Raw genomic sequence first — 42,903 nt, 5'->3', positions numbered from 1 at the left:
CTACAAGAAGCTCGGCGGCTGAATCACCGAGCCGGGAAGAGACCGAGTACCTGCTCCATCACTTCCCTGGTCACCTCATAGGTGGTAGCGGACACCTCGACGATCGGCACGCGCGGGCCGAATACGGTGCTGCCCGGCGGTAATTCGGGCCCGACCACGGCGGTCAGGATGGGGATGCGGCTGTCGTAGAGCGAGGCCCAGCGGTGCACCGGGCGCTCGCCGATCTGCTCGATGGTGCTGTTCGCCGCGACGTGGGCCGGATCGCGATACTCGTAGCTCACGGTGACGGTCTCGTTGCGATAACCGAACAGGCATTGGGTGAGCCGGCGCTGGTCGGTATCGGTGGTACCGGCCAGCTTCGCGCGCACGGCGCACGGATCGGCGCCGAGCAGCACTGTCGGCACGGTGTCGGGCGAACTGCCCTGCGGCGGCGACTGCCGCCAGCGCTCGATCATGCCGGGCAGCAGCCGATCGGCGACCGCGCACGGGTCCTGTCCGGGGGTGGTCGCGCCGAGATAGAAGGCGGCGCCGGCCGGGAAGCGGGCGGTGGCTCCGCAGGAACCGGGCGGCCCGTCGGGGCGGTCGGGCACCAGTAACACGCTCACATCGCCTAGCTGTTTGCCGATGCCATGGCCTGGCGTCAAGGGCGGCAATAGCGTGGCATGCCAGGTCAGGGTGGCGTCCCCGCCCTGGGTGCGCAGGTTCGCCCGGCACGAATCGAGGCCGACCGAGACGCTCTCGACGCCGCCGAGGTCATCGAGTACCTCACGCGGAATCAGCGAACACACGTCGACCTGTCTGGTCGCCTGCGCGACGGTGGCGTGCTGCTGCGGGGTCCCCGCCGGCGTCGACCAGAACTGGGGCGGCGGCGCGGGGATCACCGGCGCCGGAAACGCCGACGACGATGCCGGCTCGGCCCGCTCGTTCGCCTCGTCACCGCAACCGGCCACAGGAACTAGCACCAGGGCGGCGAGCGCGAGCGCGCGAATCATCCTCACGTCGGTCCTCCCGAATCGGTGCCGGGCTCACGAGTCTGCCGCAGGAGCAATCGGCGTGCAAATAGTTCGGCGGGGCCCGGGCGGACCGGCTGCTGGGCGCCGGACCGCCGCTGTTCCCGGCCGGACCGACCACCTGACTCGTTCCGCCGTGACGTCAGCGGCGCCTGCGGGTGCCGAAGAGCGAGCGGGTGATCTCGCGGCCGGCGACCGTGGCGGCCGAGCGCAGGAAACTCTTCACGGCGGGGTTCTTCATGATGCGTTCAGCGGCCGAATCCTCCTCGGCGCTGGGCGAGCGACCGGGCACAGGTTGCGGCTCGGCCTCGGGTTCGGCGGCCGCGACGTTGGCGGCGAGCATCTCGTAGGCCGATTCCCGGTCCACGGTCTGGCCGTATTTGCCGTGCAGTGCGCTGGCCAGCGCACGGGACTTGATGGCGTCGGCGCCGATGGTGTCCATGAGCGAACGCGGCGGCTGAATTCTGGTCCAGGCCACCGGCGTCGGGGCGCCGCGTTCGGAGAGCACCGTGACGATCGCCTCACCGATGCCGAGGGAGGTGAGGGCCTGTTCCAGATCGTAGGTGTCGGTTTTCGGGTAGGTGCGCACCGTCTTCGACAGCGCTTTCTGATCGTCGGGGGTGAACGCGCGCAATGCGTGCTGGATCCGCGCGCCCAACTGGGAGAGCACCGCGTTCGGGATGTCGGTGGGCAGCTGGGTGCAGAAGAACACCCCGACGCCCTTGGAGCGGATCAGCTTGACGGTCTGCTCCACCTGGTCGAGGAAGGCCTTCGACGCGTCGGCGAACAACAGATGCGCCTCGTCGAAGATGAAGACGAGCTCGGGTTTGTCGACGTCGCCGACCTCGGGCAGGGTCTGGAACAGGTCGGCAAGCACCCACATCAGGAAGGTGGAGAACATCGCCGGCCGCGCCGCCTGCGCGCCGAGCTCGAACAGCGTGATCACGCCCTGCTCGCCCTCGGTGCGCAGCAGGTCGGCGGGATCGAGTTCGGGTTCACCGAAGAAGGTGTCGCCGCCGTCGGCCTCGAGGTTCACCAGCGCACGCAGGATGACTCCGGCCGTCGACGCCGAAACCCCGCCGATCCCTTGGAGATCGGCCTTCCCTTCCGGGCTGGTGAGGTGCTGGATCACCGCGCGCAGATCCTTCAGGTCGAGCAGGCCGAGGCCCTGCTTGTCGGCCCAGTGGAAGATCAGGCCGAGCGTCGACTCCTGGGTTTCGTTGAGCCCGAGCACCTTGCTGAGCAGGATCGGGCCGAACGAGGTGATGGTCGCGCGGATCGGCACACCGAGACCGCCGGTACCGAGCGAGACGAATTCGGTCGGAAACCCGGTGGGCGCCCAGTCGGTGGCGGCGGTCTCCACCGCCCGCTGCGCCAGCTTCTCGTTCTGCTCCCCCGGCCGCGACAGACCCGACAGATCGCCCTTCACATCGGCGAGCACCACCGGCACCCCGGCCCGCGAGAGCTGTTCGGCGATGCCCTGCAACGTCTTCGTCTTGCCGGTACCGGTGGCGCCGGCGACCAGCCCGTGCCGGTTCATCGTCCGCAGCGGAATCCGCACTCGCGCAGTGGGATCGACCGTGCCGTCGACGACCACGGTGCCCAGTTCCAGCGCCGCACCCTCGACCGCGTACCCGGCCGCGATGTCCTGCGCGGCCGATGAGCCGCCATCCGCACTCCGAGCACCCGCGGACCCACTTGGCGCAGCGCCGGATTCACCCGCCGATTCAGCAGCACTGCCGGACCCGGCCGCGTCACCCGCGGCACCGGAAGCACCATCAGAACCCGCGGTCGCTCGACCCGCCCCGGCAGCACCCGCGCCGGACTCGGGCGCAGGCTCACCGGACTCGGGCGCAGACCCGCCGGATGCCGCAGCGGCTCCACCGGACTCGGCAGCCGCCGCTTCGGCTTCGGCGGCTTCGGCCGCTGCCGCCGCCTCCGCTGCGATGCGTGCTGCCTCCTCGGCTGCCTTGCGCGCGGCCGCGGCCTTCTCCTGTGGGCTGGTCATCGCAGGTCCTCCTGTGTCGAGCCGAACACCCGCCACCCGGAGGACCGCGCACGGCCATTGCTCCAGGAGCTCCGAATGAGCGGGAACCTCGCCTGCGGCTTTCCCGCAGCGCCGAACGCCTAACCGGACTACCGAGCAGCACATCACCACCGGCGATGTACCTGGCCATCAGCGTATCGCCGGATAGGGCGCGCACAGGCGAAGTGAGGTAATCGGACACGCCCGGTGCCGCGCTGACTAGGGTATGGCGGGTGTCCGACAAATTAGTGGTGTGGATGGATTGCGAGATGACCGGGCTGCGCCTGGACAGCGACAAGCTGATCGAGGTGGCCGCGCTCGTGACCGACAGCGACCTCAATATTCTCGGCGACGGCGTCGATATCGTCATTCATGCCGATGACGAGGCCCTGGCCGCCATGCCGCCGGTCGTCGCCGACATGCACGCCCGCTCCGGCCTCACCGACGAGGTCCGCCGCTCCGCGGTCACCCTGGAGGAGGCCGAACAGCAGGTGCTCGACTACATCCGCCAGTTCGCGCCCACACCGGGCACGGTGCCGCTGGCAGGCAATTCGATCGCCACCGACCGCGCCTTCATCGCTCGCGACATGCCCGGCCTCGACAGCCATCTGCACTACCGGATGATCGACGTCAGCTCGATCAAGGAGCTGTGCCGCCGCTGGTATCCGCGGATCTACTTCGGCCAGCCGGAGAAGGGCCTGACCCACCGCGCGCTCGCCGATATCAAGGAATCCATCCGTGAGTTGGAGTACTACCGGCGCACCGCGTTCGTGCCCGCACCGGGACCGTCGACCGCGGAGATCGCCGCGGTGGCGGCCGAGGTCATGGGCGAGCCGGAAAACACGCAGGTCAGCGACTCGCCGGTAACCGATTAGCTCCGAAGGGGGTTGACGCGCTACTATCGACCGCGCCGGTGTCGCACCGGCGATGGTGAGTGTAGTTCAGTTGGTAGAGCACCAGGTTGTGATCCTGGCTGTCGCGGGTTCGAGTCCCGTCACTCACCCAACGAAGTTCGGGCCCGGGAGATCTTTCTCCCGGGCCCGAGCTTTTTCACCGTGCGAGAATGCGTCATGACCATCAAGATCGACGCTCTCGACGCCGCTCTGCTGGCCGAGCTGGCCGCCGATCCGCGCGCCCCGATTCTCGAACTCGCCCAGCGTCTCGGCATCGCCCGCAACACGGTGCAGGCCAGGATGAAGCGGCTCGAGTCCTCCGGAGCGGTGCGCGGATACCCGCCCGATGTGGATTTGCAGGCGGTGGGGTTCGCCGTACACGCATTCCTCGGCATCGAACTCGATCAGAACAAGATGGACGCCATCGTCGAAGCGTTGCGCGCCTTCCCGCAGGTGCTCGAGGTGCACGCGACGACCGGACGCGCCGATCTGCTCGTACGCATCGCGGCGCGCACCCAGCAGGACCTGCTCGAGATCATCCAGCGCGTACACGCCATCCCCGGCGTCAAACACACCGAGACGATGCTCGCGCTGGCCACTCCGATCCAATACCGCTGCCTGCCCATCGTCGAGCATCTGACGAAGTCCCCACCGGCACCGTGATGTGACCCAGCTCTCTCCCGGCTCGAGCAAACTGACGCACGCCTCGAAGTGCTCCAGATCACTTTTGAGCAGATTGATCAACCTTTCGGCCGACTGTTGACACAGATCACCCATCCACGGCACATTTCGCTGCACCGAACGCAAGTCCCTTCGTTTGCAGCTCACGATTTGGGTTGTGGAAAGAGTGGTGAGGTTCCATGACGACCGTTGCCTGTCCGACCTGTGTGCCCCAGGCCGAGCCGACCGCGCCGTACGACCTCGCCGACCGCTACCGCTCCGGAGCGGGCCCGGTCCTGCTCACCGGTGTGCAGGCGATCGCACGCCTGCTTGTCGAGCAGCACGTGCGCGATATCCGGGCCGGCCGTCGAGTCGCAACGTTCGTCTCCGGATATCAGGGCAGCCCGCTGGGCGGGGTGGACAAGATGCTGTTCGGCATGCCGGAGGTGCTCGCCGAACACGACATCACCTTCGTGCCCGGGCTCAACGAAGAACTGGCCGCGACCTCGGTGTGGGGCAGCCAGGCCGATCTGCCGGCGGGCCGCGCCACCCACGACGGCGTCGTCGGCGTCTGGTACGGCAAGGGGCCGGGCGTGGACCGCGCCACCGACGCCATCCGGCACGCCAACATGTACGGAGTCAACCCGCGTGGCGGCGTGCTACTGCTGGTCGGCGACGATCCGGCCTCGAAATCCTCCACGGTGCCCGCGGTGAGCGAGCGGTCGCTGGCCGCGCTGGGCGTGCCGGTGCTGTTCCCGCGCAATGCCGAAGAGATCATCACGATGGGCATGCAGGGCGTCGCGCTCTCACGCGCTTCCGGGTGCGTGGTGGCGATGAAGATCGTGGCCGACGTCGCCGACGGCGCCTGGACCGTGGACGCCTCGGTGGCCGACCGGCCGATCATGGTGCCCGAGCTGCAGTGGGAGGGGAAGCCGTTCGTTTACCGGCAGCGTCCGATGGCCGCCCCGACCGACAGTGTGCTCGCCGAGGCCGACCTGTACGGCCCGCGCTGGGCGATGGTCCGTGCCTACGGCGCGGCCAACGATCTCGACATCATCGAGGTCGATCCCGCCGACGCCAGGATCGGGATCGCCGCCACCGGTACCACCTTCGACGCCGTCCGCCAGGCGCTGATGGATCTCGGCGTCGACGAGGCCGCCATGCACCGCGCCGGCATCCGGCTGCTTCGCATCGGGATGCCCTATCCCGTCGGGGCGGGCACGGTCACCGAATTCGCCCGTGGGCTCGAACACTTGGTGGTGGTGGAGGACAAGACGGCGTTCATCGAGACGCAGATCCGCGAGATCCTGTACGGCACCGCCGGTGCGCCGCGCATCCTCGGCAAGCAGGATGAGCGCGGCGCCCGGCTCATGCCGGTGGACGGCGAGCTCACCGCCGGCCGCCTGCTCGCACCGCTGCGCCGGGTGTTGCGCGACCGGGTCGAGTTGAAAAGGACCGCTCCGCCACCGCTTTCGCTCGAGGTGCTTTCCGCCAAGCGGACGCCGTACTTCTGCAGCGGTTGCCCGCACAACCGCTCCACCGCACTGCCCGAAGGCTCGATCGGTGGCGGCGGAATCGGCTGCCACACGCTGGTCACCATGTCCGGTCGCAGCGACAGCGCCGTCACCGGACTGACCCAGATGGGCGGCGAGGGCAGCCAGTGGATCGGCCAGGCCCCCTTCACCGACGTGCCGCACGTGTTCCAGAACATCGGCGACGGCACCTTCTTCCATTCCGGACAACTCGCGGTGCAGGCCTGTGTGGCAGCGGGGGTCAACATCACCTACAAGCTGCTCTACAACGAGGTCGTCGCGATGACCGGCGCCCAGGACGTCGAGGGCATCCTGACCGTCGCGCAGCTGACCCACAAGCTGACCGTCGAGGGCGTCAAGAAGATCATCATCTGCGCCGACGAGCCCCAGCGGCACAAGAAGAAGGACCTGGCCAAAGGCACGCTGCTGTGGCATCGCGACCGGCTCGACGAAGCGCAGAAGATGCTGCGCGAGATCAAGGGCGTCACGGTGCTGATCTACGACCAGCACTGCGCGGCCGATGCCCGCAGGCAGCGCAAGCGCGGCGCGCTGCCGGTGCGCAACACCCGCGTGGTGATCAACGAGGCGGTCTGCGAAGGCTGCGGCGACTGCGGCACCAAGTCCAACTGCCTGTCGGTGCAGCCGGTGGACACCGAATTCGGGCGCAAGACCCGCATCGATCAGACCTCCTGCAATACCGACTACAGCTGCCTGGACGGTGACTGCCCGTCGTTCGTCACCGTCGAACTCGCCCCGGCGAAGAAGGGCCGGAAACCACGGAAAGCGCCCGAACCGCCGGTGGTGGCCGATCCCGGTGCCGGAGCGCCGGTCGGCACCCAGAACGTCCTGATCGCCGGTATCGGCGGCACCGGCATCGTCACCGTGAATCAAGTGCTCGCGACCGCCGCCCTGCGCGCGGGCTACGAGGTGGAAAGCCTCGATCAGATCGGTATGAGCCAGAAGGCCGGCCCGGTCGTCTCGCACCTGCGGTTCTCCGCGTCCGCGCTCGAACCGTCCAACCGGCTCACCCCGGGCAGCGCCGACTGCATCATGGCCATCGACCTGCTCACCGCCACCGACCCGCGCTACCTCCAGTACGGCGATGCGGCGAGCACGGTGGCGGTCGCCTCGACCAGCCGGACCCCGACCGGCGACATGGTCTACGACAAGTCGGTCGACTACCCCGACACCGGCCTACTGCTGGACCGGCTCACCGCGGTATCGAGTTCGCTGCGGCATTTCGACGCACTGGCCGCCGCGCAGACGCTGTTCGGCAACACCGCCGCGGCCAATTTCCTGATCGTCGGCGCGGCCGTGCAGAGCGGTGGACTGCGGTTGCCCGCCGCGGCGATCGAGGAGGCCATCGGGATCAACGGAGTCGCGGTGGACAGCAATATCGCCGCCTTCCGGTGGGGACGCGCCGCCATCGCCGATCCGGCGGCGTTCGCCGCGGCTGTCGATGAGGGGCAGCCGCGGCGCACCCCGCCGCCGGTACCGGCCGAGCTGCTGGCGCACACCGGCATCGACGGTGAGGTCCGGCTGGTGGTGGCGCGGCGTGCGGCCGAACTCATCGGCTACCAGAACGCCACGGTGGCTCGGCGCTACGTCGAGACCGTGCAGCGCGTCTGGGAAGCCGAGCGAGCGATCACCGACCGCACCGACTTCAGCGCGGCCGTCGCGCGCGGGCTGTACAAGTTCACCGCGTACAAGGACGAATACGAAGTGGCGCGGCTGTTGGTGGATCCGGCGTTCCTGGCCGAAGTGCAAGCCCAGGTGCCGGGCGGGGAAAAGCTCACCTACAAGCTGCATCCGCCGGTGCTGCGCGCCATGGGCCGCCGCAAGAAGGTCGGGTTCGGCCCGAAATCGCATGGCGTGCTGAAGGTTCTGGCCAAGGGCAAGGTGCTGCGCGGCACCAAGCTCGATCCATTCGGTTACGCGCACGTCCGCAAGGTCGAGCGTGAACTGCTCGCGCACTACACCGATATGGTGTGCCGGCTCGCCGACGGACTGACCAGCGAGACCTACGACACCGCGACGAAAGCCGCGGAGCTGCCCGATGTGGTCCGCGGGTACGAGGACGTGAAGCTGGCCAACGTCGAGCTGTACTGGGCCGGGCTGCGCGAACTCGGCATCGAGCACTGATCCCGGCGCCGAGTCCACAACACCCGAAACCTCAACGGCCCCGCGCCTCGACACGGCCACCAGGCGCGCCGGCGCGGCCGCCGGCCGGACGCACACATCACAGCGACAACAGAAATCCGCCGCACACCCGCGGCGAACCACCCAGCCGCAGCGGCACCAGCTCACCAGGCACGGCCGCTCGGCGCCCCAGGAAAGGAATCGACAGTGACAGTTCTGCACTCCGAGGCGGGAGTCTTCGGCCGCTCGCACGAGCTCAGCGCCCGGCGCCATGAGCAGGTGGTGTTCTGCGAGGACGACAAGACGGGGTTGAAGGCGATCATCGCGATCCATTCGACCGCGCTCGGACCGGCCCTCGGCGGCACCCGCTTCTACCCGTACGCCGACGAATCGGCGGCGTTGCAGGACGTGCTGCGGCTGTCATGGGGCATGACCTACAAAGCGGCGGCCGCCGGCGTGCATCTGGGCGGCGGCAAGGCCGTCATCATCGGCGATCCGGCCACCGACAAGAGCGAGGCGCTGCTGGCGGCCTACGCGCGGTTCGTCGACACTCTCGGCGGGCGTTACATCACCGCGGGCGATGTCGGGACCGACACCGACGATCTCGACGTCATCGGCAGGCACACCCGCCACGTCACCGGCCGCAGCGTCGCGGCGGGCGGCTCCGGCGACAGCGCGCGGTTGACCGCGCTCGGCGTCTTCCATTCGATGCGCGCGGGTGCCGAATCGGTCTGGGGCGCACCGACACTCGCCGGCCGCACGGTCGGCGTCGAAGGGGCGGGCAAAGTCGGTCGCGAACTCATCGCGCTGCTGCTCGCCGACGGTGCGGAGGTCTGCGTGGCGGACGTGAACGAGGCGGCCATGCGGCGGGTGGCCGAACAGCACCCCTCGGTGCGGTTGCTCGGCGCGGTCTCGACCGCGCCCGTCGACGTCTACGCGCCCTGCGCCCTCGGCGCCACCCTGACCGGCACCAGCGCCGCCGATATCGAGGCGAAGCTGATCTGCGGCGCCGCCAACAACCAGCTGGCCGATCCCGGCGTGGAACGGCTGCTCGCCGAGCGCGACATCACCTGGGTGCCCGACTTCGTGGCCAATGCCGGCGGGCTCATCCAGGTCGCGGGCGAGCTGCGCGCCGCCGCACCCGCCGAGGTCGAATTCGAGGTGGCGGGCATCTTCGAGCGGTGCCGCGACATCATCGCCGCCGCGAAAGCCGAGGGCATCGGCACCGGCGAGGCCGCCAACCGGTTCGCCGAACGCCGCCTCGACGCCATCCCGCGGTCGCTCTGACGGCGCCGGCGGAGTTTCAGAGAGGAGACCTGCAATGGCGATCGCGAGCGGAATGTTCCGCACCAAATCGGTGGAACAGTCGATCCGGGATACCGACGAACCGGATTCGAAACTGCGCAAAGACCTGACGGCCAAGGACCTCACCATCTTCGGGGTGGCGGTCGTCATCGGGGCGGGCATCTTCACCCTCACCGCACGCACGGCGGGCACGGTGGCCGGGCCCTCGGTCTCGCTCGCGTTCGTCTTCGCGGCGATCGCGTGCGGGCTGACAGCACTGTGCTACGCCGAATTCGCTTCGACGGTGCCGGTGGCCGGCAGCGCCTACACCTACGCGTACGCGACCTTCGGCGAGGTCATCGCGTGGATCATCGGCTGGGACCTGATCCTGGAATTCGCGCTGGCCGTGTCGGTCGTGGCGAAGGGCTGGTCACAGTATCTCGGCGAGGTGCTCGGTTCGAACGCACCGGTCGTCCAGATCGGATCGGTGGACTTCGACTGGGGCGCGGTGGTGATCATCGCGATCGTCGGCGTGCTGCTGGCCACCGGCACGAAACTGTCGTCGCGGGTCTCGGCCATCGCCGTCGCGATCAAGCTCGGCGTGATCGCCCTGGTCTTGGTGGTGGGCGCGACCTACTTCAAGCCGTCCAACCTGACGCCCTACGTGCCGCCGTCGGAGCCGTCGGAGAAAGCCGAGGGCGTGCGCCAGTCGCTGTTCGCCTTCCTCACCGGTTCCGGCGGCACCAGCTACGGCTGGTACGGCCTGCTGGCCGCGGCCAGCCTGGTGTTCTTCGCCTTCATCGGGTTCGACGTCGTCGCCACCACCGCCGAGGAGACCCGCAACCCGCAGCGCGACGTCCCGCGCGGCATCTTCGGCTCGCTCGCCATCGTGACAGTGCTCTACGTCGCGGTGTCGCTGGTGCTGACCGGCATGGTCTCCTACACCCAGCTCGCCGACGGGAATGCCACCCTGGCAACGGCTTTCGCACTCAACGGCGCCACCTGGGTGAAGAACATCATCGCCGTCGGCGCGCTCGCCGGGCTCTCGACCGTGGTCATGGTGATGTATCTGGGCCAGACCAGGGTCCTGTTCGCGATGTCTCGTGACGGTCTGCTCCCCCGCGGCCTGGCCCAGACCGGCAGCAAGGGCACCCCGGTGCGACTGACGGTCATCGTCGGTGTGGTCTGCGCGCTGCTGGCCGGGTTCGTCGACTTCGGCACCCTCGAAGAGATGGTCAATATCGGCACTCTGGTCGCGTTCGTGCTGGTGTCGGTGGGCGTGCTGGTCCTGCGGCGCACGCGTCCGGATCTGCCGCGCGGCTTCCGGGTGCCGTTCGTGCCGGTCCTGCCGATCCTGGCCGCGCTGGCCTGCCTGTGGCTGATGCTGAATCTGTCCATCGAGACCTGGCTTCGGTTCGTGATCTGGATGGCCCTCGGCACGGTCGTCTACTTCGCCTACAGCCGCTCCCACTCGATGCTGCGGCGTCAGTCCGTGGCCGAGGAGAAAACCCTGACTCCGGTGCCGTAACCGCAGCCGCCGGCCCCCGGTTCGCCCGCGAGCCGGGGGCCGACGCACGCGCCGACCTGCCGAGGTGATGTGTGAAACGATCGTGATCCGAATGTGTGGTGCGGCTGGGTGCCGGTCCGTAGACTGCGCTGAGGGCAGCCACCGTGGCGCGCCCATTCGACGAGAAAGACAACATCTCCTGATGCGTTCCGCGGTAATCGCAGCCTTCATCGGCGCCACCCTCGTCACCGGATCGGCCGGAACCGCCGCGGCGGGGGTCGGGCTGCCGGACATGCCCGATTCGGGTTCGGCCAGCAGCGGCTCGGCGGGCGGGCTGGCCACCACCGGATCCTCGGGCACCGGCTCGGCCGGACTGCCCAACCTCGACCGACTGCTGCTCGGCGGCGAGAAACTGCTGTGCGCCGCCACCGGCAGCGCCGCGGCGATGGCGGGCAACGCCCACCTCGGCTGCGACATGCTGCCCTGACCGCACCCTGAAACGAAGCGAGCGGGCGCCGGATCACCGGCGCCCGCTCGTGCGTTTTCTGGTCGGATCAGCCGATGTCGGCGTTGCCGGCCTTCCACTCCGACCACGGGATATTCCAGTCACCGAGACCGTCCACGCCCGACAGCGTGCCGCCGACCGTGTTCTTGACGATGGTGATGTCGCCGCGCTTGGCGTTCTCGAACACCCAGCGCGCGTTCTCCGGGCTCAGGTTCAGGCAGCCGTGGCTGGTGTTGGAATAGCCCTGCTGCCCCACCGACCACGGCGCCGAATGGAAGAAGATGCCGCTGTAGGAGATCCTGGTCGCGAAATCGACCGGCGTGCGGTACCCGTCGGGCGAGTTCACCGCCACTCCGTAGGTCGAGGAGTCCATGATGATCTCGCGGTGCTTGTCGGCCACGATGTAGATGCCGTTGTCGGTGGGCGTGCTGTCCTTACCCATCGAGGTCGGCATGGTCCGGATCACCTGACCGTTCTTCTCGACGGTCACCTGCTTGGTGGCGTCGTCGGCGGTGAAGATCACCGCGTCGCCGATGGTGAAGTTCGAGTGGATGTCGTCGGCTCCGTAGAGGCCGTCGCCCAGATCCTTGCCGTAGACGTTGACGTCGATGGTGACCTTGGTCCCCGGCGCCCAGAAATGCTCCGGCCGCCAACGGACTTCGCGATTGTTCACCCAGTAGAACGCGCCTTCCACCGCGGGCTCGGTGGTGATCTTGATGGCTTCCTGGGCGGCCTTGCGGTCGGGGATGTTCTCGTCGAACTGGATCGCCACCGGCTGGCCGATTCCGACGACCTCGCCCTCACCGGGGATGAGATAGGGCTTGGTCTTGTTGTCGGGCGAGGTGGTGGTGAAGCTCATCGTGCTCGTGGTCGCGCCGCCGAGCCCGACCGCCTCCGCGACGAGCTTGTAGGTGCGTCCGTAACCGAGCGGCTCGGTGGTGGCCCACGAGCGGCCGTCGGCGGCGAGCGTGCCGCTGACCGGCTTCTGCTCGGGGGTGAGCAACGACACGTTGGTGAACTTGCCGTCTTCGACCTGGAACGTCATCGGCGCGGCCGGCGAAACGCCCACATCGCCGTCTTTGACCGGCGCCAGTAGTTTCGGCTTGATCAGCTCGGTGATCGGGTTGCGGTCGATCGGGACCGACGCGTCCGTCGCCTGTGACGACGAGCACGACGGTAATGCCAACGCCACGACAGCGAGCAGGACAAGCGGTCCTGCGAGTTTCCACGTCGACCGATGTCGACCTCGACCAATGCGCATCTCAACCCCGTTTCAAGTCCCGGTGCAACAGCCCGCACCGACGGCTTCGGATCCCACCGACTACCCACCGAGCTCAACCCACCGCGCCGGGCGGGACCGGTCGAGACCACGTTCTGCCATTCTGCCAGCCCGGCAGGCGGTTCCCAACGTGACGACCGGCTCGTCGCGGCGAGTCTCCCCGGTTAGATCCCCCTCGAACCTCGAGCCGTTACGGGCGACGCGACGAGGGCCACACCCGTGCGCGAGGTATCGATTTCACTTTCTGCGCCATGGCCTGTTAATGTCTGTCCCGCACCGAAACACGGAGCACGCGCCATTAGCTCAATTGGCAGAGCAGCTGACTCTTAATCAGCGGGTTCGGGGTTCGAGTCCCTGATGGCGCACAGTAACAAGGAAGGCCCCGGCGGCACGCGACGCCGGGGCCTTTCTCGTTTCCGGAAGCAGTGTCCTCGCTCACGCGCGAATACACCGCAAAGGTCACGGCAATGTCACTTTCCCGGCCGAAAAACAGACCGGAAGTTGAAAACTTCTGTGAACTGCGGCACAAGAGGTTTATTCACAAACCCCCTGCATAGCTCCCGGATCGAGCCAGTTCACTCGAGGGTTTCAAGGTCAACATCGCCTCTGATTAGCGATTCGTTCACCTTCCGTTAACCTTCCGTGACCATTCTGCAATCAGGTCGAAGCAAGGGCCGACGCTCCACCCGAGTGGAGTTCCGCGCGACGCGGCGGGCCGGGATACGAGATCCCGGGAACCGCATGAGATCCACGCGTCGGTGATCGGGAACCGCTGAGTGTTCCCGTCACACAACACAACCCCACAACAGCACACAGCCCTGTTCCGGCGTGCGCGCAACGAGCCGCCGCCGTGGATCCGTGCTGCCTCGAGGCCGCCGGATCGAAACCTACACCGATCAAGGAACCGATTTCGCATGCCTGACCGACGCACTTCCACCATTCGCCGCCGCTCGCTACGCGAGGGCTTCGCCTTCGCCGCAGCCGCGGCCGGAATCGTCGCCGTCGCCGCATCCTCCGCGGTCTCGGTGGCCGACGACAGCGTTCCGGAGCGCATCGCGATGGTCGCCGACCAGCAGCCGGCCAAGGCCGAGCCCGCCGCGGCGACCCAGCCCGCCGACCAGCCGGTCGCCGAGGCCATCCCCGCTCCGGCGCCGGCCCCCGCGCCGGAGCCGATTCCGGCGCCTGCCCCCGCGCCGCCGGTCTACCCGGACAACCTCGACGGCTGGATCCGCCAGGCACTCGACATCATGGCCGCCAAGGGCATCCCCGGCTCCTACGACGGCATCATGCGCAACATCATGCGCGAGTCGACGGGTAACCCGCAGGCGATCAACCTGTGGGACTCCAACGCCGCCGCCGGCATCCCGTCCAAGGGCCTGCTCCAGGTGATCGACCCGACCTTCGCCGCCTACCACGTCGAAGGCACCCCCTTCGACATCTGGAACCCGGTGTCCAACATCGTGGCGGCCTGCAACTACGCGGCGCACCGCTACGGGTCGATGGACAACGTCAACAGCGCCTACTGAGCCTGATCCGGCGTCACCGGCCCGACGTACACTGCGCCATGGCCGATTACGCCCACTCCGACGCAGCGGCCAGGAGCCGCGCCGAGAAGGCACGGCGCCTGGCCGGTTTCCTCTGGGACCGCGGAATCACCGGCACCGAACTGCTGGCCATGCCCGCCGCGCTCCGGCGCAAACTGGCCAGGGCCGCACAGACCAATCCGCCCAGCACCGGCGAGACCTGGGAATCGGTGGCCCGGTTGCTCGATGAGAAGGACGTCTGGGCCGCACGCCATCCGGACCATCCGGCAGCGGTGCGCGCGCACCTCGACGAGAAATTGCTCTGGGTCAAGCCGCCGATCACACCCTGGTCGTAACTCGGGAATCGGGCCTGCCGCTGGTCCGCCGGCGAGAGCCGATCAGACAGCCTCGGCATCCGCGTCGGTCGCGACCTCGAGCTCCGCGGCCCCACGCTCGGATCGCTCGACGACCCGCGCCGACAACGTCCGCAACGCCCGGGCCTCCGCCTCGGTGATCCCGTCGATGAACAACTCCCGAACGAGCGCCACATGATGGGGCGCCGCCTTCTCGAGCAACGCACGCCCCTGCGGGGTCAACCGGATCAGCACACCGCGCGCGTCACCGGCCACCGGTTCACGCTCGACCAATCCACGCGCGGCCATCCGTGCCAGGTGCTTGGACAGCCTGCTCTTCTCCCAGCACACCCGCGCCGCCAGCTCCTTGGCGCGCAGACAGCCATCCGGTGCCGCCGAGAGCGGGACCAGCAGCTCGTAATCGGGCATCGACAAGCCGTCGGCGGCCAAGCCCGCGGTGATCGCCGCGTCCATCCGCTGACGCAGCAGGATGTAGGCCTGCCAGGTGGCCTGTTCCTCGTCGCTCAGCCATCGCACCACCCCACGATGCTAGCCACAGGTGGTTGACGTAGACACCAACCGTGGCCGCGGCGGTCACCACCAGCCGGTGGTGGCGCCGATCTGGCGTTCCAGCTCCGGGGCGATGGTGCGGACGTAGCTGGCCGTCATGTGGTGCTCGTCGTGATAGACGAGCACGTTCCCGATGACCACCCGGCACACCTGCGGGCCGCATACCGCATCGCTCAGATCGAGCAGGTGGACGTTGGGGAACGCGGCGGCGGGCTCCAGAGCTGGGTTCACCGGCGAGAGCGCCTCGCTGCGCGCGATGCCGCAGCTCTCGGCGTCACCGCCGGCGGCGAGGCAGTCGACGGCGCGGTACCGGGTGCCCTTCTCATTACGCAACCACGGCGTGTCACGGATGGCGAGCACATTCAGCTGACGCTCGGCCATCGCCGACCACACCTCGACGAACTCATCCGGCGTGCGGTCACCACCGATCGGCCACTGCGGTTCGGTCGCGGTGGTGAACACCCAATCGGGGCGTTCGGTGCCGAGTCGATCGATCACCGCGCGCGACCAATCACGGCAGTCCGGGATATCGAGACCGCGGTACTTGGCGTCTTCCCGGATATTGAGCGGGCAGCCCATCTTGAGCAGCACGATCACTTTCACCCCGTGCGCGTGCCCGAGCGCGTCCAGCGCGGGCAGCCAGTGTTCGGCATGCGAGTTGCCGACGACGGCCATGGTGCGCGAACCGTTCGGATCGCCGTAGGTGCAGGTGGTGATCTCAGTGGTGAACCAGTCCGAGATACAGCCGTCGATGGTGGAGGCGGGCACGTCGCCCGGCGCTTCCAAAACCGAGGGCCGCACCCGGGCCGGCGGTACCGTGGCACCGGCCAGCAGCGCCTCCGCCCCCGGGTACTGCACCGGATCGAGCGCGCCGATGGGCCGTGCCGGGTTGGTGATCAGCACGCCCTGCCAGAACCCCGAAACCCCGAGCACCATCGCGGCGATGACGGTGACCGCGACGGCCGCACCGCGGCGCAACCACACCGGCGAGGCGATCGACGGCCCCGACCGTAGCCGTAGCGGTTCCTCGATCAACCGATTCGTCAGCACCGCGAGCACCAGCGACAGCCCGATGATCATCAGTCCGGCGCCGAGCGTGACCTCGGTGGTGTCGGCCCGGATCAGGTAGTAGATGAGCAGCGGCCAGTGCCACAGATACAGGGCATAGGCCACAGCTCCGAGCTCGACCATCGGGCGAGTGGCCAGCAGCCGCGACACCGCGGGCTGCCAGCCCGACTCGGTACGAACACCCGCGAGAATCAACGCGACCGCGGCGCCCACCGGGAACAGCGCAGCCGGCCCGGGGAACTGGCGGGCGCCGTCGAACAGGATTCCGCAGGTCAGCACGGCCAGCAGACCGGCGGCGGCGAGCAATGACAACGCCACCTTCGCCCACAGCCGCTCCGGCACCCGCACGAACGGCACGATCACCGCGAGGAGCGCGCCGACGAGCAGCTCCCACGCCCGGGCGCCGCTGTCGTAGTAGATCCACTCCTGATACGTGGTCGAGCGCAGCGCCGCGTAGACGAACGAGGCGATACCGAGCACCACCGCCAGCGCCGCTACCGCCGGCCGGATCGCCTCACGACGCCCGGCGCGACGGCATACCGACGCCACCGCGGCCAGCAGCAGGGTGATCGCGATATAGAACTGCCCCTGCACGGCCATCGACCACAGATGTTGCAGTGGACTCACCGACGGGTCGGCGGCCAGATAGTCGGCGGCGGCGTTGGCCAGGTACCAGTTCTGGTAATACAGCGCCGAGGCCACCGTCTGGCCCGACATATCGGCCCACTGGGTGTAGGGATGCTCGGCCACCGTCATCACCACGACCAGCGCGAGCACCACGAACAGCGCGGGCAGCAGGCGGCGGGCGGTCCGGCGGAAGGTCTGCCACAGGCCGATACGGCCGTCACCCTCGGCGCGGCGCAACAGCATGCCGGTGAAGAAGAAGCCCGACAGCACCAGGAAGACGTCGACGCCGCCGGAGACCTTGCCGAACCAGACATGGAAGGCGACAACCAGTGCGATCGCCACCCCGCGCAGGCCGTCCAGATCCAGGCGATAGTCGGCCGGTTTGGCGGCCTCCGGCACCGAATCGGCGGCCGCCGTAGCGACCGCCGAGCCCTCGCTGATCCGCACCAACTGCTCTCTCCCGGTTTAGCTCACTCGCCCGCACACCGGGCGCGCGATGATCGCGCGCGGCGGTAGGCATACAACGGACACAGCTGAATCCCTACCACAACCGGCCGTTTCACCGGAATTCACCGAACTACCCCATGCGCGTGTCCCGGCCCTGGTCCACGCACCGGATCCCCCGGTCGCCACCGGCATATGGGAGTCATCCGGTTGACAAGTGCGTGGGTCGTCACAACAGTGGATGCGGCGTTCGGACTCTCCGGCGCCAATTCCACCGCAGCAGAACATAGAGGAATACATGAACGTTCGCCGGCTCACCGTCAGCGTCGCCGCCGCGGGACTGACCCTCCTCGCGGCCCCCACCGCGCTGGCCGTCCCCGCTCCCTCCGGTTCCGCAGGCACCGGTTCGTCCGCCGTCGACACCGGTTCGGCGGCCACCGGCTCGGCCGGAACCTCGCAGACCGGCTCGGCCGGTGGCGCCTTCGCCAACTGCGAGGACGTCAAGGCCGCGGGCCGGGCGCCGATCTTCCGTGGCGAACCCGGCTTCGGGCCGCACCTGGATCCGGATGGTGACGGATTCGCGTGCCCGACGGTCTGACACTCTCCACACAGACGAACACCCGGTGCGGCTACTGCCGACCGGGTGTTCGTCTGTTTCGCGGGCGTCGCGTCGAGCGAATCGCCGCAGCGCTCAGCGGAAGATCTTGACCAGCACCAGACCGGCCAGCAGCACCCCGGCACCGATGAGGGTGTACTTCACCTTGGGCTCGTTGACCTTGGCCACCACCAGCTGCTTGGTGTCGTCGGCGATCCGCTGCGGATCGGCCCGCACCGCGATCTCGTCCAGCGTGCTGGCCAGTCGCGTCCGCGCGGCCTCGATCTCCTGCTCGATCCGCTCGGTATCCCTTGCCACTTGGCGCCTCCTGTAGACAATTGCCTGGTTCGCGGGGCCCCCGGCCGGCTGTCGAGCACGGCCGGTCCAGGGCTCGCCGACGAGTGTATCCGCGGTCGCTGTCGGCGCCTTCGGTTACGGTTCGGTGATGACCGACAACCGTCTCTCCCCCGGCGATCCCGCCCCCGATTTCACCCTGCCCGACGCCGACGGCAAGGACGTCTCGCTCGCCGACTATCGCGGCCGCAAGGTGATCGTGTACTTCTACCCGGCCGCGAGCACCCCCGGCTGCACCAAGCAGGCCTGCGATTTCCGCGACAACCTGAGCGAGCTGTCCGGCGCGGGCATCGACGTCATCGGCATCTCCCCCGACAAACCGGCCAAGCTGGCGAAGTTCCGCGACAACGAGGGCCTGAACTTCCCGCTGCTGTCGGATCCGGAGCGCACGGTGCTCACCGCGTGGGGCGCCTTCGGCGAGAAGATGATGTACGGCAAGAAGGTCACCGGCGTCATCCGCTCGACCTTCCTGGTCGACGAGGAAGGCAAGATCGAGGTGGCCCAGTACAACGTGCGCGCCACCGGGCACGTGGCCAAGCTGCGCCGCGATCTGTCGGTGTGAGGTGAGCTGTCGGTGTGATCAGCTGCCGTAGGCGTTGAGGAAGCATTCGTAGCCGTCGAGCAGCCGTTCCATGCCGAACTCGAAATCGCCTTTCTCCCAGTCGATGTCGTCGTCGTCGAAGGCGCGGTTGCTCAGCGCGGACAGCAGCGCCGGGAACTGCTGCGGATCGAGTAGCTGCCGCAGCGGTTCGGTGAAGTCGGCCTCGGATTCGAGGCTCGGGGCGATATCGCGGGCCGCGCGGCGGCGCCCGATCACATACAGCGACAGGTTCATCACGAGCTGGAGCTTGACCGCGTCGGGTACCGGCACCTCGCGCAGTGTGCCGAGTCCGGCCTCGAGCCAGGCCATATTGTTCGGGCCGAGCGGCGGTGAGCCGCCGAACGAAATGTCCAGCGCCCAGGGATGCCTGCCCAGCACCTCGTATTCGCTGCGCGCCCACCGCGCCAGCCCGGCGCGCCAGGACGCGCCGGGCTCGATCTCCGGCGGCAGCCCGATGACGTGATCGAGCATCATCTCCATCAGGGTCGCCTTGCTGTCGACATAGCGGTACAGCGACATCGCCGTGAACCCCAGTTCGCGGGCGACGCGGTTCATCGACAGCGCCGCGAATCCCTCGGCATCACCGATCGCGATGGCGGCCTCGATGATCTGCTCGAGGCTGAGCCCGCGTTTGGGGCCGCGACCGCCCGGCTGTTCGAGCCCCCACATCAGCGCTACCGCCTTCGGTAGCTCGCCTGTACCGGACGTCATCGTCTGCCATCCTCCTTCGCTCGCGTCGACTCTATCCGTGTCCGCGGCCGCCTTCCCTTGCGCCCATAAACTGTTTACTCTATAAACACAGTATAGGTTATAAACAGTTTTGGATCGGAGATCCTCATGAGTTCCTCTCGCCCACCCGCGCTCACCCTCGCCCACTTGGGCAAGTCATTCGGCGAGCGCGTGGTACTCGACGGCATCGACCTGAACATCGCTGCCGGAACAGTTTTCTCGCTGCTCGGACCCAACGGTGCGGGCAAGACGACGATGGTGCGCATCCTCGCCACGCTGAGCACGCCGGACCAGGGCCGGGCCCTGGTGTTCGGCCACGACGTCGTCGACGAGCCCGCGATCGTGCGCAGGCTGATCGGCGTCACCGGCCAGTACTCGGCCGTGGACGAGGTGCTGACCGGGGTGGAGAACCTGCACCTCACCGGCAAGCTGCTGCACCTGGGCCGTGCCGAAACACGCCGCCGCACCGCCGAATTGCTCGAGCGGTTCGATCTGACCGAGGCCGCGAGCCGTCGGGCGGGCACCTACTCCGGCGGTATGCGCCGCCGCCTCGATCTGGCCATGAGCCTGATGAGCAGACCACGCATCCTGTTCCTCGATGAACCCACCACCGGTCTGGACCCGCGCAGCCGGCGCGATCTGTGGCAGGTGATCCAGGAGCTGGCCGCCGACGGCACCACGGTCTTCCTGACCACGCAATACCTGGAGGAAGCCAACCAGCTCGCCGACCGGGTGGCCGTGCTCGACTGCGGCAAGCTGGTCGCCGACGGGACGCCCGAGGAGCTCAAGCAGCTGGCCCCCGGCGGCCACATCAGGCTGCGCTTCGCCGACAGTGCTCTGCTGTCGGCCGCCGCCCGGGCGATCGATGCGCGAGTGGTGCCCGCGGGCGATCGCGTCCTCGCCGATACCGAGCAACTCACCTTGCAGGTGCCCTCCGACGGCAATGCCGGCGATGTGAAGCGGCTGTTGAACCGCTTCGACGAGCTCGATATCGCCGTCGACCAGCTGACCGTGCACCTGCCGGATCTCGACGACGTGTTCTTCGCCCTGACCGGCCACCCCACCTCCGCCGACACCGCCGCCTGACACCCCCACCCCGAAACGAGATGACGATGACCACCCTGTCCCCCGCCGCACGCAGCGTGCGCGCCGCCGTCGACTCCGGCACCATGCTGGACCGCAATCTGCGCCATACCCTGCGCAGTCCCGACACCATGATCATGACGATCGCGCTGCCGGTGATGATCCTGCTGATGTTCGTCTACGTCTTCGGCGGCGCGATGGATGTGGGCCCGGGCGCCTACATCGATTACGTGGTGCCCGGAATCATCCTGCTGTGCGCCGGTTTCGGTGCGGCGATGACGGCGCCTGCCCTGGCCACCGATATGCACAACGGCATCATCGACCGATTCCGCACCATGGACATCGCCCGATCGGCGGTGCTTACCGGGCATGTCGCCGAGAGCGTGCTGCGCAATCTGGTGACCACCGGCATCGTCATCGGGGTCGCGGTGGCGCTGGGTTTCCGGCCCACCGCCGACCCGCTGCGCTGGCTGGCGGCCATCGCGGTGATCGCGATGTTCGTGCTGGCTCTGTCCTGGGTCGCGGCGGCACTGGGCCTGCTGGCCCGCAATCCGGAGGCCGCCAACGGCTTCACCTTCGTGTTCATGTTCCTGCCGTATGTGAGCAGCGCCTTCGTGCCGACCGAATCGATGCCGACCTGGCTGCATCCGTTCGCCGAACACCAGCCCGTGACGCCGGTGATCGAGACGATGCGCGGACTGCTCATGGGCACGCCGATCGGCAACAGCGCAGCGCTGGCGATCGGCTGGTGCTCGGTGATCGCGCTGGCCGGCTATCTCGCGGCCCGTGTGCTGCTGCGCCGCCGCACCATGAACTGATCCGCTCGACGGCCGCCGATCAGCTGGGCAGGACCTGTTCGGCGGCCCACTGGGCGAGCATCCGCACATGCTCGGTCCACCAGGCGTAGGACTCGGCGCTGAAGGCCGGCGGAGGCGGTGATTCCCCGGGGAACAGGAAACCGTGTGGCTCACCGACCTTCACCTGCGGCTCCGGCACCACCGAGTTGCGGCTCGGAACCCACGCCGCGGGCCCGGTTTCCGGCTCCGCGTCGACCAACGGGATGCCCCGATCGTGGCCGGGCCACGAATTCCGGTGACCCGCGGCGTACTGCGGGCGTGGGGTGGTGTGCAGGCTCTCGGTTTCCGGGACCGCTGTCGCCGAACCCGGCTGGAATCCCATGGGTTCCGGCGCCCGGGCCGGTGCGTGCGGCGGGTGCGGCGCGGCACCCGGGCGGGCGGGATCGCCGCTGTCGGCGTCGACGGTGTGCGAGTTCGCCGCCGACATCGCGTCGGTGGCGGCGGGCCCGGAGTGCCGGTTCTGGGCCAGCAGATACATCCCGCCACCGGCCAGGCCGCTGGCCAGCACACCGGCGGCGGCGACCAGCGCGACCCCGCCACCGCGCTGGCGGCGGGCCTGTTCGATCGGCACAACCGTGTCGATCAGATCGTCCATGGCGAACAGCGCGGCCCCGATGGCGGGCGCGGGAGCGGCGATCATGCACGGGATCACGGGCGCACCGAATCCGGCGACGGCACCGGTGACGGCAGGCTGGTCGGCGCTCGAACCGATCAACACCACCGCGTCGGGGCGGACCTCGGCGGCGTCGAGTTGATCGCGGGCCACCGTGACCGCCGCCCGCATGGTCTCCATGGTGACGGCGGCACCCGAATGGCCGGTGGCCGCCAGCACCCGGCTGCGGCCGGGATCGACCAGGGTGAAGGCCTGATAGCCCGGCACCACCTCGCAGATCAGCAGATTGTCGAATTCGTTGAGCCAGGTCATCGCACCGGCAACGCTCAGATGCGCAGACTTGGTCGATACCAGCGAGGCGCTGCGCCACGGCCCCGACGCCAGCCGGGTGACGATCGCGCGACGCTCGGCGGAGTCCCGGTAGGCCACCGCGACCCCGTCGATCTCACCGCCCGTGCCGATCTCGGCCGCGATCCGGTCCAGCGCCCGTGCCACGGTCTCGGCCAGCTCGGCCTTCCCGTCACCCTCGGTGGTGGCCACGCGGTGCAGCAGCACCCGTTCGGACAATTTCGCGCCCTCGGCACCGAGGGCCACCGCGTGTACCGCACCGCGTTCGGTGGACACGCCGAGAGTTATCACGGATCGAGCCTGTTCGGACCGAGCTACCACAGTTCACGCCTTCCCTGTGCCGCTACCGGCTCACGGACGCATCGAAACCCATGAGCCTGGAGAGATTTCCCTGCATTTCCCCTGGATCCCTGCCCTGAACACCCGCCGCAGGCACGTGCCCTTGGTATGTGTTCGATACCACGGCCGATGCGGATGGGTGGTGACAAATGACAGTTTCAGGTACCGGGAGTAGCGGTCGTGTGCCACGGACCGGCGGCTACCGCTAGCCTGGACGTGTGGAAACGCGCACGGAGACCAGGTCGAGACGACGCCTGGACCCTGCGTTGGATATGCAGGACGATCCGCAGGAGCTGATGCCGCGTAAGCGGCCGACGCAGGAGCGCAGCAAACGCAAGTTCGACGCGCTGTTGCAGGCCTCCCGCGAACTGCTGGTCGAGGTGGGGTTCGAATCGTTCACCTGTGAAGAGGTGGCGGCCCGCGCCGAGGTGCCGATCGGCACGCTGTATCAGTTCTTCGCCAACAAGTACGTCATCGTGTGCGAGCTGAATCGGCAAGACCTGGTCGCGGTTTCCCAGGAGCTGGCCGACTTCCACGGCGAGGTCCCGTCGCTGGACTGGCTGCGCCATATGAACCAGTTCGTCGATCACCTGGCCAGCCTGTGGATGACCGACCCGTCGCGGCGCGAGGTCTGGCTTGCGATGCAGTCCACGCCGTCCACCAGGGCCACCGGCGCCATCCACGAAAAGGAGTTCGCCGAGGTCGTCTCGCAGATGCTGCGACCGCTGACCCCGCGCACACCCCGCGCCCGGCGCACCATGATGGCCGAGGTGCTGGTGCACGTGGTCTATTCGATGCTCAATTTCTCGGTGCAGGACGAGCAGAGCCACGCCGACGCCGTCGCCGAACTCAAACGGCTGATGGTGGCCTATCTGCTGGTGGCCGAAAAGGAATCGCGCACCGCGAACGAGAGCTGATCAGCTCTCCGGCACCCGGCCTTCGATGAGATCGGCCAGCTCGCCCGGATCTTCCAGCACCACCATCGCCGCGGCGGTATCACCGTCGTGGGTCAGCGATAGGTGCACCCGCGCCCGGGGCAGGAATTCCGCGGCCAGGCCGTGCAGCTTGATGCTCGGCCTGCCCCAGGCGTCGTTGACCACCTCGATCAGCGGATATGGGTTGTCCCCGATCTGCGGGCGGCGCGCGAAGCGAGACGATGCCCAGGCTTTGAGCACCGCCTCCTTCGCCGCCCATCGCGCCGCGTAGCTGCGAGCCGGGTCGGTGCCTTTGCTCTGGCAGTAGCGCCGCTCACCGGCGGTGAAGCTCTCCCTGAGCATGGTCGTCCCGGACCGTTGCAGCTGTTCGGCGAACTCGGAGATGGTTACCAGGTCCAAGCCGATTCCGAGGATGGTCACAGTGGCGCAGCCTACGGTGTGGTGCGCTCTGCGGTGCCGGAACCGTCGACGAGTTGCCCGGTCTCACAACCACGTCCACCGATCCGGTACACACCGTCCGCGCCGAGCCTGGCCGCACCCGAGAGCAGCACGCCCGCCTCGAGCCCGCGCACCTGCGCCGCAGGCGTGCCGTCGCCGCCGAGCCGACGGTCGGCCGGCCGCTCGTAGAGCGGGGCGCCGCCGCACATCGCCTCCACGAAACGCTGACGTCCGGCGAGCTGACGCTGCTGCGCCCGGCGCTGGTAGTCCTCGCGCTTGTCGGGGTCGATCGCCTGGATGAACGCCTGCGGATGCACCACCGCGAGCAGGCCGGACACATGCCCGAACCCGAGCGAGGTCACCAGACCCGCCTTGAGCGGGAACCGATCGCCGAAGCGCAGCGCCTCACGCACCCACACCAGGTGTGGGTATTCGCGCATCTTCTCGTCGACGCAGTCCAGGCTCCGGTTCGGCGGCACCACACCGTGTTCGAGCACCTGGCACAGGCCGATCAGCTGGAACGCGGCCGCACCGCCCTTGGCGTGCCCGGTCAGGCTCTTCTGCGAGATGACGAACAGCGGCGCGCCGTCGGAGCGGCCGATCGCCTCGGCGAGGCGTTCGTGCAGTTCCGATTCGTTCGGGTCGTTGGCCGCGGTGGAGGTGTCGTGCTTGGAGATCACCGCGATGTCGTCCGCGCCGACGCCGAGCTTGCGCAGTTCGGCGGCGAACCGGGATTCCCGTCCGCCTCGGCCCGCACCCAGCGCACCGAGTCCCGGCGCCGGGATGGAGGTGTGCACGCCGTCGGCGAAGGACTGCGCGTAGGCCACCACGCCGAGCACCGGCAGGCCGAGCTCGACCGCGATATCGCCGCGGGCCAGCAGCACCGTGCCACCACCCTGCGATTCGACGAATCCGCCGCGACGGCGGTCGTTGGCGCGGGAGAAGTAGCGGTCGCTGATGCCCTTGGCGCTCATGGCCGCCGAATCCGCGGTGGCCGACATGTCACCGAAGCCGACGATGCCCTCGATGCCCAGATCGTCGAAGCCGCCGGCCACGACCACCTCGGCCTTGCCGAGCTTGATCTTGTCGACGCCTTCCTCCACCGACACCGCCGCGGTCGCGCATGCCGCCACCGGGTGCACCATCGCGCCGTAGCTGCCGACGTAGGACTGCACCACATGCGCCAGCGCCACATTCGGCAGCGCTTCCTGCAGGATGTCGTTCGGGCGCGGCTCGCCGAGCAGGTTGTCGACGTAGAGCGAGCGCATCGAGGACATACCGCCCATGCCGGTGCCCTGGGTGTTGGCCACCAGGCTCGGGTGCACCCAGCTCATCAGCTCGGCCGGACTGAACCCGGAGCCGACGAACGCATCGACGGTGCAGGCGATGTTCCACAGCGCCACCCGGTCCACCGACGCCGCCATATCGGCGGAGATGCCCCACACGGTCGGATCCCAGCCGGTGGGGATCTGGCCGCCGACGGTGCGCGAGAGCTTCGCCTTGCGCGGCACCCGGATCTCGGTGCCCGCCTTACGGGTCACGGTCCAGTCCCCGGACTCGGCGACCGGAGTGATCACCGTGTGCTCGGGGTCGGCGGCGTGGAAGGCGCGGGCCTCGGCCTCGCTGCCGACGGTGAACGACAGGTCCTGATCGAGGAACACCGAGGTCATCAGCGGGCTGGTGTTGTCGATCATGGCGCCGTCGTCTTCGTAGCGGCGGATGCCGCAACGCTCGACCACGGCGTCGTGGTACTTCTCGGCCAGCTCGGATTCGGGCACGTAGTCACCGGTTTCGGTGTCGTACCAGCCGGGCTTGGGCTCGTTCTCCCAGGTCACCATGCCGGTGGTCCAGGCAAGCTCGAGCACGCCCGCCGCCGACAGTTCGTCGGAGACCTCCATCTCGAAGCGGGTGCGCGCGGAACCGTAGGGTCCGAGCTCACCGGCGCCGACGATCACGACCATATCGGTGAGATCGGCGCTCACCTGGCCCCATTCGGGCACCGGAAGCGCGGAGGTCAGCGTCGGCGGAGCCGGCAGCGCGGGGATCAGCTGCGCCTGTTCGGCTTCGGCGTCGCCCGCGACGGCCTGCTCGGCTTCCATGGCCTGCTTGGCCAGCGCGGGCAGATCGAGCTTGGCACCGGCGAGACCACCGGTCAGGTCGATCTGCTGTGGCCCGGTCAGGGTCACCGCGCGGGCCCGTGCGGTGGCCCATTTGAGCAGCTCATCGGCCATCTCAGCGGTGGACCAGGTCTGCACGCCGGCCTTCTCGACCGCTTCGACCATCGGGTCGTTGTGGCCCATCAGGCCGGTACCGCGGACCCAGCCGATCAGCGCGTGCACCAGGGTGACCCGGCTCGACCACGACTTCTCCGCCCGCCACTTGGCGACCACGGCGTCCAGCGCGGCCTTGGCCTCGCCGTAGGCGCCGTCGCCGCCGAACAGGCCGCGGTTGGGCGAACCCGGAAGCACCACATGCAGTTTCGCGTCCACATCGTGGTCGGCGCCCAGCTTGGACAGCCCGCCGATCAGCCGCTCCACCGACCACAGCAGCACCCGCATCTCCATTTCGGCGCGGGCGCCGGCGTCGGAGAGGTCGCCCGCGACGCGCGGTGCGGCGAACGGGAACAGCAGCGTCGGAGTCAGCGCGTCCTTCACCTTGATCTTGGCGCCACCCGCGGTCTGCACCTGTTCGGTGCCGACCCACTCGATCAGCGCGTCGATATCGGTGTAGGAGGCCATATTCGCGGGCACCACCCACAGGGCGGCACCGTTGCGGGCGTTGGCACGGTAGAGCTCGCGGTAGAAGCCGAGCCGGTTGTCGTCCAGGCCGGACGTGGTGACCACGACCGTCGCACCGCCGCCGAGCAGGCGCCCGGTGACCGCCGCCGCGATGGAGCCCTTGCTCGCTCCGGTGACCACAGCGACGTCGGCCGACCACAGGCCCGGTTCCTCGGTGCTCAGCGCGGCCGTGGCGATGCGCTCGTAGTGGCCGGCCAGCACCGACCGCGCCTCGTGCATGGCGCGCTGGCGCCACCACTTCGCCTGGGCGGCAACGGCTTCACCGGCACCGGTGAAACCGTCCACCGGCTGCTCGGCGGTCTCGGAGTCGTCGGCCAGCCACAGCCGGGCCAGATCCTCGCGCGCGGTGGCCCAGCGGTCGTCGATCAGCACCGCCTTGCGGGCATCGAAGGCGGGGGCCACCAGACGCGGCCAATCCGAACCCAGTTCGGCCGAGACCAGGTCGACCAGTCCGTCTTCGGTGGCCTCCGGCGCTGAGACCTCCTCGCTGAGGCCGAGCTGCTCGAGCACCAGGCGCGCGGCCGAGGCCAGCACACCGTCGCGGCCGGTGATCTGCTCGGTGAACTCGCCGAGCGCGGCGGCATCCACCGTCGCGCCGCCGCCACCGCCGGTAGCGGGCAGCGCTACCGAGATGCCGCGGCGCGCGGCCACGGCCTGCACGGCGGCGTCGATGGCGGCATCGACCGAGGCGGCGTCCGACAGGGCGCCGGAGACGAGCCCGCCCAGATCACCGCCGCGCACGCTGGTGCCCTCGCGGGTGCCCAGCGAGACCTCGGCGGTGACGTGGCTGGCCCAGCCGTCACCGAGTTCCCACACCTTCTTGACCCGCTCGGCGATCGCCGCGGGCCGCTTGCCGGACGGACCGAACACCTTGCGCAGGTGATCGCCGATGGCGTCCGAGAGCACCGAGCCGAACGGCTTGTAGGTGCGGGCGAGCCGGTCGACGGTGGCCGACAGCGCGCCCATATCGGCGTCGGCGGCACCGTCGATGGCGCCGAGCGACAGTTCCGCGCCGAGGTCGACCAGCAGCTGGTTACGGCGCGAGGAGACGCCGTCGCACAGTCCTTCGATGGTGTCGACCGGGCCGATCTGGTCGATGCGCAGCTTGGTCCACAGCGCGATGAGCACGCGGGTGGCGTCGGCGGCGGTGAAGGCGATGTCGTCCGGGCGTGGTCCGCCCGAGGCGGCCGGTGCGGCAGCCGGGGCGGGCGCAGCGGCGGGAGCCGGTGCGGCGGCAGCGGTTTCGGCCGGAGCTTCTTCCGGCTCGTCGACCGGCGCCGGGTCGGTGTCGGTGGCGTAGACGATGCCGGCCTCGCGCTCGATATTGAGCACCTCGACGGTGGTGGTGCCGAAGGCGGGCAGCTTCAGGGTCTGGCTCGCCAGGTTCGCCACCGTCGGCGTCGCGCCGAGACCGATCTCGACGAACCGCTCCACCCCGAGCCCGCCGTGCGCGGTATCGGTGAACAGCAGGTCCTGGGTCTCGATCCAGCGCACCGGGCTGGCGAACTGCCAGGCCAGCAGCTCGATCAACACCACGCGGCACAGTTCGGTGGGCCGCTGCGACCAGGAGTCGAAGTCGGCCAGCACCGCGGCCAGCGGCTCCGAGGGCACCAGATCGGCGATCTCGGCGATGAATTCACGCTCCAGCGAGAACGGCTTGGGCACCAGGTTCGGGATGTAGCGCCCGACCAGCACCTCCGGATGCAGGTTCGCCGGCAGCAGCTGTTCGAGCTTGTGCCGGAACTCGGGCACGCCCTCGCGCAGCACCGTGGAGTGGAACGGCACATCGATGCCCGGCACCAGGATGAACGCGCGCTTGCCGCCGAATTCGGCGCGGCGACGGTCGATCTCGGCTTCCAGGTGTTCCAGGCCTGCCACCGTGCCCGCGATCGCGTACTGCGAGCCACGCAGGTTCAGGTTGACGACCTCGAGGAACTCACCGGTCTGCTCGGACAGGCCCGAGACGAATCCGATGACCTCGTCGTCCGGCAGCCCGAACTGCGAGGGCCGGATCGCGGCCATCCGGTAGTTACTGCGGCCCTTGGCATCCCGCGGCACCAGCTCGTGCATGGCCGATCCGCGCTGGAACACCACCTCGAGAACCGCCTCCAGCGGCAGCACTCCGGCCACCGCGGCGAGCGCGTTGTACTCACCGACCGAATGCCCGGCCAGGTAGGCGCCTTCCACGAACGCGCCGGCCTCGCGCAGCTCGGCCACCTGCGCCACACCGAGGGTGGCCATCGCGACCTGGGTGAACTGGGTCAGGTGCAGCACGCCGTCCGGGTGCCGGTGCTCGACGCCGCGCGCCTTCAGGTAGGTCGGGTTGTCCCGGACCACGGCGAGGATGGAGAAGCCCAGTGCCGCCCGGGTGTGCTTGTCGGCGCGATCCCAGATCTCCTTGGCGGCCTTGGACCGCGAGCGCGCGTCCAGGCCCATGCCCTTGCGCTGGATGCCCTGGCCGGGGAAGGCGTAGACGGTCTTGGGGGCGGCGGTGCGGCCGGTCGCCGTCATCACCAGGTCGCCGCCGGTGCGGCAGGACACCTCGACGATCTCGCTGCCCTGGTCCACCGCGACCCGCTCGACGCGCACGTCGATCTCGGCGCCGGGGCGAACCATGCCGAGGAACCGGGTGGTCCAGGCGGTCAGCGTGCGGGCAGGGACCGAACTCTGCGGATCGACCGCCGACACCGCGTGCTGGGCCGCGGCCGACAGCCACATGCCGTGCACGATCGGGCTACCGAGTCCGGCCAGCTTGGCGGCGGCCTCGCTGGTGTGGATGGGGTTGTGATCACCGGAGACGGCGGCGAACGCGGCCATGGTGCGCGGCGCGACAATGGTGACGTCACGGCGGCGACGCCGCGGGGTGTCGGTGGCCTGCTCGGACAGCGTGCCCGCCGCGCGCGGCGGATCCGACAGCTCGCCGGAGCCGTTGCGGCCGCGGATGGCGAACCGCTCGGTGAGCTCGGCCAGCGGAACCACGTCCAAGCCCTGATCGCGCATCTCGCCGACGGTGACCCGCACCTCGACGACACGGCCCATATCGGTGTCGAGCACCGAGGTCGATTCCGCGCGCACCACCAGAATGCTGGTGTCACCGGGCAGTTCGCGCAGCAGCTCGATCCGGTGATCGAGGTGCACCAGGTCGAGCATGCCCTCGATCACCGATTCGGCGGCGTCGGTGCGGGTGGCGCCGAGCACCGCGAAGACCGCGGGCCAGCAGGCGCCGACCAGGACGTCGGGCACGGTGCGGCCGAGCGTGCTGAGGTCGGCAGGCAGACCGGAGCCGGTGACGCCGGCGTGATCGGCGATGAGATCGGGGGTCCAGGCCAAGTTGACGTGCGCGACGCGGCCCTTCACCTCGGGCAGCGCCTGGCCCGCAGCGACCGCGAGCAGCGCGGACATGGCGGCGTCGGCGTCGTCGGCGGTGACGACCGGCGCGCCGCCGTTGTACACCGAGACCGGCACGGTGATCCGGATGCGCACCACATTGCCCGCGTAGAGCGGGACGGTGAGCTCGACATAGCTGTTCTCGGCCACCGGACCGGTGGTTTCGACCAGCGTCGCGCCGGTCGGCGGGTGCACAGCGCCTTGACCGTCGACGGTCCACGCGGCCAGATCGCCGAGCCGGTGCACCGGGTTCACGGTCGTGCGCCCGGACCACTCGACGTCGGGGGCGGCCAGCACCACATCGATCGGACCCGAGGTCACCGAGGCCGTGCGGCGCGCGTCCACCGGGGCCGGGACGACACCGGCCCGCACCAGCGAGTACGCGGTGTCCTGTTCGAAGCGGTCGAGCAGCTCGCCCACCGGCTCGTCGACCCGGGTGATACCCGCGACGGCCACCGTGCCGGGAATGATGCACACCTGATCGGCCGAGTACCGCGGATCGTGGGCCTGCCACAGCGAGTCCGACCGCCACCAGCGCCGCACATCGGCGTCGACGACGGGCACGAAGTTCACCGGCTTGCCGGGGGTCTTGCACAGCGAGATGAAGAACGGCAGGTCGGCCGGGTGCAGCAGGGTCTCGGCGACGGCCGGGTACTGCTTGCGCAGCTCGCACAGCGCCGCGACCGGACGCTCGAGATCCTCGTCGGTGAACAGCGTCGGGATCTCGCCGCGGTCGGCGGGGTTGAGCCGGGATTCGGTGCGGCGCACCATCTCCGCGAACCGGTCGCGCCAGGTGATGTCCAGCCACACCGAACGGGTGGCCTCCAGGATCGCGTCGCCGAGGTCGCTGCCGCAGTCGAAGTCCTTGCGCCGGTCCAGGCCGACGGCGAGTTCGACGTAGCGCTCCAGCCATTCGATGTAGGTCATGGTGGCCAGGTCGCCGAAGTACGGCTTGGCGGTGGCGTCGAGCGCGGCGATGATCTCCGCGCGGCGCTCCGCCACGGCGTCGGCGTCACCGGCGACCTCGTCGAGCAGGCGGCCGGTGCGCGAGGCGGCGTTGTCGATCTCGTGGATGTCGGCGCCGAGCTGGCTGCGGCCCGAGGCCATGCCACCGCTGGCGGTGCCCGCACCCACCCAGTCCGGGGTTCCGGGAGTGTCGACGAGCATCTGCTTGACCTCGGGAGCCGTGGTGGCCTCCAGGGTCGCCATGGCAGCGGTGCCGACGAGCACGCCGTCCAGCGGCATCACCGGGTAGCCGTGCGGCTGCGACCAGGCGCCGGTGAGGTATTCGGTGGCCCGCTCCGGGGTGCCGATACCACCGCCGACGCAGACCACCACGTTGTCCCGGGCGCGCAACTCGGCGTAGGTCTCGAGCAGCAGATCGTCCAGGTCTTCCCAGGAGTGGTGCCCGCCGGCGCGGCCGCCCTCGATGTGCATGATCACCGGGTAGCCGGGGATCTCGTCGGCGATCCGCAGCACCGCGCGGATCTGCGCGACGGTGCCCGGCTTGAACGCCACATGGGTGATCCCGGCCTCGGTCAGTTCCTCGACCAGCGCGACGGCTTCCCCGAGCTCCGGAATACCGGCGGTGACGACGACACCGTCGAACGGAGCGCCCGCCGCGCGAGCCTTCTGCACCAACCGCTTTCCGCCCAGCTGCAACTTCCACAGGTACGGATCCAGGAACAGCGAGTTGAACTGCACCGAGCGGCCCGGATGCAGCAGCGTCTTCAGTTCCGCGACGCGATCGGTGAAGATCTGCTCGGTGACCTGACCACCACCGGCCAGCTCGGCCCAGTGACCGGCATTGGCCGCGGCGGCGACGATCTTGGCGTCCACCGTGGTCGGGGTCATGCCCGCGAGCAGGATCGGCGAACGGCCGGTCAGCCGGGTGAACGCGGTCTCGACCACGATCCGGCCGTTGGGCAGCCGCACCGGCTTCGGCGCGTATGCCGACCACGGCTGGGCCACCTCGGGCGCCGCACCCGGAGTCAGCAGGCTGCGCTGCCCGGCGCGGGTCGCGACCGCGACGATGCCGACGCCGGTGCCCTTCAACGAACCACCGGTCACCCGGGACAGCAGATCGCCGGGGCCGAGATCCAGAATCCATTCCGCGCCACCGGCCACCACGGAGTCCACCGTCGCCACCCAGTCGATCGGGTCGACCAGGATCTCCTTGGCCAGCGAGCCCGCCAGCTCGGTGTCGAGGCCGCACTGACCCGCCCAGCCGGCGACCAGGTCGACGGTGTCGGCCAGCGCCGGGTGGTGGAACGCGACGTCGACGTCGACGTCCTCGAAGACCGGCGCGAACACCGCACCGCCACGCACCTTCGCTTCGCGCTCACGGGTCTGCTCAGCGTGGATCTGCTCGCACCGCAACCGCACCCGCTCCAGCTGCGCGGGCGTGCCCGACAGCACCGCGCGCCTGCGGCCGTTGCGGATCGAGACCACCGCGGCGGCCGCGGGATCGACGCCCTCGGACACCTCGGCCACGACCGCGCGCAGCTCATCGGGATCGACATTGGATACCGCGACCATCGGCGACCGCTGTCCCACCGGCATCAGTCCGCGCCGGCGGGCCACCAGACCCGCCGCGGCGCCGATCAATTGGGCGATGGCCAGCAGTTCGGCGTCACGGGCGCCGCCGGCTTCCACCGCCGAGGCCGCCAGCCTGCCCTGCGAATGCCCGACGATCGCGACCGGCGCGTGCTCGGCCGGGTCGAGGCCCTGCAACCGCAGCGCGCGCAGCGCGGCCAGCTGGCTCAGCATCACACCGGGCATCGACACCGTCGCCGAGCGCAGCACGCGCTCGGAGGGAGCAGCGGAGGTCTCGCCCTGATCGGCGTCGACCAGCTCGTCTTCCAGCATCCAGCCGATCGGGTCGAAGCCCATCGGCCGTACCACCAGCAACTGCGCGGCAACGGGCTCGAGCAGCGCCGCGGCCTCGTTCACCAGCGCGGTGAGCTCCGGCTCCAGTGCCGCGTCGCGGCCGATCTCCTCGAGCTCGCCCAGCCACTGGGCCCCCTGACCGCCGAACGCCAGCGCGTAGGGCGCCCCGTTCAGCAGACGATCCAGCAAGGGCGATCGCGTTCCGTCGGCTTCGCCCCTACCCGTGTGTGCGCGAAATCCGGTTCCGGCCGTGGTGCTCTCGTTGATCGTCAAGACGCTTCGACTTCCTTCTCGTGGCGACGTGCCGTCCGGGGATGCCGCACGTCCTCGTGCGCGCACTCCTCACCCAACAGGCCCTGATATGGCGAGGATCGCACAAAATCATGAGGGAACCCTCACGTTTGCTCCGCGGCCACTCGGCTACCGTTCAGTATTCCTGTACGGAAGTACCAGAACTTTCAGAAACATGACTCATCCTCATGTTTGAACCCGCAGGTCCCTCCGCTGTTTGCCTTGACGAAACATGAGTCCCCCTCATATTGCCCGTTACCTAATCGTTATAATCGCTGGTCGGGTTACTCACGAGTACGCCACACCCATCCAACGCTTCGCGATCCGCCCCGGGACCGGTAGAGTTTGCACGGTCGTACCATCAGCGCGAGTGGCGAAATTGGCAGACGCGCCAGATTTAGGTTCTGGTGTCCACGGACGTGGGGGTTCAAGTCCCCCCTCGCGCACCACAGGAACACGTCGTCGTCGATGACACGGATACGTAGGTCGGCGCAGCTCGCGCCCTGGTTCGCTCACCGACAGGGTTCGTGTGCGAGCCCCTACTCAACCACCCATACGCGGGCTTCTCAGGCCTGGGAATATTGCTGCTGCGCCGCGTAGCGCAGCCACTCACCGCGGCACGGGCTACCGTCTTCCCACTCCGCCAGGCCGGGCCGACGAGGCACGGAAGATATCGGAATCACGGCTCGCGGAGCGCGTCGACCGCATCGAAGCCACTGCCCGACCGGGATCGACGCGCCTACGGGATCGCTGGTCACCGCTCTACTCATCGCGGCAAAATCGATTGCCAAGGCAGGATCCCGTGACGCACGGTTGTCACCCGTGACGACTCCCGATACCGATCCCGCAGCTCGCCCAGCACCGACCTCGGCGACCATCCGCCGCTACCGCCCGGCAGACGAAGCCACCGTGGTGAGCCTCTGGAGCCGAGCCAGTCGAATCGCTCATCCGTTCATCGAGGGCGAAGGGGCCGGGGAGCGCGAGCGCAAGCTTCGCGAGATCTATCTCGTCCAGGCCGACAACTGGGTCGCCGAAGTCCCGTCCCGCGGTGTCGTCGGGCTACTGGGCATGCTCGGCTCCGAGATCGGCGGCCTCTTCGTCGATCCCGACGCCCAGAAACTGGGCATCGGACGGCAACTGGTCGAGCACGCGCTACGCCTGCACGGCAAGATCACCCTCGACGTCTTCGAGCTCAACGCCTCCGCCCGCGCCTTCTACGCCCACCTCGGCTTCCGCGAGATCGGCCGGCATCCCGAGGAGGACACCGGTTTCACCGCGATCACCCTCGAACTCAGCGCCTGAGCCGGCCGGCACCGGGATGCCCGGCCGGGTGCCGCCGATGTGGCGGCCCCGGGTCTCCTGCTGACCGGTCAAGGACACCTGCCCCGGTGCCGAGCGGTTGAACCGCCGAACGGAGTTCGGGCAATACTGGTCGGATGGGAGCGCTCAGCATCTGGCACGTCTTCGTCCTGCTCGTCCTACTCGTGATGGTCGCGGTTGTCGTCGGGTTCGTGATCTTCCTGGTGAAAGTGACCGGTTCCAGGTCTCATTCGTCTCGACCTGCGGCCATGGCGCCGGGTTGGTATCCCGATGGTTCGGACCCGACGCACGTCCGCTGGTTCGACGGACATCGCTGGACCGACCGGACGCAACCGCGAGTCGGGTGAGTACCGCTCGGGAACCCTGGCCGTCGGCTCGGGCTACTTCGGCCAGAACAGTCCCCCGGGTGCGGATCGCGAGGATGCTTGATGGATAAACGGGTGGCGGCGGCCGCGGGCGTCGGAGTGCTGTGTGGGTTCACCATGGGATATGCCATGCACCGAGTCGTCGGCACTCCGTCCGGAACCGATTCGCAGGGGCAGCTTTTCGGTACCGCACCGATGACGACGGCCGTGATCGCCGGATTGGTGGCCGTCGGGGCGGTGGGATTGCTCGGATGGGGGCGGGCCCGGTTGTCATTCGTGTTCGGGGCGGGACTGGCCGGGCTACTGGTGCTGGCCGCGATCACCGCCCTGCCCGCGCCGGACGAGTGGGAGCAGTTGCCGGTGGCGGTCGGCGTGGCGCTCGGCCTGATCGCCGTGCCCGGAGTATTGCTGCCACGGGCGCAGCTGTGGTTCTTCGGCGGGCTGATCGCCGCCGTGGCGCTGGGTTATCAACTCGACAACCTCGTCGACGCCGAGACGAACCACTATCGCCATTTTCCCTACGCTCCGGCGATTCCTACCGAGTCCTGGCACGCCCTGGTCGCCATCGCGCTGGCCTCGGCACTCCTGGTGGGCGCATGGCTGTCCCGCGGCGAACGGGTGGATGACCAGCTGCCGGATCGCACCCTCATGATCGGCGCCGGCACTGTGCTCGGCGCCGGACTGGCGGCGCGCCTCTGGGTCGATTCGGGCCATCTACCCCTCGCCGCGGTCACCATGACCCGCACCGAAAGCTCCCCTCACGTCGACTGGGCTACACCGCCACACTATCTGTGACTTCCTCGCCGGGGCGCCGGACGTCGAGCGGCTGGTGGTGGCCGATCTGTCCGGGGGACGGGCGCGTGAGGTGGTCGCCGAACTCGGGGACCACTGCGTGGCGCGGGCAATCGACGTCACCGACCATGCCGATCTGGTCGCCGCCATCCGAGACTGCGACATCGTGGTGAACACGGTCGGGCCCTATTTCCGGTTCGGTCCCGGTGTTCTGCGCGCCGCGATCGAGGCGGAGCGCGATTACGTCGACGTCTGCGACGACCCGGTGCCCACGATGGCCATGCTCGAGATGAACGCCGACGCCGAGTCCGCCGGAATCACGGCGGTTCTCGGCGTCGGCGCCAGCCCCGGTCTGGCGAATCTGCTTGCCGCGCGGAGCATCGGCGAGCTCGATCGGGCGACCTCGGTGGTGACCGGCTGGAACCTGGCCATGGCGCAGCCACAGACCCGGTCCTGGCGGCCGAGCGCGGCGATCACCCACGGCATCGAACAGATCAGCAACACCATTCCGGTGATCCGCGCGGGCCGGCAGGTGTGGGAGAAGCCGCTGCGCAAGACGGTCATCGACTACCCGGGTCTCGGGGCGGCAGCGGGGTGGAGCTTCGGGCACCCGGAACCGGTGACGCTCGCCCGCACCTATCCGGACCTGATCGAGAGCGTCAACGTCGCGTTGGCGCCCCAGCATGTGGTCGCTGTGCTGCATCTGCTCGGAGCGGGGGTTATCCGAGGTGTCCTGCGGCGCTCCCACGCCGCCTCCATCGCGGCGGTCGCCGAGAATCTGATGCCATCGGGATCCGTCGGCGCTCTGGCCGATTCCGCGCTGCCGCCCCTGTTCGCCCTGGCCCGCGGCGACAGGGATGGCGAGCCGGCAACGGTGGCCTGTGCGCTGGGACAGGTTCCCGGCCTGACAATGGCCGAGGTGACCGGAATCCCGCTCGCGGTAGGCGCTCTGATGCGCCCGCACCGTCCCGGTGTGCATCCGCCGGAGGCCGTCTTCACCCCCGCCGAATTCTTCACCCGCCTCGCCCCGCACTGTGTGGGCCGGCCGAATCCGGAGTCGCTCACCGTCACGACGGCAAGCTACGCGGCTGACGGCGCCAACGCCGTTGCACTGCAACGCGGATCATTGATCACGGCCTTGCTCACCGCGGGCAGATAATCAACGACCATACTTCCGTGGTTGGTACCGATTCAGGTGGCGATGGTCAGGTCATTGCGGTGGCCATCGCCACCACGATCGGTCCGAGCAATGGCAGTACAACGTTGGACAGGGCATACACGATGGTGTAGGACATCAGCGGCGTGGCGTTGCCCGCGACCTGTTGAACGGCGGTGATTCCGGGAGTGGAGCACTGCTGGCCGGTGATCGCACCCAACGCCAGCGGTGCGGGCAACTTCATCAACTTCCATGCCACCAGCAGCGAAATCGTTGCCGGTATCGCGGTCATCAGCACTCCGGCCACCGGAAGCCCCACCCCGAACTTCCGAACCAGCTCGACCGCCTGCGGTCCGGAGGTCAGGCCGACCACGGCGATGAAGATCGACAGCCCCAAGGTTTTGATGACGTCGGCCGCAGCGGGCGCGTACTGCCCGATGACCGGATTCTTGGACCGGAACCAGCCGAACAGCAGGCCCGTCAACAGACACCCGCCGCCGGTGCCGAGGGTGAGTGGGACCGTTCCCAGCTGAAGCACGATCTTGCCCACCAGGAAACCGAGGGCGATACCCAGCGAGATGTAGACGATATCGGCCTTCACACTCGGGTCGAGTCGGTAGCCGAGCGCCGGAATTGCTTTGGCGAGATCGCTTTTGGCGCCGGTCAACACGAGGGTGTCCCCTCGCTGGATGGGGGTGTTGGGGCGCAGCGGCAGCTCGCGGTCTTCCCGGATCAACCCGGTGAGGTACAGGCCCTGACCGAGATGCCGATCGAGTTCGCCCAGGGTGGTCGGCTTGGCGTCACGATGATTGAGAACGACGCGAGCGACCTCGAGTTCCATATTGAGGTCGGCCGCCGGGACGATCTCGGGACCGATGATGGTCTCGAGATCCATGATGTCGTGCCGCTGCCCCACCACCAGGATCTCGTCGCCGTGCCGCAGCACGACGTCCGGGTCGGAGGGAAGTATCTTGCCTCGTCGGCGGACTCGTTCGATGGTGAGGTCACGGCCCAGTCCTACGCTGACATCCGCGACGGTGCGCCCGGACACCCGGTCGACCCGATAGGCACGGCCGACCAACGCGGGCGCCGCTGCGGCGTGCATATCGTCGTGGTCGTCGCCGCCGAGCTTTTTCCACAGTTTTTCGGCCTCGGTGCGCAGGTTGACCCGCATCACCAGCGGAAACACCTGGCTCGACAGCAATACGACCACGATCAACCCGCAGATGTAGGAGATCGAATACGCGGTCCCGACATTGGCCTGCAACGCGGTGATCTCCTGATCGGGCAGATCCAGGCGTGCGATCGCATCCGTGGACGTACCGACCGCGGCTGATTCGGTCGCGCCGCCGGCCATCAGGCCCGCGGCGGTGCCCGCGTCGAGGTTCATGATCAGAATCGCCCCCGCGGTCACCGCGAGGATCGAGATCACCTCGATGATCGTGAATGCGCCGTATTTGAGGCTCTTGCGGTTCAGGCTCGCGAAGAAGGTCGGACCGGAGATGTAGCCGAGGGTGAAGATGAACATCGCGAAGGCGATGTTCTTCACCTGGTCATCGACGGTGATATGACCCGCCATACCGACGAAGATGGCCACGATCAGCGTCCCGGCGACACCGCCGAGGGACAGCTTCCACACCCGAACCTTGCCGACCGCGTAACCGAGTGCCAGACAGAGGAATACAGCGAGTTCGGGCGTTTGTTGCAGCAAGTCCTTGACCGCGTCCATGAGAATTCGTCCTCACTCGAGTCCGGTGTGCTCACTGTTGCCGGCGTTTGCCGAACTCCTCGTGGTATTCGTCGATCACGGCGGTGAGCCAATGGCCGATCCGGCCGTAGTCATCCTGTGCCAGGTTCGCCAGCGATACCCGCACCGACCATTTCGGGCCGTCGAAACCGCCGCCGTTGAGCAGCACGACCGAGCCCTGCTCGGCCAATCGGAAGACCGGGTCTACGGGCTCGTAGGCGTCCTGCAACCAGTCGGCGAACTCGGTGCCGTACTTCTGCCGCACCCACACCAAGAGATCGATCTCGGCGTAATAGTTGGCGGCGTTGGGGTCCTGGGGAACCGGCACCCCCAGTCCGTCGCACAGCGCTTTCAGCCTGCGCGCGATGACGGCCTGGCAGTCCTTCTTGTGCCGGTGGTCGTTGTCGAGCAAATCGCCGAGCGCGAACAGCGCCATCTGTACCTGCTGCGGTGTGGACAGCCCCGCGGTGTGGTTGAGTGCGACATCGCGCGAATCGGCCACCATCCGGTCGATGAGTTTCAGGTTCGCCGGCTCCAAGGAAATACTGGAATAGCGGCGAGTGAGCTGCTCACGTCGCGCGTCCGGTAGTTCGGCGATGCGCCGGTCGAAGCTGTTGTTCCTGGCGATCGCGATCACGCCCAGACGCCAGCCGGTGCAGCCGAAGTACTTGCTGAACGAATACACCCCGATCGTGTTGGCAGCAGCGACCGACATCAACGACTGGAAGCCGTCGACGAAGGTGCCGTACACGTCATCGGTGATGATGGTGAGTGCCGGATTCTCGTTCGCGGCGATCTGCGCGATCCGTTCCAGGGTCGCGCGGTCCAGCATCACCGAGGGCGGATTGGACGGATTGACCAGGAACAGCGCCTGCACACTGGGATCGGTGAGCTTCTCGATCTCCTCGGCGGGAAACTGCCAGGTGTGCATGCCGGTCTCGGATGTGGTGCTCGCGGACAACTCGACGACGTCGAAATGGAATCGATCCAGGCGAGGGATTTCCAGGTACGGCGTGAAGATCGGGGTCATGATCGCGATGCGATCGCCGGGAGCCAGCAGGCCGTTGACCACACAACTGTCGAACACGTAACACATGGCCGCCGTGCCGCCCTCGGTGGCGAACAGATCCCATCCGCCGGCCGGAGCACCGCCCATCGCCAGATCGAGATAGGTGTGCACGACCTTCTCGATATGGGTCAGCATGCGGTCGGGCACCGGGTAGTGGTCGCCGTGGATCGCATCGGCGAGCTCGCCCACCCAGGCGTCGGCGTCGAAACCCAGGACGTCCACGCCATAGCCCACCGCGCCGCGCAACAGCGCCACCGCGTCGGTCTCGGGTTGACCGGTCAGGAAGCGGTCGAAGCGCGCGGCGATGCCGTCTGCTCGCGGCATTCCGGCCAGTTCGTCGAACTCGTTCCAGTCGCGGCGGGCTTCATCGCAGGCGAACCGGCCCATCAGATAGAACGCTTCCCGGCTGACGATGGAGGTCCAGTTGGGGTTGCCGCGGCCGGCGTTGATCATGGCGTGCGCGTGCTTTTTCATGTTCTCATCGGCGAGATCGATGAGTTCGTTCTTCAGTTCGAAGGGGCTCAGCTGTTCGTACTTCTGCTCGGTGACGCGGTCGACTGCCATATGATCGCCGGCCATGGACGAATCTCCGTTCCGTGTCGACAGCGGGGCAAGGGGAATCTAAACCGCAGCTGTTGCCGAACAGTAGCCGAATTCCCGGGCCGACGCCGTTTCGAAGGCAATTCGAGACCTAACCCGCCCAGGGCGGATGAATAGCGGGCTGCGCGGCACCTTCGGCATCCCGCGCCGGGTGGCGAGCTCGCCGCAGCATCGCACTCACCCTCGACAACAACGCGGCCGCCTTGAACGGCTGTGCGAGATGGTCATCGGCTCCGCAGATGCGGGCGAGCTCGACCCACTCCGGATCGTCTCGGGTCGACACCACCAAGACAGCGGGCGCTACCGCTGCGGCCTTCGCCTGGGTACACACCACGAAACCGTTCCGCCCCGGCATGACCAGATCGACGATCATCAGGTCGGGGCGCCAGCGCGCGGTCGCCGCGGTCAGCGTCGCGCCGTCGCCGATCCAATGTGCGAGGTAGCCCGCACGGGTCAGCAGCAACGTCATCATCTCCGCGATCGCCGGCTCGTCCTCGACGATGAGGACCGTCGGAGGCCGTTCGGGACCGATGTCCGTGGCCGGCACCGGAGAGTAGCCGGGCGATTGCTGAAAGCGTGGATACGCGGCTGGAATCTGGCTCATGATCAGCCCTTCACAGGGTGGGATCCGCATTCCGCACGGAACGGGACGGATCTGACAGGCAGTCCGAAATACATCGGATACATCAACGTATCCATTGGCGACGCTAGCCCCGGCCCGAGCCTCCGGCAATAACGCGGAGATGTGAGATGAAATCCGCAACCAAATGATCGCGGGCCGTTATCGAAGCGCTGGCGAAAAGATACGTTCAGCGCGGCTGTTCACGCGCCCGTGATCACTTCGACACCGAACCCCGGGTCACGGAGAGCGAACCCGATCCGGCCGGCCGTGAATTCACCGGTTCCCGCTACCGCCCGGTCACGCCCAATAACCGAGCATTAACCATCGTGGGCAGATTTATCGACTGAGCGCGGGACGACCCGATCCTGGCCGCGACGGCGGCACAGCGATGTTCCGGCGACCCGATGCGGGTCGCCGGAACATTGCGGTCACGACCGAATCACCAACCGGCAGTGCGGCTCATCGGAATATTCACCCAGCTGGGAGCGCTCGGGTCCAGCTGCACGTGCTGTGGCGCGAGGCGGCTGTCGACCAGGGTCGGTCCCATCGGCACCGAGCGCGGGAAATTACCGGCGAAGATGTCCACGCGCAGCCGATGGCCGGGTTGCAGCACCGCATCGGTCGCACGCAGGCTGATGTCGAGGACGGTCGGCTCGCCCGGCACCGTCGGCTGCCGGTCCGCCAGGGTCAGCGTCGGGTACGGGTCGACATAGTCGCCGTTGGCCGAGCGGGTCGAGCGTGCGTCGTCGATCTTGCGCAGTGATGAGACGAGCTGACCGGAACTGATCGCATACGACCGGCCGTCGGGCGCCACATCGTTGACACTGACCGTCCAGAAGCCGTCGGCCGTGTCGTGCACGGTGTTCAGATGCACTGCGACCGGACCCGAAATGACGGTCGGCTCCGCGACCGGCGCACTGGTGAAGGTCAGCGCGTTGATTTCGGCGAGTCGGCTGTCCCGGGTGCAGATATCGAGCACGGAGGTGATTCCCGCGGTGATCTGCGCGGCGTCCCGCGAGCAGATGGTCGTCAGGCCCGGCGCCACGGTGAGGCGATGAACGCCGTCGGGAACATCGGTGGTCAAGCTGCCATCGTGCACGCTGGTCACGGTGGCACCGCTCGACACGGGCGAAAGGTACATCCGCCGGTAGTCCGCTTCCGGACGCGGGAACCGGTCGGTGCTTGTCCAGCCACCGCCCTGCTGGAACAGGGTGTACGGATCGTAGTCATCGATGCCGTTGTCGATTCCCTTGAGCCATTTGTCGAACCACGCCCGCTGCAGTACGTCCAATCGTGGCGGGGTGCCGGGCTCGCCGTTTCGGCCGAGCGGCGTGCCATGGTATCCATCGCCCATCAGGAGCTTCTTCTGCTCGGGCGGCAGCGGAATATTGTTGAACGCCTTGACCTCCGAGTAGGCGAAGAGGTCGTACCAGCTGCCGACCATGAAGGTGGGCACCTCGATCTTGTCGACGCCGCCCAGCCAGGCCTGGTACCGGGGAGCATCGGCCGCCATCAGGTCCTTCGTCGACTGCGGCATCATCTCCGGATTCAGGCT

The 42,903-nt window shown here is 68.3% G+C and carries 31 protein-coding genes and 3 tRNA genes; 20 read left to right on the top strand and 14 right to left on the bottom strand.

Annotation, left to right across the window (positions count from 1 at the left end):
- Positions 1 to 23: 23 nt before the first annotated feature.
- On the bottom strand, positions 24 to 992 hold the full coding sequence (locus tag RJ05_RS32730; protein WP_036534281.1) for a hypothetical protein: 969 nt from the start codon (positions 990 to 992) through the stop codon (positions 24 to 26).
- Positions 993 to 1,152: 160 nt separating this feature from the next.
- Positions 1,153 to 3,018, bottom strand: a complete 1,866-nt coding sequence (locus RJ05_RS06505) for a helicase HerA-like domain-containing protein (RefSeq protein WP_036534278.1) — start codon at positions 3,016 to 3,018, stop codon at positions 1,153 to 1,155.
- 251 nt (positions 3,019 to 3,269) lie between these two features.
- Between RJ05_RS06505 and orn the strand changes: the two genes are divergently transcribed.
- The 7 genes from orn (at position 3,270) to RJ05_RS06470 (ending at position 11,538) form a co-directional block, all read left to right on the top strand.
- Entirely contained in the window at positions 3,270 to 3,911 is a 642-nt protein-coding gene (gene orn / locus RJ05_RS06500; RefSeq protein WP_036534276.1) for an oligoribonuclease, read from the top strand.
- 55 nt (positions 3,912 to 3,966) lie between these two features.
- Positions 3,967 to 4,039 (top strand) — tRNA-His (locus tag RJ05_RS06495).
- A gap of 67 nt (positions 4,040 to 4,106) precedes the next feature.
- Positions 4,107 to 4,592, top strand: coding sequence for an Lrp/AsnC family transcriptional regulator (locus RJ05_RS06490; protein ID WP_036534274.1), 486 nt, complete (start codon positions 4,107 to 4,109; stop codon positions 4,590 to 4,592).
- Positions 4,593 to 4,789: 197 nt separating this feature from the next.
- Positions 4,790 to 8,263, top strand: coding sequence for an indolepyruvate ferredoxin oxidoreductase family protein (locus RJ05_RS06485; protein WP_036534272.1), 3,474 nt, complete (start codon positions 4,790 to 4,792; stop codon positions 8,261 to 8,263).
- Positions 8,264 to 8,467: 204 nt separating this feature from the next.
- Entirely contained in the window at positions 8,468 to 9,547 is a 1,080-nt protein-coding gene (locus tag RJ05_RS06480; protein ID WP_036534269.1) for a Glu/Leu/Phe/Val family dehydrogenase, read from the top strand.
- A 34-nt stretch (positions 9,548 to 9,581) separates the two neighbouring features.
- Complete coding sequence (locus RJ05_RS06475) at positions 9,582 to 11,072, top strand: amino acid permease (protein WP_036534267.1); 1,491 nt, start codon at positions 9,582 to 9,584, stop codon at positions 11,070 to 11,072.
- A 181-nt stretch (positions 11,073 to 11,253) separates the two neighbouring features.
- Positions 11,254 to 11,538 carry a hypothetical protein gene (locus RJ05_RS06470; protein ID WP_036534265.1) on the top strand — a complete coding sequence of 95 codons (285 nt, stop codon included), beginning with the start codon at positions 11,254 to 11,256 and terminating at the stop codon, positions 11,536 to 11,538.
- A gap of 67 nt (positions 11,539 to 11,605) precedes the next feature.
- On the opposite strand, the gene RJ05_RS06465 is transcribed toward RJ05_RS06470, so the two are convergent.
- The gene (locus tag RJ05_RS06465) at positions 11,606 to 12,817 is read right to left on the bottom strand and encodes a L,D-transpeptidase (RefSeq protein ID WP_036534262.1); all 1,212 of its coding nucleotides are present in this window, start codon (positions 12,815 to 12,817) and stop codon (positions 11,606 to 11,608) included.
- 310 nt (positions 12,818 to 13,127) lie between these two features.
- Here RJ05_RS06465 and RJ05_RS06460 point away from each other — a divergent pair.
- The 3 genes from RJ05_RS06460 (at position 13,128) to RJ05_RS06450 (ending at position 14,714) form a co-directional block, all read left to right on the top strand.
- A tRNA-Lys gene (locus tag RJ05_RS06460) sits at positions 13,128 to 13,200 on the top strand.
- A 549-nt stretch (positions 13,201 to 13,749) separates the two neighbouring features.
- Positions 13,750 to 14,361: a transglycosylase SLT domain-containing protein gene (locus tag RJ05_RS06455; RefSeq protein ID WP_036534259.1), complete on the top strand. Its 612-nt coding sequence runs from the start codon at positions 13,750 to 13,752 to the stop codon at positions 14,359 to 14,361.
- Between the two features lie 38 nt (positions 14,362 to 14,399).
- The gene (locus tag RJ05_RS06450) at positions 14,400 to 14,714 is read left to right on the top strand and encodes a hypothetical protein (protein ID WP_036534257.1); all 315 of its coding nucleotides are present in this window, start codon (positions 14,400 to 14,402) and stop codon (positions 14,712 to 14,714) included.
- A 42-nt stretch (positions 14,715 to 14,756) separates the two neighbouring features.
- Here RJ05_RS06450 and RJ05_RS06445 read toward each other — a convergent pair whose 3' ends face one another.
- Together RJ05_RS06445 and RJ05_RS06440 are read right to left on the bottom strand one after the other, a co-directional pair.
- A complete protein-coding gene (locus RJ05_RS06445) occupies positions 14,757 to 15,251 on the bottom strand; it encodes a MarR family winged helix-turn-helix transcriptional regulator (RefSeq protein ID WP_036534256.1) in 495 nt (164 codons plus the stop codon).
- A 54-nt stretch (positions 15,252 to 15,305) separates the two neighbouring features.
- Positions 15,306 to 17,426 carry an acyltransferase family protein gene (locus RJ05_RS06440; RefSeq protein ID WP_081597195.1) on the bottom strand — a complete coding sequence of 707 codons (2,121 nt, stop codon included), beginning with the start codon at positions 17,424 to 17,426 and terminating at the stop codon, positions 15,306 to 15,308.
- Between the two features lie 292 nt (positions 17,427 to 17,718).
- Here RJ05_RS06440 and RJ05_RS06435 point away from each other — a divergent pair, with 292 nt between their 5' ends.
- The gene (locus RJ05_RS06435; protein WP_014349542.1) at positions 17,719 to 18,018 is read left to right on the top strand and encodes an excalibur calcium-binding domain-containing protein; all 300 of its coding nucleotides are present in this window, start codon (positions 17,719 to 17,721) and stop codon (positions 18,016 to 18,018) included.
- A gap of 93 nt (positions 18,019 to 18,111) precedes the next feature.
- On the opposite strand, the gene RJ05_RS06430 is transcribed toward RJ05_RS06435, so the two are convergent.
- The gene (locus RJ05_RS06430) at positions 18,112 to 18,333 is read right to left on the bottom strand and encodes a DUF3618 domain-containing protein (RefSeq protein ID WP_014349541.1); all 222 of its coding nucleotides are present in this window, start codon (positions 18,331 to 18,333) and stop codon (positions 18,112 to 18,114) included.
- Between the two features lie 127 nt (positions 18,334 to 18,460).
- On the opposite strand from RJ05_RS06430, the gene bcp reads away from it, so the two are divergent.
- Positions 18,461 to 18,931, top strand: a complete 471-nt coding sequence (bcp, locus tag RJ05_RS06425) for a thioredoxin-dependent thiol peroxidase (protein WP_036534254.1) — start codon at positions 18,461 to 18,463, stop codon at positions 18,929 to 18,931.
- Positions 18,932 to 18,949: 18 nt separating this feature from the next.
- Here the strand turns inward: bcp and RJ05_RS06420 are convergent, their stop codons facing one another.
- Entirely contained in the window at positions 18,950 to 19,681 is a 732-nt protein-coding gene (locus RJ05_RS06420) for a TetR/AcrR family transcriptional regulator (protein ID WP_036534253.1), read from the bottom strand.
- A 126-nt stretch (positions 19,682 to 19,807) separates the two neighbouring features.
- On the opposite strand from RJ05_RS06420, the gene RJ05_RS06415 reads away from it, so the two are divergent.
- Positions 19,808 to 20,785: a daunorubicin resistance protein DrrA family ABC transporter ATP-binding protein gene (locus RJ05_RS06415; protein WP_036534251.1), complete on the top strand. Its 978-nt coding sequence runs from the start codon at positions 19,808 to 19,810 to the stop codon at positions 20,783 to 20,785.
- A 26-nt stretch (positions 20,786 to 20,811) separates the two neighbouring features.
- Entirely contained in the window at positions 20,812 to 21,600 is a 789-nt protein-coding gene (locus tag RJ05_RS06410) for an ABC transporter permease (protein ID WP_051016296.1), read from the top strand.
- A 19-nt stretch (positions 21,601 to 21,619) separates the two neighbouring features.
- On the opposite strand, the gene RJ05_RS06405 is transcribed toward RJ05_RS06410, so the two are convergent.
- The gene (locus RJ05_RS06405; RefSeq protein ID WP_138445759.1) at positions 21,620 to 22,891 is read right to left on the bottom strand and encodes a DUF7159 family protein; all 1,272 of its coding nucleotides are present in this window, start codon (positions 22,889 to 22,891) and stop codon (positions 21,620 to 21,622) included.
- Positions 22,892 to 23,211: 320 nt separating this feature from the next.
- On the opposite strand from RJ05_RS06405, the gene RJ05_RS06400 reads away from it, so the two are divergent.
- Positions 23,212 to 23,856, top strand: a complete 645-nt coding sequence (locus RJ05_RS06400; protein ID WP_171048418.1) for a TetR/AcrR family transcriptional regulator — start codon at positions 23,212 to 23,214, stop codon at positions 23,854 to 23,856.
- On the opposite strand, the gene acpS is transcribed toward RJ05_RS06400, so the two are convergent.
- Both acpS and RJ05_RS06390 read right to left on the bottom strand, forming a co-directional pair.
- Positions 23,857 to 24,294 carry a holo-ACP synthase AcpS gene (gene acpS / locus RJ05_RS06395; protein WP_014349534.1) on the bottom strand — a complete coding sequence of 146 codons (438 nt, stop codon included), beginning with the start codon at positions 24,292 to 24,294 and terminating at the stop codon, positions 23,857 to 23,859.
- Positions 24,295 to 24,305: 11 nt separating this feature from the next.
- Positions 24,306 to 33,659, bottom strand: coding sequence for a type I polyketide synthase (locus RJ05_RS06390; protein ID WP_036534244.1), 9,354 nt, complete (start codon positions 33,657 to 33,659; stop codon positions 24,306 to 24,308).
- Positions 33,660 to 34,041: 382 nt separating this feature from the next.
- Here RJ05_RS06390 and RJ05_RS06385 point away from each other — a divergent pair.
- The 5 genes from RJ05_RS06385 (at position 34,042) to RJ05_RS06365 (ending at position 37,313) form a co-directional block, all read left to right on the top strand.
- A tRNA-Leu gene (locus tag RJ05_RS06385) sits at positions 34,042 to 34,126 on the top strand.
- A gap of 373 nt (positions 34,127 to 34,499) precedes the next feature.
- Positions 34,500 to 34,979: a GNAT family N-acetyltransferase gene (locus RJ05_RS06380; protein WP_249040589.1), complete on the top strand. Its 480-nt coding sequence runs from the start codon at positions 34,500 to 34,502 to the stop codon at positions 34,977 to 34,979.
- A gap of 134 nt (positions 34,980 to 35,113) precedes the next feature.
- Positions 35,114 to 35,344 carry a DUF2510 domain-containing protein gene (locus RJ05_RS06375; protein ID WP_036534242.1) on the top strand — a complete coding sequence of 77 codons (231 nt, stop codon included), beginning with the start codon at positions 35,114 to 35,116 and terminating at the stop codon, positions 35,342 to 35,344.
- An 81-nt stretch (positions 35,345 to 35,425) separates the two neighbouring features.
- Entirely contained in the window at positions 35,426 to 36,157 is a 732-nt protein-coding gene (locus tag RJ05_RS06370) for a hypothetical protein (RefSeq protein WP_036534239.1), read from the top strand.
- Positions 36,150 to 37,313 carry a saccharopine dehydrogenase family protein gene (locus RJ05_RS06365; protein ID WP_081597194.1) on the top strand — a complete coding sequence of 388 codons (1,164 nt, stop codon included), beginning with the start codon at positions 36,150 to 36,152 and terminating at the stop codon, positions 37,311 to 37,313. The genes RJ05_RS06370 and RJ05_RS06365 overlap by 8 nt, the downstream gene beginning before the upstream one ends.
- 46 nt (positions 37,314 to 37,359) lie before the next feature.
- Here RJ05_RS06365 and aspT read toward each other — a convergent pair whose 3' ends face one another.
- The 4 genes from aspT to RJ05_RS06345 all read right to left on the bottom strand — a co-directional run.
- Entirely contained in the window at positions 37,360 to 39,039 is a 1,680-nt protein-coding gene (aspT, locus tag RJ05_RS06360) for an aspartate-alanine antiporter (protein ID WP_036534237.1), read from the bottom strand.
- Between the two features lie 31 nt (positions 39,040 to 39,070).
- Positions 39,071 to 40,705 (bottom strand): bifunctional aspartate transaminase/aspartate 4-decarboxylase, encoded by a 1,635-nt coding sequence (locus RJ05_RS06355; RefSeq protein WP_211357653.1) that lies wholly within the window; start codon positions 40,703 to 40,705, stop codon positions 39,071 to 39,073.
- Between the two features lie 112 nt (positions 40,706 to 40,817).
- Positions 40,818 to 41,330, bottom strand: coding sequence for a response regulator transcription factor (locus tag RJ05_RS06350; protein ID WP_162140625.1), 513 nt, complete (start codon positions 41,328 to 41,330; stop codon positions 40,818 to 40,820).
- A 457-nt stretch (positions 41,331 to 41,787) separates the two neighbouring features.
- Positions 41,788 to 42,903: CocE/NonD family hydrolase (locus RJ05_RS06345; protein ID WP_036534234.1), on the bottom strand; the 1,116-nt coding region annotated here is incomplete at its 5' end.

This window comes from Nocardia cyriacigeorgica NBRC 100375, assembly GCF_000308555.1.
Taxonomy (GTDB): domain Bacteria; phylum Actinomycetota; class Actinomycetes; order Mycobacteriales; family Mycobacteriaceae; genus Nocardia; species Nocardia cyriacigeorgica.
Note: the sequence above shows the minus strand (reverse complement) of the source record. Positions and strands in the feature narration are given on the sequence as shown.

What these genes read in the sequence shown, in the direction of transcription:
- RJ05_RS32730 (WP_036534281.1), bottom strand. Translation starts at nt 992, where the DNA reads ATGATTCGCGCGCTCGCGCTCGCCGCCCTGGTGCTAGTTCCTGTGGCC.
- RJ05_RS06505 (WP_036534278.1), bottom strand. Translation starts at nt 3,018, where the DNA reads ATGACCAGCCCACAGGAGAAGGCCGCGGCCGCGCGCAAGGCAGCCGAG.
- RJ05_RS06490 (WP_036534274.1), top strand. Translation starts at nt 4,107, where the DNA reads ATGACCATCAAGATCGACGCTCTCGACGCCGCTCTGCTGGCCGAGCTG.
- RJ05_RS06485 (WP_036534272.1), top strand. Translation starts at nt 4,790, where the DNA reads ATGACGACCGTTGCCTGTCCGACCTGTGTGCCCCAGGCCGAGCCGACC.
- RJ05_RS06475 (WP_036534267.1), top strand. Translation starts at nt 9,582, where the DNA reads ATGGCGATCGCGAGCGGAATGTTCCGCACCAAATCGGTGGAACAGTCG.
- RJ05_RS06470 (WP_036534265.1), top strand. Translation starts at nt 11,254, where the DNA reads ATGCGTTCCGCGGTAATCGCAGCCTTCATCGGCGCCACCCTCGTCACC.
- RJ05_RS06465 (WP_036534262.1), bottom strand. Translation starts at nt 12,817, where the DNA reads ATGCGCATTGGTCGAGGTCGACATCGGTCGACGTGGAAACTCGCAGGA.
- RJ05_RS06455 (WP_036534259.1), top strand. Translation starts at nt 13,750, where the DNA reads ATGCCTGACCGACGCACTTCCACCATTCGCCGCCGCTCGCTACGCGAG.
- RJ05_RS06450 (WP_036534257.1), top strand. Translation starts at nt 14,400, where the DNA reads ATGGCCGATTACGCCCACTCCGACGCAGCGGCCAGGAGCCGCGCCGAG.
- RJ05_RS06435 (WP_014349542.1), top strand. Translation starts at nt 17,719, where the DNA reads ATGAACGTTCGCCGGCTCACCGTCAGCGTCGCCGCCGCGGGACTGACC.
- bcp (WP_036534254.1), top strand. Translation starts at nt 18,461, where the DNA reads ATGACCGACAACCGTCTCTCCCCCGGCGATCCCGCCCCCGATTTCACC.
- RJ05_RS06420 (WP_036534253.1), bottom strand. Translation starts at nt 19,681, where the DNA reads ATGACGTCCGGTACAGGCGAGCTACCGAAGGCGGTAGCGCTGATGTGG.
- RJ05_RS06415 (WP_036534251.1), top strand. Translation starts at nt 19,808, where the DNA reads ATGAGTTCCTCTCGCCCACCCGCGCTCACCCTCGCCCACTTGGGCAAG.
- RJ05_RS06410 (WP_051016296.1), top strand. Translation starts at nt 20,812, where the DNA reads ATGACCACCCTGTCCCCCGCCGCACGCAGCGTGCGCGCCGCCGTCGAC.
- RJ05_RS06400 (WP_171048418.1), top strand. Translation starts at nt 23,212, where the DNA reads ATGCAGGACGATCCGCAGGAGCTGATGCCGCGTAAGCGGCCGACGCAG.
- RJ05_RS06375 (WP_036534242.1), top strand. Translation starts at nt 35,114, where the DNA reads ATGGGAGCGCTCAGCATCTGGCACGTCTTCGTCCTGCTCGTCCTACTC.
- RJ05_RS06370 (WP_036534239.1), top strand. Translation starts at nt 35,426, where the DNA reads ATGGATAAACGGGTGGCGGCGGCCGCGGGCGTCGGAGTGCTGTGTGGG.
- aspT (WP_036534237.1), bottom strand. Translation starts at nt 39,039, where the DNA reads ATGGACGCGGTCAAGGACTTGCTGCAACAAACGCCCGAACTCGCTGTA.
- RJ05_RS06355 (WP_211357653.1), bottom strand. Translation starts at nt 40,705, where the DNA reads ATGGCCGGCGATCATATGGCAGTCGACCGCGTCACCGAGCAGAAGTAC.
- RJ05_RS06350 (WP_162140625.1), bottom strand. Translation starts at nt 41,330, where the DNA reads ATGAGCCAGATTCCAGCCGCGTATCCACGCTTTCAGCAATCGCCCGGC.